Consider the following 57,671-nt stretch of genomic DNA (forward strand, 5'->3'; position numbering starts at 1 on the left):
ATACCGCCGGCAGGCCTGCCGTCCCGTATGCGACGCTTTGCGAAAGCACCGCCATCACGACTCCTGGCGCTCCTTTGTACGGTACGGCCAAGAACGCGCCGCCGGCTTCGCCCGCCACCGCGGACAGGGCCAGATGCATGGGCGTGCCGACTCCGGGAACACCGATCCCGATTGCCGGGCTGCGGTGCAGGCTGCGCAGGAATGCCGCCGAGGACGCCCATTCGCCTCCCGCCTTGGCAAACAATACGGAGGCCACCGTACCCACCTGCAGCAAAGGCTGCAGGTCATGCATGGGCCTATAGTAAGGATCCTTGATCAAGAATGGGGCAATCGTTATTTCCTGGTTACCGCTGGCCAGGATGCTCGGCTCGCTGGAAGAGGAATTGATCACGGCTCTTGCCGCAATGGTTCCCGAAGCACCCGGCTTGTTCTCCACGACCACGGAACAATCGCAACGTTTGGCCAGTCCCTGCGCAACGATGCGCGCCATGGCATCGACCCCGCCGCCGGCAGGCAGCGACACCACCACGCGCAGCGCCGGTGCCGCGGCCGCACAGGCAGCCGCGAGCAAGGCCATCGTCCCCATCAGAATCCCCGCGCACCATCGGGCCCGGCTTGTATCACGCATATGCTCCTCCTTCATTTTTCGATAAGGCGGGCTGCCTTGCTGTAATAGTCCCGCTCGCGTCCCAGCTGGGCAGCGAACTGCGCTGAATCGAGATAGCGCGCCTCCAGCCCGGCCTGGCGCAGCTTATCGCGCACGCTTGCGGACGCTGCGGCCTGCGCCAGCGCGCGCTTGAGCTTGTCGCTCGCCTCTTGGGGCAGGCCGCGAGGCGCGAACCACCCGAACCACACCACGGGCACGCCCTCGGCCGCCCCGCCAAATGCCTCTGCGGCATCCGGGACGCGCGGCAACAGAGGCGAGCGCAGACTGTCGAGCACCGCCAGAGGTTCGATCTTTTTCGCCTCTATCTGCGGCAGCACCGTGCCCAGCGCAACCGCGACCAGATCCACCTGGCCGCCGAGCACGTCCGTCACCGCCCTGCCTCCGCCGTTGTACGGGACATGGAAGAGCTTCAGGCCGTCCGCGTGCAGCAGGCTCTCCATGACAAGATGCATCGGCGTCAGGACGCCGGGCGTGGCGTAACTTATCTTGCCCGGATTGCGGCGCGCAATATCGGCCCATTGGCTCATGCTGCGGTTCCGACCCGCCCTGGCCGCCAGAACAATGGGAGAAACCGAAGTTTGCGCCAACGGAACCAGGTCTTTGCGCGCACGCTCGGAGACTTGTGGAGACATCATGGCCGCAAGCGAAATTTCCGAACTCGCCGACAGCAGGGTGTAGCCGTCGGGCGCGGCGCGCAAGGCCGCCATCGTGCCGATGATGCCGCTGGCCCCCGGTCGATTTTCCACGACCAAGCTGACGTGCAGCTCTTGCTCCAGCGCATGCGCCAGGATGCGCGTGGCAATGTCGGCAGTGCCTCCCGCTGCGTACGACACAATTACAGTAATTGGGCGTTGCGGATAGCCGCCGCTTCCGGCGGCAGGCGCAGGCGTCGCGCACACGGCCAGCAGCACGGCCGCGCACCAGGTTCGAATCCAGCGTAGAGGGGTCATGTCATTTCCGTTTGCGAGAGCGAGTACAAGCGCCGCCGATCCGCTTTTCTTCAGGGCGGTCACGCGCCTGCGTCGAACACAGGCTGCACGACTCTGCGCAAAATCCGCCACTGGCCGCCTTCTTGCACCCAGTCGTCCCGATACTCGGCGACGGTCTCGGGGGGGCGATACGGCAGTGGAACCGATACGGCGCGGCCCGCGGTCTCTCCGAGCTTGCGGAACACCATGACATACGTCGTGGAAGCGACGCCCCGCTCCGTGCGCTCTACCAGGCAGGATCCGATCACATGGCGGGTCAGACGCTCGACGGGCCTGGCCAGCAGGCTGCGCAGGATTGCTGCACGCGTACGGATTTCCTCGCCGGGGCGCGCCAGAAAAGCGTCATCGGCAAAGACGAGGCTCGCTTCCTCGTAGCGCTGCTGATCCGTCATAACCGCAAGCCTGTGAATCTGCCGCGCGACTTCCGACTGCTCTTCCATGTCCTCGATTCCTGTGCATGCGCCGCCTGCCGGCGACGCGGAAAATTCAGGAATAAATATATCTAATATAAAAATCGTCGTGACATAGAATATCTATCTCATGAGACAGTTTTTCGTGAGACGGTTTTTTGAGCCGGGCATGACGAGCCCGATATGAGCCCGATGTGAGCCTGATGTGAGCCTGATATGAATAAACGCCGCCTGCCGCCATTGAATGCCGTACGGGCCTTCGAGTCGGCTGCCAGAAATCTCAGCTTCGCCAAGGCGGCCGACGAATTGCACGTGACCCAATCAGCCATCAGCCAGCAGGTGAAGCTGCTCGAGACATGGCTGGGAAATCACTTGTTCGTGCGGCTGAACAATGGGCTGGCGCTGACCGACAAGGGCCGGCATTACCTGCCGCAGCTCAAGCAGGCGCTGGACATCATCAACGACGCCACCGAAAGCCTGCACGATCAATGGCGCGGCGTCACCTTGACGCTGAGCGTGCTGCCCAACTTCGCCATGCACTGGCTGTTGCCCAGGCTGGCGGAATTCAGCGCCGCACATTCGTGGATAGACTTGCGGATCACTGCCGCGGCGCTGCCCCTGGATCAGCTGTACGAAACCTGCGATCTCGCCATACGCCCGTACGAGCGCGACGCGCTGCACAGGTTCGACTGGATCTGCTCGGCGCAAATGATGCCGGTGATGACGCAGGCGTTCGCGCGCGCTCACGGCATTTCAGCGCCCCGCCATCTAGTCCGGGCTCCACGCCTGCATATCAGTCATTCTCCCGAAGACTGGCAGCGCTGGCTCGCCCCTCTAGGCATCCAGGACACGGCCGCCGACAAGGGCACCGTGTTCGACTCCCATGCCGTAGCGCTCGAAGCGACCTGCCTCGGACTCGGCGCCATGATGGGTCAGGTTCCATTCGTCAATAAAATGATCGAGTCGGGGCGCCTGGTCGCGCCGTTCCCCACTGCCGTGGATGCGAATCGCTCGTGGTATCTGGTTTCGCCTCGCGGCGACCTCTCGCCCAAAGCGGCCGCGTTCCGGGACTGGATATTGCGAACCGTCCAGGCCGAAGCACCCGATGGCGCTTCCTGATCGCTGCGCGCAAGCCGGCGCACCTTTGCGACCATGCCCGGGTTTGCGGGTTTCCGACCAGGCGATTGGTTTGGGTCGGCCTGATCAGAACCTGGATGAAGCTTGCGGCATGTCTGCAAGCTGAGCGAGAAAACGCTCGTCCTCGCGCGACAGCAAGCCTTGCGACCGGGCCTGCGCGACCAGATCGGGACGGCGGCTCAGGGTCAGCCGCAGCGACTGCCGGCGACGCCACAGGGCGATATGGGCGTGATGGCCGGACAGCAGCTCCGGCGGCACCGCCTCGCCCTCGTAGACCTCGGGGCGCGTGTAATGCGGGCTGTCCAGCAGGCCGCTGAGAGCGAGGTTGAAAGAGTCTTGCACCGCCGACTCGGCGTCGTGCAGCGCTCCGGGCAGCAGGCGCACCGCCGCGTCGATAATGGCCAGCGCGGGAATCTCGCCGCCCGACAGCACGAAATCGCCCATCGACACCTCTTCGGTGACGCAGCGGTCGATGAAGCGCTGATCCACGCCTTCGTAGCGCCCGCAAACCAGGGTGGCGCCGCCCTCTTGCAACAGACGCTGCGCCATGGCCTGGTCGAAGCGCCTGCCGGTCGGGCTCATCAGCATGACCGCCCCTTGCGCGCCGCGCTGCGCCTGGGCGTCGTGCACGGCCTGCTCCAGCGGGCCGGCCATCATCACCATGCCCGGGCCGCCGCCATACGGACGGTCGTCCACGGTACGGTGCACGTCCCGCGCATAGGCGCGCGGGTTCCACAGCACCAGTTCCCATAGGCCCTGCTTGTGCGCACGGCCGGTAATGCCCAGGTCGCGCACCGTGTGGAACATATCGGGAAACAGCGTCACGATGTCGAAGCGCATGGCATAGCCCTGAGGGGCAGATAGAAAAACAATGAAGCGCGGCCGGGGCTTAGAAATCCAGCGGCCAGTCGCTGTCGATGCGCCGGGAGGCCAAGTCGACGGCCCGGATGTGCGCCGCCACGAAGGGCACCAGCACTTCCTTGGGGCGCCCCTTGGCGTCGAGCAGCGGCACCGGCGTATCTTGCGCATCCAGCCCGGCGCACGCCACGCGCAGCACGGCATGAGCGCCATTGTCGGCGACGTCCTGCACCAGGCCTATCAAGGCATTGCTGCCGTCTTCGGCGGCGCCGTACAGCCTGCAGCCGATCAAATCGACCCAGTAGTATTCGTCGGTTTCGGGCGCCGGGAATTCGCTGCGCGGCACCCACACCGTGTAGCCCTTGTAGGACTCGGCCGCGCCACGATCGGGCGACAAATCCAGCTGGGCGACCACGGCGGCACCCTGCGTGCGGCTGGCCTGCACGCGCGCGCGGCGCGCATACGGCAAAGCGCCCGCACCCCCATGGACGGGAACGGGCGCTTTCAGCCACCAGCAGCCGGTACCGAGCAGCACATCGGCCTGTGCCGAGTGCGGCTGAACCTTGACCCAGCCGCGTATGCCGTACGCCGCAACGATACGCCCGAGCTCTACCAGGTCGGGCGGCGCAGCGGCGGCATCAGTTTCATCAGGCATGAGCCACGACACTAAGCGCCATGGGCCACGCACTGCAAGGCGCCGCGGCTTATATACCGGCAGGCGCTGCGGGCCATGCTCAGGCAGCGGCCTTGGCGGAGAATTCCTTCACCAGGCGAGCCACGGCCGGCGACACTTGCGCGCCCTGGCCGGCCCAGTATTCGACGCGATCCAGCGCCAGACGCAGGTTTTCCTGGCCTTCGCCGCCGACGGGGTTGTAGAAACCCACGCGCTCGATGAAGCGGCCATCGCGACGGTTACGCGAATCGGCTGCCACGACATTGTAAAACGGACGCTTCTTCGAGCCGCCACGGGCAAGACGAATCACAACCATGGGTAATCCTTTGAAAATTATGCGAAAAACGTAAGATTCTAGCACTTCGAGGCTAGATCGGCAAACATTCGGCCGGCATAAAAAAATGCACAGCGCGAAAACACAACAATCGAATGCGACATCGCGCCTGCGCGATAAACCGCAGCGGCGCGCTTGGCGCTCGACTGCATGCCCGTATCAGCGGCGCGCCAGGAAATGCACCGAGGCATCCCCGGATTCGATCTGGCGCAGCAGCGGGTTTCCGGTCTGCCTGGAAAAGGCCTGGAAATCGCGCACTGCGTGAGGGTCGGTAGTGATCACCTTGAGCACCTGGCCGCTGCTCAATTGCGCCAAGGCCTTCTTGGCGCGCAGGATGGGCAAGGGGCATTTCAGGCCCGAAGCATCCACCTCGAGATCGGCGACGGGCGGAGAACTGGTATCGGTAGTGTCGTTCATGATTACAGCCCTGCTATGCCAGGCCGCCCAGGCAACCGGCAAGCTTCAGGGGCAAAGCACATAGTCGGAGCGAACGCCTTTGCACGTCAGGCCAGGCGTTCGCGCACCCAGGGTTCGACGCCCGACATCGCCGCGGGCAGCGCGGCCACATCGGTGCCGCCGCCCATGGCCATGTCCGGCCGGCCGCCGCCCTTGCCTCCCAGATGCGCGGCGACGCTGCCCACCAGCTCACCGGCCTTGATCTTGGAGACCAGGTCGGCGGTCACGCCCGCCACCAGGCTGATTTTGCCTTCGGCCTCGGTGGCCAGCAGGATCACGCCGGATTTCACGCGGCCCTTCAGGTCGTCGACGATGCCGCGCAAGGCCTTGGGATCAGTCCCCTTCAATTGCGCCACCAGCAGCCTGGCCCCGCCCAGCTCTATGGCCTGGTCGAGCAGGTCGGAACTGGCCTGCGATGCCAGCTTGTGCTTGGCTTGTTCCAGGTCATGCTCGGCCGCCTTGAGCTGCCCTTGCAGCTGGCCGATGCGCTCGGTGAGTTCGGCCGGCTGCGACTTCAGCATGCCGGCGGCGCGCTGCAGGGTGGCGGCAGTCTGCTGCGCCCAGGCCAGGGCATTGTCGCCGGTGATGGCTTCGACGCGGCGCACGCCCGCGGCCACGCCGCCCTCGGAAAGAATCTTGAACAGGCCGATGTCGCCGCTGCGCTGCACGTGCGTGCCACCACACAGTTCGCGCGAGAAGCCGATGTCCAGCACGCGCACCGTGTCGCCGTATTTCTCGCCGAACAGCGCCATGGCGCCGCCCTTGACCGCGTCGTCGTAGGCCATGACCTGCGTCACGACCGGTTCGTTCTTCAGCACCTCGGCATTGACGATGCGCTCGACCTCGGCGACCTGCTCGGCCGACATAGGCGCGTCGTGGGCGAAGTCGAAGCGGGTCTTGTCGGCATCGACCAGCGAGCCGCGCTGCTGCACATGGCCGCCCAGCACCTGGCGCAGGGCCTTGTGCATGAGGTGCGTGGCCGAGTGATTGCGCATGGTGCGCGCGCGGCGCCGGCCGTCGACCTGCGCCTCGAGCGCGTCGCCCACGGACAAAGTGCCGCTGGCCAGCCGGCCGTGATGGCCGAACACCCCGCTTTGGATCTTCTGCGTGTCGGACACGTCGAAATGCGCGTCCGCGCCCTGCAGCACGCCGGTATCGCCCACCTGGCCGCCCGATTCCGCATAAAACGGCGTGGCATCCAGCACCACCACCGCCTGCTGGCCGGCCTGCACCGAATCGACCGCCGTGCCATCCACGTACAGGGCCGTAACCGTACCGCGGCCGCTAAGATGTTCATAGCCGTCGAAGCGGGTCTGGGCGCCGTGGTAGCTGAGGCCTTCGGCGGCCTTGAACTTGCCCGCGGCGCGCGCCTGGTCGCGCTGGCGCGTCATGGCCTGCTCGAAGCCTTCGAGGTCGACTTCGACCTCGCGCTCGCGGCAGATGTCGGCGGTCAGGTCGACCGGGAAGCCGTAGGTGTCGTACAGGGTGAACAGCGTATGGCCGTCCAGCGTGCCCTGCGCGGGAACGTCGGCCAGCGCGGCGTCGAGGATGCGCATGCCGTTTTCCAGGGTTTCACTGAAGCGCTCTTCTTCCTGGCGCAGCACCTGCTCGACGCGTTCCTGCTTGGCGGCCAGCTCGGGATAAGCCTGGCCCATCTGCTCCACCAGGTCGCCCACCAGCTTGTGGAAGAACGGCTGGGTCTGCCCCAGCTTGTAGCCATGGCGCAGCGCGCGGCGCACAATGCGGCGCAACACATAACCGCGCCCCTCGTTGCTGGGAATGACCCCGTCGACCACCAGGAAGCTGCAGGCGCGGATGTGATCGGCGATCACCTTGAGCGAATTGTTCTGCAGGTCGGTCGTGCCGGTTTCGCGCGCCGCCGCCTTGATGAGCGCCTGGAACAGATCGATCTCGTAATTGGAGTGCACGTGCTGCAGCACCGCGGCGATGCGCTCCAGGCCCATGCCCGTGTCGACACAGGGTTTGGGCAGGCTGGGCATATTGCCCTCGGCATCGCGCTCGAACTGCATGAACACCAGGTTCCAGATCTCGATGTAGCGGTCGCCGTCTTCCTCGGGCGAGCCCGGCGGGCCGCCCCAGATCTCGGGGCCGTGGTCGTAGAAGATTTCCGAACACGGGCCGCAGGGGCCGGTGTCGGCCATCTGCCAGAAGTTGTCGGACGCATAGCGCGCGCCCTTGTTGTCGCCGATGCGCACGATGCGTTCGGCCGGCACGCCGATTTCCTTGGCCCAAATGTCGTAGGCCTCGTCGTCTTCCTGATAGACCGTGACCCACAACTTTTCGGCCGGCAGCATGTACACCGTGGTCAGCAGCTCCCAAGCATTGCGTATGGCCTCGCGCTTGAAATAATCGCCGAAGCTGAAATTGCCCAGCATCTCGAAGAAAGTGTGGTGGCGCGCGGTGTAGCCGACATTTTCCAGATCGTTGTGCTTGCCGCCGGCGCGCACGCAGCGCTGCGACGTGGTGGCCCGCTTGTAGGGGCGCGTCTCCTTGCCAGTGAACACATCCTTGAATTGCACCATGCCCGCGTTGGTGAACAGCAGGGTCGGGTCGTTGGCCGGCACCAGCGGCGAGGACGGCACGATCTGGTGGCCCTTGGACTCGAAGAACGATAGGAATTTCTGGCGGATTTCGGAGGTTTTCATTAACAGAAAAACGCTGACTTGATGGGTAATCGTCGATTATAGAGGGTGCGACAAAAAAAAAGCCAAAACAACGCCGCCAACAACACGGCGGCCCGTCCCATACCCCCGACACCCAATATCCCACACCCCATACACATTCTGCCCGTCCATACCCCACTCCGCCCGTCTACGAAACGAGCGGAGAGAATGGGGTGCCTCCCGGAGGTGAGTGGGTTATCGAACCGCAGGGAGGTACCCCGTTCTAGGCCGCGTCTAAAAAAACCCGACCGCCGACGAACCAAGACCACCTGCCCGACATGCGGCTTCGCTACCCTGGCCCCGACACTTTGGCCTCGGCACCCTGGCCCGGGCTCCCGGGCCTTCGATACCCTATTCCACGCATAGGTAACCCGTAGTACGGCCGCTGGGCGCAGGCTGGTTGCCGCTGTCGGAGACCTGCACCATGGCGAAACCACCCGGACAAGAACAGGCATCCGTCATGGGATTGGCAGTCGACACCCCATTGGAATTGCGGCAGCCATACAAGGTATTGAGCGAAAAACCGCCGCCCGAGCCGCCTATGCGATGCCAGGAACCCGAACGGCACACCAGCAGGCCGCCATAGTATTCGCGCGCCACCGCGCCCGCCTGGCTACAAACAGTATCGGCGCTTTCCTGCGCCTCGATAGTCAAATAGTCGCGCACCCGCAGCGAGCCGCGCGTCTCGAGATTGCCGGCCACACTGGCCTGCCCCTGGAAATCGGGGTCGCGCGCATCCCCCACCCGCAGATAAGCCAGATGCGCCAGATTGGCGGCGGTCACCGCCATGGCCAGCGTGCCCGCCGGCAGGGGCTGCATATCGGCTGCCGGCGGATTGTCATAGCCGAAGGCCGAACCCAGGATCTGCCCGGCATTGCGAGCCTGCACCGCGCCGCCCCAGCCCTGCGCCCCCAGCAGCCAATGCGCCAGCATATGCTCGTCCACCCCGCCACGGCGCAGCAGCGGACGGTCGCTGTAGACCAAAGCCTCGATGCGGCAGTCGCCGGCGTCGGGACACGCTGTGCCGCTGCGCAATATGCGCAGCGATACCGGCATGCCCAGCGGCCCAAGCTCGGGAAAGCCCCGTGACAACAGCCCGTCGGCCCGCAATTCGGCCAGCCGCGGCGCCGCCCAATCGACATAGCCCCGATCGGCCAGCGCCGCCGGGTCAGTGGCGCTGGCCAACGTGCCGTCGTAACGCTCTATATAAGCCTGCGCCGCCTGGCGCACCGTCAGCATCCAGCCCGCCAGGCTTTGGGCGGCCGCCGCGTCCAGCGCCAGGGCCAGCGCGTGCGTGCCCCACACGGCCAACAATAGCGCCAGCACGGCGGCCAGCATCAGCTCCAGCAACACATAGCCGCGCTGGCGCCATGCATGCGGCTTGCATGGCGTGGCCCGCGCGCGCGCCCCGCGCGACCGGGGCACACCGCGCTGCCCCGGCGCATCGAAGCCGCGCGACGATGGCCGCCGCCCGGGCAGCATGGGCGGCGTTGAACGCCTCGTCATCCCGCCACGAACACAAAGGTATTGACGTCTCCCTTGGCGCAGTGCGATTGCGCCGCCATCGCGCTGTAGGCCACGGTGTCGTCCTTGATCGTCACCGCGGCCTGCCCGCCCGCGGCAATGCTCATGTCTTCCGAGACACGCTGCATCACCGAAGCGATGCCCGGGCAGGCGGCATGGTTGACATTGGTCAGAGTCAGGGAAAAAGCGGCGCCCGCCTCGACCGGTTCGACCGTGACCTCGCCGTCGCTGCCCAGACCGTGCATCACCTTGACGTTGGCATCGGCACCGCTGATCGACAGCACGCCCGAATCACGCAGCAGGCTGGCGAGGTTCGAGGTCTGTATGGACTCGTACGGCAAGGCGGTGCCGGGCGCGGCGTTGACCCGGGCCTGCGCGATGAAGCGCGCCAGCTCTTCGCCCACCCGCGGCACCTTGTTCTCTACCACATAGCTGCCTATGGCCGGTATGCCGATAATGGCCAGTAACAGCACGATGGCGGTGACGATGGAAACCTCGACCAATGAGAAGCCGCGCTGGCCGCGGTAGCCGTGTCTCGCAACCCGGCCATGGCCGCAGCCGCGGCGGCGCGCAACACCAGTGTCCGTTGCGCCGGCGGCGCTGCCGCGGGCCTGCGGCCGCATGAAAATATCGTTGATGGACATGAGCAGTCTCCTTGGGGTTGTGTGCCCGGACAGATCCGGGCGGCGGGTGAACAGTCGGCCTCTCGCTACTGGCTTGCGTAGAAGAACGTCAGGGATCGGCGCAGCTCGTCGATGACCGCGTAGTGCCACAGGCCCAGCCCCAGCAGGCCGGCCACGCAGGCCAGCAGCAGCGACCAGCGCAGCACCGCCGCCTGGCGCGCCACTGAAACCAGAATGCGCGACATCAGGCGTTCGCGGGCGGCGAGCAGGCCCTGCTCCAGTCCGCGCGCCAACGCCATATCGGCCAGAAACCAGTACAGCTCGCGATCCAGCAGGCCCGTGTCCAATGTGGCGGCGCCGGTCACGCCGGCGTCGATGCGGCCCAGCATGGCGTCGATGTGCCACGCGGCCCACGGCCCGGCGCAAGCCTTTTGCATGTCGAGCGCCGCGGCAAGACGCATCGATCCGGCTCCCGGCCGCTCGAGAATGGCGCCCAGCACCGCCAGAAACCGGACGGCGTGGAAATGCCGATAGAGGCGCCACGGCCCATGGCGATCCAGCGCCATGCGCAGCCTGCCGGTAAGATTCGGCAGAGACCACAACACCAGGCCCAGCGAGCCCGCCAGCCCCGCCGCCACAGCCGGCCAATACACCAGCACCCACGCCGAGAATTCGAACAAGCGCCGGGTCAGCACGCCCAGATATTCATCGGGCACGGCCAGGAAAGTCTGGCGCAGGCGCGGCGCGGTATAGGCCGGCACCGCCAGCACCAGGCCCGCCAGCAACAGCACGGCGACGAACGCCGGCCAAAGCGCGGCAACCAGAAGCTCGCGGGCGCGGCCCACCAGGCGCGCCACCTGGCCCAGATCCTGCAAGGTGCGCGCCAAAGTCTCGTTGCCTTGCGACTGGGCCGCAGCGATCAAGCCCAGTTCCAGGGCCGGCAGGCTGCCCGTCCATGTATGCAGCAGGCTGCCGCCGCTGTCCTGATAAGCCTGCGCCCAGCGCCGCGCAAGGCGGCCGCGCAACGTTGCGCCGCCGTAGCGCGCAGCGTCGGCGAGAAAAATACCGTGTAGAGTGCGCCGCCCCAGCTCGCCGTACATGAGCGCCGCCAGATATTCGTAATAGTCGGCGCGCCGGTTGCCGAACAGCAGGCCATCGCAGACAATGGCCAGGCGCAAAGCCGCGGCGCGCAAACTTCCGGTGGCGGGCGCGGTCATGCCACCACCCTCAAGCCCGTGTCCTCGCGCAGACTCAACAGCTGCTCGCGAATTTCGAAAGACTGGAAGCGGGCCTCGATCTCGCGCGGATCGATCTGCCCGTCCATGGCCTTGCGCATGGCGTTGTCCATGGCGCTGCGCCAGGCGGCATCGCCTGCGCCCTGCGCGCCATGGCGCCCGCCATGGCGTCGCAACAGGCCGGCATCCGGCGCCGCCGTGCCGCGGCGCACATACTCCAGGAAGCCCGGCACCAGCTCGGGCTCGAGATATTCGGCCGCCACGGTGCGGCCATCGCAGCCACTGAGTTCCGGCACCTGGCGGTTGCGGCAGCGTGGGCAGCCCTGCGGGTTGCGTATGCGCAGCGCGGCCGGGTCACAGTCGTACAGGCGCCGTAGACGCTCCAGCCAAGGGCGCCAGGCGGCACCGTCGCGCTGCCGGCCATCCAGCCCCGGCGCACCGGCCAGCAAGCGGCTCGCCGGCCAGGCGCAATGCGGACACAGCCGCGGCAGCAAGGCCTGATACACCACCAGCTTGAGTATGCCCGGCGTGGCCAGGAAGTCGCGCGGGATACCGACGGCCTCCGAGGCCAGGCGCTCGCAGGCCAGCCACGCCGAGGGCGCATGCACGGTGGTGTACAGGCTCACGCCGGAGCCCGCGAGATCCACGAAGGCGCGGCCGGACTCGGGATCGCGGATCTCGCCCAGCAGCACATCGTTCATCGCCGCACGCTTCAGCGCCCTGAGCTTGGCGGCGTACATGCCTTCGCCCGCCTGCTTGCCGGTATCGCGGGCCACAGTGTTCTGTATGGCGCCGGGAATCAGGTATTCGACCGGGTCTTCGATGGTGATGATCTTGCGATGCGGGGGGATGTTCGACACCAGGCATGCCAGCGTCGTGGATTTGCCCGAGCCAACCGTACCGGCGAAAACGATGGTGCCGCCTTCGCAACACATGGCGCGCTCCATGGCGGCTACCTGCCCGGGCAGGTAGCCGAGGCGCTCCAGGCCATGCCGCGATGCGAGACTGTCGCGCTCCAGCAGGCGCAAGCAGACGCTGGGGCCTTGGTCGGCCGCCAGCGATGCCCAGCGCAGCACCACGGGGCGGCCGTCGACGTGGCGGCACAAGCGCCCCTGCTGTTCGACCTGCGGATCGAACACCACGCCATTGCCTCCCTGGATATCCATCCACGCCACGGCCAGCATGTCGGCCAGGGTGCGCGTGGGCAGGCGGCGAAAACGCTCGGGTTCGACATAGCGTCCGGCGATGGTGAACCTGACCTCGGATTCCGCACGGCTCCAATGCACGTTCAGGTGGATGTCGCTGGCGCGATGGCGCACGCCCCACTCGACGATTTCCTGGAAGACGCTGGCCAGGGCGGTACGAGCCCGTTCGGAACCCGCCCCGCTCTCGCGCAGCCCCGCCTGGCGCGGCTCGACTTTATCCGGCGCGTGCGCACGCGGATCGAACTGGCCACGCGCCACCGACAGCAGCAAGGACGCGTCCAAGGCATAGCGCTGCGGTGTCGCCAATGTATAGCCCTGCGCCCGGACGCGCCGGGCCAGCTCATCGGCCAGATCGCTGCCTACATGCTCGGGCAAGGCAAAGATCGCCACGCAGCCATCGTCGAGCTGGGCCGGACACATGCGGCCGGCCAGAGCCTCGACCCGCAGCTCGGCGGCCACGGATCGCAAGCCTCCGGCCACGGCACGGCGCAAAGCCTCGGGGTCGCGCACACCGAGCGCGCTGGAGGCATCGAAACGCAAAGCCGGCGCGGGCGGCCCGGATGAAATCAAGCGCCTGGATCGCGCAAACATCTCAGCCTCCCGCCCACTGCGATGGATGCAGGCACAGCGTGTGCGCCTCGCCGCGGCGTTCCAGATGCACGCAAGAGCCCGTGATGCCGTGCAGGCGATACACCCGCGGCCCGGCCTTCTCCCCCAGGGGCAGTGCCTGGCCGCGCAGGTATACCTGTGGACGCGCCCCGACCCGCACCTCGGCCAGCAGTTTCTTGCCTACGCCATAAATGGCAATCAGCTTCAGCGCTTCCCCGCCCGGCCCCGCGCTGGCGGACACCATATCGGGATAGCGATGATTGCGCGCACGGGCCCGCGCCAGCTCCAGCGCTTCGCGGGTCTCGAGATGCATCAATTCACGCACCGACATCTGTTCGGCCGCCAGCAGGCCATCATCGATCTGGTACCTGGGTGCCGCGGCATGCGGCGACGCTCCCTCCTTCGGCAGGTCTTGGTGCGTGGCACGCGGCCGATCATGCGGCGGGCTCGTCGGCGCTTCGGCCGGCTCTTGCGCCGGCATCCCCGGCACCGCTCGCGCCTGCGGCGCCTGGCGGCGATCCAGCGCGTCCGCCGGCCGTGGCAGCCCCGCCAGGGCCGCCACCGCCAGCAGCGTCCCGGGAACGCGGCGCCACGCCGCCCATCGGATTCCCGGGCAAAGACCGTGCTTCTTCGTTGGGATACTGGATTTCATACAAATCTCCAATCATCGACAAATGCAGGCCGCTGCTTTTCAGGCCAGGCCGCGCAGCCTCGCGTACGGACAGCGCAACCTTGCGCCAGGCCATGGCCTGCGTATGGGGCAGCAACAGGCCGGCGGAACGCAACGGGGCGCGAACTTCCACCGGACGCAACACATAGGCCGGCAAACCCGCCGGCCTGCGCAGCGGCCGCCCCCGGGCATCGTGCGGCGCCGTCACCTGCAGCCCACGGCTCTTGCCCAGCTGCAGGCTGGCAAACGCGGGCAGAACGGCCTGCAGCGCGCTGAGCAGGTGGCGTTCGTTGTAGGCCGGGCTATGCAGCGCGTGCTCGTGCAGCGGCAGCGCCGCATGAGCCACACGCCAGTCGGCACGGGCCTGCTCCATGGACGGAAAGCCCAGGCGCCAATGCCGCGGCGCGGCGGCCAGCAGCCCGGCATTGCTGGCCTGCGGGTCGCGCCGCTCGTAGCGTGCCGTGCACTGCCAGGCGCCGGGCCGCGCCTCGCATGCGGCCTGCGACAAGCGCCACCCCGCCAGGCTGACGGGCAAGGCATACAGCACCGCCAATACCGCCTGGGTGCCGCGCACCCCATGCAGCACGTGCTTGCGCTGCACCTTGCGCAGCGCGGCTCGCCACGCCTGCACGGCGTCGATGCCGGCCCCCGCCTGCGCCGGCCTGGGCGGACGCAGCGCCTGCCAGGCGCGCGGCAGCAGCATGGCCAGCAGCGCCACCAGCAGCAGCCATTGCGCAGGGCGCGGCAACAGGCGCCGCCAGTGTGCCGCCACCGCCACCAGGCGCGTCTGCAAGGTGCTGGCCGCCTCTATCTGCGCCAGATCCGGCGCTGTGTAGCCTGCGGCGCCGGGCAGCACCACCAGGCGGGGATAGGCCTGTCTCAGTTCGTCCATGGCAGCCGCGGCGTGTTCGCACGACTCGAACAGCCTGTCGGTGCGCATCACTACCGCGCCGTCATGCACAGCCACCAGCCAATGGCGCCCGGGCGCAAGCTCCAGCAGCAGCGCAAACGTGCCGGCGCCGAACAGCAGCGCCAGATTCTGGGCGGCCGAATGAATCGGCCGCGGCTCTTCCGCGGCTCGCATCCGCAGCCGCGCCATGCCGGCCGCAGCGGCGCCATCGCCCGCCACCACCACATGCGTCGCCCTGGCGCGCCGCGCCCTGCGATGCGCCTCGCGCACGGCCCGGCCGGGAATCAGCGGCTGCCACTCCAGGCCGAAGGCCAGGGACGAAGTCGCGCCGGGAAGTATCAGTACGCTGTCCAAGAGCCGCCCCTCAATAGCCTTCTTCGACCTGCGCGGTGATCAGCACCACCGTCGTCAGGCGCTGGCTGGAAGCGCGGTCACTGCCGCCCAGCAACATGGGCAGGCCCGGGTTGAGCCTGCGGGCTTCGGTTTGATCCTGCTTGCGGTCGAACCCCGACACCAGCAGCGGCTGGCCGGGCAGCAGCATCAGCTGCTGCACCGTACCGTTGCCGTCTATGGTGATCTGCTGCAGCTGCAGCGGGTTGCTCCTGTCGCCGAAAGTGACGGACTTCAGCGGCTGCGCCACGGTGTTGTCATAGGCCAGCGACAACAGAATGCGCCCGTCGTCCTGCGCGTCGGGAACCAGGGTAAGCAGCGAGCCCACCGTGACATCCTTCTGGCTGACCGACACGGAAGGCAGCGCCATGCCGGCCTCGCTGCCCAGCGCCGTGGTCTGCACCCGGTCTATGTAGGAAAACGTGGTTCTGACCGCATGCGTGACAGGACGGCGGTTCAAGGTCAGGACGGGCACGCTGCTGCGGCGCAGTACCTTGCCGGCCTGCCCCAAGGCCTTGATGATGGCTTCCGACCCCTTGAACGAGCCGGTATTCAGGCCCACCGCCAGGCTGCCGCCATCGACCAGGCCCTGGCCCGGCACGGCCAGGGCCGCCGCGGCGCTGGCGCTGGAAAAAACCAGATTCCAATCCAGGCCCGCCTGCGCCTCGTCCTGCAGCGCCAGGGTGATTTCCTCGAAGACCAGGCGCACCCGCCGCGTCAGCGCACGGTTCTCATGATCGAGATACAAGGCAATGCGGCGCAAGACCTCGAGCGTGTCGGTTACCACTACCGAGGCGCTGGCGCCCGGCTCGGCGACCACCGTGCCGGCGCGCGACAGGAAAGGCTCCAGGCGAGCCCGCACCACCGCCAGCAGATCCTGCTTGCCGCCCGAGAGGCTGGTGCGCGAAGTGCTGGCGAAGCCTTCCGTGTCGGCACTGCCGCTCAGGCCCAGCGAGGCTTCGGCGCGCGCATCCAGGGTCAGCGCGCGCACGTTGAAGACGCGGGTTTCGGTACGGTAGAACTCGATGCGGCCCTGCGCATAGCGCCACGCGACCCCCAGCTGCGCGGCAATGCGGTCGAGTATCTGCGTCAGCGGCTGCCGCCCGCCGGCAAGCACAATACGCTGCGGAGCAGCCTGCGCCTCGCCGCCGGTGCCGCCGGCCAGCCGGGGCGCGAAGCGCTGTGCGGGCAGCAGGCATTCGGGGCTGACATGCACGGGGATGGATGTGGCCGCGGTAATGCGCTGCGCCATGGCGGGCAGATCCTGGGCGGCTTCGGCGAACAGCAAGGTGGTATTGACATTGGCGCGCAGCGCCAACGGCAGGCTCAGTTCGCGCGCCAGCGGCCGCGGCCGGCCGGCCAGCCAGGGCCGCGCCACCTCTTGCGCACGGCGGCGTGCAGACGGGTCGCGCAGCCCGCGCGCGAATGTATCGTGGCGCGCCTGCAGCGTCGTCTGTGCCTCGGCCGACTCCTGGCCCAGGCGCCGCATTTTATCGGCCAGGGTGCAGGAGCCCAGCAGCGCACAAACCGCCGCCCAAGCCAGGCAGCGCAATACGCCGAAGCCGGTGCTCGGGCTCGGGCTCGAAGTCATGACACCCTCGCCGGATCGACGCTGCGGTCGCAGGCCTGCGCATAAGGTACGATGCGCAGCACCTTGTTGGAATAAAAGCATGGTTGCAGCGGCTTTTCGGACAGCTCGGTGGCGGCGACCAGGTCTTGCACCGAGCGCTTAAAGCCCGAGTCGAAGCGGGCCGACCCGGTGATGGGTATGTCGGCATCCACCGCCCAGTGCTCGGCTTCGAAAGTCCAGCCCGCCGCGCGCGCCCAACGCGACAAGGCCAGCCTGAGGTTGCCGTCTCGCGGCCCGACCTCGTAGCTGGGGGCGATGGGGCTGGCCAGGGCCACCGGCGCCGGCCTCGCGGCCGGCCCGGGCAGCGGCTTGGGCAGCGGCTTGGCATGCGTACTGTCTACGATCGCTGAAGAAGCACCGGCGAGCGCCGCAAGCTTGGGCTTGGCAGAAGCCGTTGCCGCCAGAACAGGGGCTCCTGCAGTAGTGGCCATCGCGGCAGGTACCGCCACGACCGAACCAGTAGTCGCTGCTGCGGCTCCGCGTCTTACCATCGATGCGCCGGGCCGCCCGCTGTCGGCAGCCGGCGGCGCTACGGCAGGCTCAGTGCGGGAAGCGGTCGGCGCCAGTGCTGCCGCAGCCCCGCCGCGGGAACCGGCAGCCGCCGATGTTGCGGAAGACCCAGTGCCTGAACCCGTCGGCACCGGTGTCGCGGAAAACCCAGTGCCTGAACCCGTCGGCGCCGGTGTCGCGGAAAACCCAGTACCTGAACCCGCCAGCGCCAGTGTTGCGGCCGGGCCGCCCGCAGCGGCCCGCGCCGACGCTGCCGTGGAAGCGCCGCCATCGGTGCGCTCGACCACGCTGCGCAGGGCGCCGCCGCGCAGCACCAACCTGGGCCAGACACCGTCGAGCACCACATAGGGGCCCACTCGCCGATAGTCGAGAGGCAGATCGCCCTGCCGCCCGCTGCGGAATATGGCCGGAAGCGCCTGCTGCGGCGCAAACTGCAGCCAGGTCTGGCGCCCGTCGTCGAAGACCTGCAGCGGCGCCACGGCGCGGTCGCCCGACAGGCGCCAGCGGAAGTCGTATTGCTGCTCGGCCGCCGCAAGCGTCGGCCCCGAATGACCCGGCAGCCAGCCCCAGTCGGGCATCGAGGAGCACGAACACAGCAGGCCGGCAAGACCGGCGGCAAGCAGGATTCTGGACATGGCCGCACCCGGGAAAAGCCACGCAACATCGCGTGGCCCCATCTTGCCGAGGCCCGAACAGCGGCGCCATGCCGAAATCTACGCAAGGACGCTTTTGTCGGATGCGCGGCGGGCCGCGCCGCGATGCGCCGCAAGGCCTGCCCAGGCCCTGCACCCTTGGCGTAGGGATCCCTCGACGCAGGCTTGCCCATCGGACGAAAAAGCCCCGGCGGCCGATATTGGCCGCCGGGGCTTATACCGAGCCCCCTGAAGGCAAGAAAACCTCAAGCCTGGGCGTCCACCTGGCTGCGGTAGGTGTGCACGGCTTCGTAGATCGGCGTATCGCTGAAGCGGAACAGATCCAGCGAGGCCTGGCCGGCGTCGCATTGCGCGCTGAACGCCTGCCACGAAGGCACGACGAACATATCGCCGCGGCGCACCGCCCACTGCTTGTCGCCCACGGTGACAGTGCCCTGGCCATCGAATACCTGGAACACCGATGAGCCGACCTCTTTCTTGGCCAGCGTCCGGGCGCCCGAGCCCACACGGTGCATTTCGCAGCGTATGGTGGAAAGCACGTCGCGTCCGTTGGTGGGGTTGGCGTAGCGCACCGCTGCGTGGCCGGGGCTGAGGGTGGCCGGGTAGCCTTCGCGTTCGAGCGCAAGCTGTTCGTTCAAGGCGCGGTCGGTATCGACCCAGCGATAAGCCAGCAAGGGGGTCGTGTGCTGCGCTTGCGTCTGGGCCAGGGGCAGCAGGCCGGGATGCGCCCACAGGCGTTCCGAGCGGGAATACTCGGGAGTACCGGTTTCCTGCGCGTCGAGCCGATCGCGCCCATGCTCGAAGAACTGCGATTCCGTATAGTACGAAAAGGGTATGTCGAGCCCATCTATCCAGGCCATGGGTTCGCTGGCCGCATTGCGGTGCGCATGCCAATTCCAGCCGCCTTGCGGCAGGAAGTCGCCGCGCGACATGCGTACCGAATCGCCGTTGACGATGGTCCACACCCCCTCGCCTTCTACGACGAAGCGGAAGGCATGCTGCGTGTGGCGGTGTTCGGGCGCGTCTTCGCCGGGCATCAGGTACTGGATCGCCGCCCACAAAGTGGGCGTGGCAAAGGGACGGCCGCCCAGGGCCGGATTGGCCAGCGCGATGGCCCGCCGCTCGCCGCCGCGGCCCACGGGCACGATGCGGCCGGCCTCTGCGGCCAGCTTCACGAGATTTTCCCAGCGCCAGAGGTGCGCGGCCGCCTTGCTGTTGGGCTGCGCGGGCATCAAATCGCCGATTTGCGTCCACAGAGGAACCAGCATTTCCTGCTCGAAGCCGCGATACAGATGTTCCAGGGCCGGGGTGGGTTCAGGCTGCCCCGGCGCCGCGACGGCGCTCAAGCGGACGGGAGTGGGTATGGCTTCCGAGATAGTCATGGCAGTTTCGCAAAAAAGACAAAAGAGGCGGCAGCAAAGGATCGCGATACCACCGCAGATGAGCCGCAATATTAATAAGTGTACTTATAATAAGTATAGTTTTATTATTGAGCCAAAATACTAGGGCAAACCCCAATAGATTAGGATTGAGGCCGCAAGATCAACGTACAAGCCGCGAGACACGCGCAGCGGGACGCGGCAACCGTGGCTTGCCCGGAACGAGCGACGGCAATTCCGACGTTCAATATTAAAAGTCCGAAATCCATCAGGTCATGCAGAGGAAACGATGAGCCACCTTCCCATAGATCTCGAAAATTATCCCGGGTATCACATACGCCGGCTGCAACAGATCGCGGTGGCGGTATTTCTGGAAGAAACCGAGGAATGGGGAGTCACGCCCGTACAATACGGCGCCCTTTCGGCCGTGTCCCGCAATCCCGACATAGGGCAACGGACGCTGGCGCGCCTGATCGGACTGGACACGTCCACAATCGGCAGCGTCGTCGACAGGCTGGAAGCCCGGGAATTGATGGCGCGCAAAAGCAGCCCGACAGACCGGCGAACCTGGCTGCTCAGCGTCACGCCCCAAGGCCGCAAGCTATTGAAAAATGCCGAGCCCTGCGTCCTGCGCGCGCAGCAACGCATGCTCGATCCTCTGCCGCAGGACAAGCGCCAGCTATTCATGGAAATGCTGGCATTCCTGACCACGGAAAATGACAAGCTGGCGCGTTCGCCCAGTGCGACGCCCACAGCGCGGCCCAGGAAAAAGGCATAGGAAAAAGCCGGCCGCCCAAATGGGAGTCAGCCGGCTTTCGATGTCATTCCAATTCCAGATCAAGCATGCACGTTGTCAACTCGGCATGCCGTGCCAGGCGCACAGTCGACTTTCGATGCTCGATACCGCCCGGCGGCAGCGGCGTGGCCGATGCCACTGCCGCCGCGGCAGGCGAGCGCCTAGCGCTTGCTTGCCAGCCGGTTGGCCTCGGTGCCGGCCGAGCCCAGCGCGGTGACGGCCGGATCCTGGCCATTGAGCGCGCGCTCTAGATGAGAGCGGAACATGGCCTTGATCTGCGGATAATTGGCCACCTTGAAGCCGCGCTCGGTGCTGGTGGGCTTCTTGGCGTATTCATCCACCAGCGACTGCCAGCTGCCCAGGTTCTTGTAATAGCTGGACGGCGTAGCCTCGTAGGCCTGGGCGGTTACCGGCAGGAAGCCGGTGTTCTGATACCAAGTGGCACCATTGTCCGGCTGGGCCAGCCAGCCCAGCAGTTCCGCGGTGGCCTTGTTCTCGGCCGCCGGATGCTTGTCGATGGCCCACAGGGCCGAGCCGGCCACGAAGGCATCGCCCGGATGCTGGGTGGCCTCCGGGTAATACGGCAGCCCCGAAACACCGAAGTCCAGCCCGCGCGCATCGCGGAACTGGCCGATATTGCTGGAACTGGACGTCAGCACCGCGCATTCGCGATCGGCAAAGCGCTGGGTCGGATTGCCCCTGGACAGGGGTTTTACCATCAGCTCGTTGCGCGCCCAGGTGACCATCATGGACAAGTGGCGGATATACAGCAGATCCAGCGGGAAGCGCGGCGCGCCGGCCGAGGATTCGATCTTCACCTTCTTGCCGTGGACATAATGGTAGCGGGCCTTGGTCGAGGCCTTGACGGCCAGGCCGTTGTCGTCGGTCAGGTACAGCTGGTTATTGACGGCGGCCAGGTTCTCGAGGTTGATCGAGACGGGCTGGTCGGTGATATATGGGCACTTGCGCGAGCCGTGATTGGCCAGTTGCACGAGCTGCCCCTGCAGGCCTATCCAGGTACGTTGCGGCGTGGCCGGGCTCAGCCCGGCGGTCTTGAAGGCGCCGACGTTGTAGTACATGACCGGAATATCGACCATGTACGGGAACGCGAGCAGGCGGCCGCGGCTGTCGCGCATGAACGCGTGCTCGGGCGCCAGGAACCACTTGGCGTTTTTGATGGGGTACTTGGCCAGCAGCTGGTACAGGGGCAGGATGTAGCTGCGCTGGGCCAGCTCGTCCGGAGCGTGATTGTCGTCGAGCTGCACCAGGTTGGGCGAGCTCTTGCCGTGCGCGGTGACGGCCAGCGCGGATTCCAGCGCCTCGTTGTTGTCGTAGGACTTGAGCGCCACATGCACCGCGTCCTGCTTGCGGTTGAACTGGCCGACCAGCTTCTCGAACACCTGCCGGTTGTGGGGATTGAGGCTATACCAAACTTCGATGTTGGTGGCCGCATTGGCGCCGGCGGCGCAGGACAAAGCGGCGGTGCCCAGCACAGCCGCGGCCAGGCGGGCTGCCGTGCCGGAAAACAGGTATGTCTTCATAGAGTTGTTCAACCCAGGAAAGGAAACTCGGGCTCGGGACGCCTGCCCGATATCAGGTCGGCCAGGGCACGCCCCGAGCCCACGCCCATGGTCCATCCGAGCGTGCCGTGCCCGGTGTTCAGATAGAGGTTGGAAATGCGTGTTCTGCCTACGAGCGGGACGTTGGAAGGGGTGGTCGGACGCAGGCCCGACCAGAACCGAACATTATCAAAATCGAGTGCGCTTGGAAACAGGCGGCGAGCCAGTGTAACCATATTATCGCAACGGATTGTATTCAGGGCGCGCCCATAGCCAGAGAGTTCGGCCGTGCCGGCCATGCGTATTTGGTTACCGATGCGGGAATAGACCATTTTATGCTCGCTGTCGGTCAGGCTGACCGTGGGCGCCGCGCCGTGATCCAGGATGTCGAAAGTGGCGGAATAGCCCTTGGCCGGATACACACTGCAGGCCACGCCCAGGGGCGCGACCAGCTGCGGGGTGTAACTGCCCAGCGCCGCCACGAACGCGTCGGCCTCCAGGCTGCGGTAGAGGCCTTGCGGGTCGATCAGCTCCACCGCGCGGATCCGCCCTTTTTCGGCCAGCAGGCGGGTGGCCCGGGTCGAGAACAGGAACTCCACGCCCTGTTGCATGGCGCGGCGCGCCAGTTCGGTCGTGAACAGATAGACGTCGCCCGTCTCGTCCTCGGAGGTGTAGTCGCCGCCGACGATATGTTCGCGCGACCCGGCCAGGGCGGGTTCGATGCGCAGTATTTCGTCGGCGCTGACGATGCGGCGGTCGACCCCGAAATCGCGCATCAGGTCGGCGGCCTGCTGCGAGGCCTCGAACAGCCGCGGATCGCGGTAGAAGTTCAGGATGCCGCATTCCAGGTGCTTGTAGTCGATGTCCAGGTCGGCGCGCATGGCCTGCAGGGTACGGCGGCTGTATTCGGACAGCCGCACCATGGCCCGTATGTTCGGCGCCAGGCGCGCCGGCAGGCACTCGCGCAGGAAGGCCAGCCCCCAGCGCCATTGGCGCCAGTCGAGCTGCGGCCGGAACACCAGCGGCGCGTCTTTCTGGAACAGCCACTTCAGCACTTTGAGCGGCGCGTGCGGATTGGCCCAGGGCTCGGCGAAGGACACCGCGATCTGGCAGCCGTTGGCGCGGCTGGTTTCCTGTGCCGGCCCGGCCTGGCGGTCGACCACCACCACTTCATGGCCCGCCTGGCGCAGCCACCAGGCCGTGGCCGTACCGATAATGCCGCTGCCCAATACCGCTACTTTCATACGTGCCCCCAGCGCCCGCCGATCGGGCGCGCGCGTCGGTGTGAGTAACGAAGCCCCTGCGCCAAGCAAGCGCCGCAACCGCCCACCCGGCGCAACACGGCGGCCAGCCGGCTGCGGCCTCGCGGCGGCGCAGGGCGCCACGCAGTTTTCATCGCGGCAAGCTTAAACCAGATCGGCCTGGGACGTGAACGCGTCGGCGTAGAATTCTTCCGCCGGCAGGCCATTGAGGTGGGTGAAGTCCTTGCGCGCGCTGTCGACCATGATGGGCGCGCCGCAGGCATAGACCTGGTAGCCGGACAGATCCGGGATGTCCTGCAGCACGGCCTGGTGCACGAAGCCGGCACGGCCGTTCCAGCCGTCCTCGGGCTGCGCGTCGGAGATCACCGGCACATAGCGGAAGCCCGGCAGCGTGCGCGCCCATTCCTCGGCCCTGGCATGCATGTACAGGTCGGCGGGCCGGCGCCCGCCCCAGTACAGCACCGCCGGACGCTTGACATCCTGCTGCGCCATGCGTTCGATGATGGCCTTGATGGGCGCGAAACCCGTGCCGCTGGCCAGGAACACGATGGGCTTGTCGCTGTCCTCGCGCAGGAAGAAGGAGCCGAAAGGCCCTTCCACGCGCTGGATCTCGCGCAGCTTCATCTGCGTGGCGCCGGCGCCGAACACATGGTCGGTGAAAGCCCCGCCGGGCATGTGGCGGATGTGCAGTTCGACGCGGTTGTTTTCCGACGGCGGCGAAGCCATGGAATAGCTGCGCCGGCGGCCATCCTTGAGTATGAATTCCAGGTACTGGCCGGCGTAGTAGCGGAACGGGTCGGCCGAGGGCAGCTGCAGCTGCACGATCATGACGTCGGCGGCGGCCTTGTCCAGCTCCATGACGCGCGAAGGCATCTTGCGTATCTGGATATCGCTGGCCATGCGGATCTCGTGCGCCTCGATGACCAGATCCGTGGTGGGCCGGGCCTGACAGAACAAGGTATAGCCGGCCTCGAGGTCTTCGGGCGGCAGGATCTGGGCGGGATGCGGGCCTGCTTCGTAGCTGCCCTGCACCACGCGGCCCCTGCAGGTGGCACACGCGCCGTTGTGGCAGCTGTAGGGCAGGACGATGCCTGCCGCCAGGGCGGCATCGAGCACGGTCTGGCCGGGCTCGACGGTGAACTCATGCTGACTGGGTTGAACGGTGACCTTGAAGCTCATGGGATTTTAGCAACCAAAAGTAGTGCAATCGGATAGGGATCTGGAGCCCGGCTGCCGCCGCGGCAGGAACCGCGGCGAGCCTCATGCGGAGCCGCCGTCGAAGCCCGCGGGCGACACGCGAACCAAACATGCGGATCTGGCGCATTGTATGCCCTGCGCCGCCCGGTGCATGCCCATGGCTACTCAGTGGCCTGGGTATCGGGCGGCACCAGCACCGGCTGCTTGACCTTGACGGCCAGCAAGCGGCCCTTGCGCGCACGCTTGCCGATATAGTCGGCAAGCTCGTCCAGCCCCAGCACCACCACCGTCTGGCGCGCTCGATAGACGCCGCGCGCGCCCAGGCCGCCGGATCCCACCGCCAGCCATTGCGCCAGCGCGTCGGCGGCGTCCAGGCCCATGAGTATGGTGCCGCGCCCGCCTCCGGACAATTGCTTGACCTCGGCAAAGTCCACCAGCAGCAGCTTGCCCTTCTTGCTGTACAGCGCCAGGTACCGGTCGTCCGGGCCGATGGCCAGGGGCCGCAGCAGGGTCTCGCCCTTGGCCAGGGTAACGAACTGCTTGCCGGCACGCTGGCGCGTCGCCATGTCGCCCAGCCTGGTGGCGAAGCCGTAGCCGGCGCTAGTGGCCAGCATGTAGCGGTCGGCATCCGGCCCCGCGATCATGTGCACGATGCGCGCGCCGGGTTCCGTATCGACCATGGCGGTAACCGGCTGGCCGTCGCCGCGCGCCGAGGGCAGGCCGGCCACCGGCACGGTGTACACGCGGCCGCTGGAAGACAGGGCGATCAGGTTGTCGACGCTGCGGCATTCCAGGGCGCCGTACAGCGCGTCGCCGGCCTTGAACGAGAACTGGGCGGGATCGTGCCCATGGCCCTGGCGCGAGCGCAGCCAGCCCTTCTGCGACACGATCACCGTCACCGGCTCGTCGACCACGCGGGTTTCCATCACCGCGCGCTCGGCCGTCTCGATCAGGGTGCGGCGCTCGTCGCCGTATTGCTTGGCGTCGGCCTCGATCTCCTTGATCATCAGGCGCTTGAGCGCGGCGGGGCTGTCCAGCAGTTCCTGCAGCCGGCCGCGCTCTTCTTCTTTCTCGGCCAACTCTTTCTCGATGCGGATGCCCTCGAGCCTGGCCAGCTGGCGCAGGCGCATTTCCAGGATGTCCTCGGCCTGGCGCTCGCTCAAGTCGAAGCGCTGCATCAGCGCGGCGCGCGGCTCGTCGGACTCGCGTATGGTCTGGATGACCTCGTCGACGTTCAGGTACACCACCATGCGCCCCTGCAGCACATGGATGCGGTCTATGACCTTGTCGAGCCGGTAGCGGGTGCGGCGCGTAACCGTATTGGTGCGGAATTCCAGCCACTGCTCGAGCACCTGGCGCAGCCCGCGCTGGCCGGGCCGGCCGTCGTTGCCTATGCACACCAGGTTGATGGAAACGCTGGATTCCATGCTGGTCTGGGTCAGCAGCATGTTGACGAACTCGTCGCGGTCGACCTTGCTGGTCTTGGGCTCGAACACCAGCCGCACCGCCGCCTGCTTGCCCGATTCGTCGCGCACCGCGTCCAGCAGCGCCAGCACCAGTGCCTTGGTCTGCTGCTGCTCGACGCTCAGGCTTTTCTTGCCCGCCTTCACCTTGGGGTTGCTGAGGTCTTCGATCTCTTCCAGGATCTTCTGCGCCGAAGTGCCGGGCGGCAGTTCGTCGACCACCAGCTGCCACTGGCCGCGCGCCAGTTCCTCGAACTGCCAGCGCGCCCGCGCCTTGATCGAGCCGCGGCCGCTGGCGTAGATCTGCGCGATGTCCTCGGGCGCCGAAATGATCTGGCCGCCGCCGGCGAAATCCGGGCCGGGCACCAGCGCGTACAGATCATCGTCGCTCAGCCTGGGGGTCTTCAGCAAGGCCACGCAGGCCTGCGCCACCTCGCGCAGATTGTGCGAAGGGATCTCGGTGGCCATGCCCACGGCGATGCCCGAGGCGCCGTTGAGCAGCATCACCGGCAAGCGGGCCGGCAGCAGCACCGGCTCGCTCTGGCTGCCGTCGTAGTTGGGGGCGAAGTCGACCGTGCCCTCGTTCAGTTCGTCGAGCAGCACGCGCGCGAACTGCGTCAGGCGCGCCTCGGTATAGCGCATGGCGGCAGCGTTGTCGCCGTCGCGCGAGCCGAAATTGCCGTGGCCGTCGACCAGCGGATAGCGCAGGGTGAAGTCCTGCGCCATGCGCACCATGGCGTCGTAGGCTGCCTGGTCGCCATGCGGGTGGTACTTGCCCAGCACGTCGCCCACCACGCGCGCCGACTTGACCGGCTTGGAGCCGGGGCCCAGCCCCATGTCCTGCATGGCGTACAGGATGCGGCGCTGCACCGGTTTCTGGCCGTCGGCGATCTCGGGCAGCGCGCGGCCGCGCACCACCGAGATGGCGTAGTCGAGATAGGCCTGCTCGGCATAATTGGCGAGCAGTATGTGTTCCCCGTTATGGCCCTGATCAAACAGGCCTGCTTGTGTACTGTCCATATGTCTTTTTTCTATCGCTATCTGCTATCTGCTTCCGCAGCTGTCTGCTTCCGCTGCTGTCTGCTTCTGTTTACTGGCTGTTTACTGACTGTTTACCGGCTTGCCGGCGTCCCGCCGCCCGGACTCCAAAGGCGGCCGCCTGGAATGCGCCGGCCACCGCCGCGTGGCACCCGCGCCCGCGCAGGCGCCGCCGCCCCGCCCGGCCTCATACATCGACATCGGCCAGGTTGCCCTTTTCTTCCAGCCAGGAACGGCGCTGCGCCGACTCGCCCTTGCCCATCAGCATGTCGAACATGTCCAAGGTAGCCTGCACGCCCAGGTCGCCATAGCCTACCGGCAGCAAGCGGCGCGTGTCGGGGTTCATGGTGGTTTCCCAGAGCTGCTCGGGGCTCATTTCGCCCAGGCCCTTGAAGCGGCTGATGCTCCAGGCGCCCTCGCGCACGCCTTCCTTGCGCAGCTTGTCTTCGGTGGCGTCGAGTTCGCCCTGATCCAGGCAGTACAGCTTGCGCGCCGGCCGCTTGCCGGCCGCCGGCACGTCCACGCGGAACAGCGGCGGCCGTGCCACGTATACGTGGCCAGCCTCGACCAGCCTGGGGAAGTGGCGCAGGAACAGGGTCAGCAGCAGCACCTGGATGTGCGAGCCGTCGACATCGGCGTCCGACAAAATGCACACCTTGCCGTAGCGCAGCCCGGACAGATCGGCCTGGTCGTCCATGCCGTGCGGATCGACGCCGATGGCCACCGAGATGTCGTGGATTTCGTTATTGGCGAACAGGCGGTCGCGGTCGACTTCCCAGGAATTCAGCACTTTGCCGCGCAGCGGCAGCACCGCCTGGAATTCCTTGTCGCGCCCCATCTTGGCCGAACCGCCGGCCGAATCACCTTCGACCAGGAACACTTCGGTACGATCCACGTCGCTGGATTCGCAGTCGGTGAGCTTGCCCGGCAGCACCGCCACGCCCGAACTCTTGCGCTTCTCGACTTTCTGCGCCGAACGCGCGCGCGCCTGAGCCTGGCGTATGGCGCTGTCGGCCAGCTTCTTGCCGTACTCGACATTGGCGTGCAGCCACAGATCCAGCGCGTTTCTGACGAAGCCGCCCACCAGCCGCACCACGTCGCGGCTGTTCAGGCGTTCTTTGATCTGGCCCTGGAACTGCGGGTCGAGCACCTTGGCCGAGAGCACGAAGCTGGCCCGCGCGAACACATCGTCGGGCAGCAGCTTCACGCCCTTGGGGATCAGGCCGTGCAGCTCGGCAAACGATTTCACCGCGCCGTACAGCCCTTCACGCAGCCCGGCCTCGTGCGTGCCGCCGGCCGTGGTGGGGATCAGGTTCACGTACGATTCGCGCACCACCGCGCCTTCGGCCGTCCAGGCCACGACCCACTGCGCGCCCTCGCCTTCGGCAAAGCTTTCGTGGTCGGCCGGGGCGTACTGCTGCCCTTCGAAGGGCGGGACAATGGTCTCGGCGCCCTGCAGCGCCTCGTCCAGATAGCCGCGCAGGCCGCGCTCGTACTGCCACTCGCGGGTTTCGCCGCTTTTCTCGCTGGTCAGCACCACCTTGATGCCGCTCAGCAGCACTGCCTTGCTGCGCAGCACGTGCACCAGTTCGCCCATGGGTATGGCGGCGCTGTCGAAGTAGCGCGGATCGGGCCAGACCCGCACCCGCGTGCCCGTCTTGCGCCGCCCTACCGGCTCTTGCTCGGCCAGGGGCTCGGCCACCTCGCCGCCCGCGAACACGATGCGGTGCGCCGCGCCGTCGCGCCACACGGTGACCTCCAGGCGCTTGGACAGCGCGTTGGTCACCGACACGCCCACACCGTGCAGGCCGCCCGAGAAGGCATAGGCGCCGCCGTCCTTCTTGTCGAACTTGCCGCCGGCATGCAGCCGGGTGAACACCAGCTCTACCACCGGCGCCTGCTCTTCGGGATGCAGGCCCACGGGGATGCCGCGCCCGTCGTCTTCCACCGAGACGCTGCCGTCGCCGTGCAAGGTGACACGGATCTGCGTGCCGAAACCGGCCAGCGCCTCGTCGGCCGCGTTGTCGATCACCTCTTGCAGGATGTGCATGGGGCTTTCCGTGCGGGTGTACATGCCCGGGCGCTGGCGCACGGGCTCCAGCCCCTTCAGGACGCGAATCGATGCTTCGTCGTAGCGTGGTGTAGCCATTTATCTCCGTCGTGCAGCAGGACAAAAACCCCTATTTTAAGGATCAAGCGGGCAAAGGCGCATTCGGGCCCTCCCGGCCGAGGCGCGGCAGGCTCCGCTGCGGGGGGGCCGCGCCGGCCCGCCGCACGCCGCCGGCACCCGTCGCGCCGGCGCCTATCGGCCCGATTGAAACATTCAATGCCGCCCGCGCCCCGTTCCTGTATGCGCGTGGCAGCCGACAATGGTATGCTTGTAGGCATTCAGCAACAATTAAACAGACAGCCGCGCCCCGATCCATTGTGCTGCGCCGGCCTCTTCCCGTATAGTTTTCCCCATACCCCGGGCTACTTTTCTCATTCTTCCCATCATGAGCGAATCTATCAAACACGTGAGCGACGCCAGCTTCGATGCGGACGTCCTCAAGTCAGACCTTCCCGTACTCGTCGATTACTGGGCCGCATGGTGCGGGCCCTGCAAAATGATCGCCCCGCTGCTAGAAAGCGCGGCGCAGGAATACCAAGGGCGCGTCACCATCGCCAAGCTCGACGTCGACGCCAACCCCGAAACGGCGGCCAAGTTCGGCATCCGCGGCATTCCCACCCTGATGCTGTTCAAGAACGGCAAGGCCGCGGCCACCAAGGTCGGCGCCCTGTCCAAGTCGCAGCTCGACGCTTTCCTCGACGAATCCCTGTAGTACACTTCCCCCTTTTTCGCGCGAGCCCATTCTGGGCTCGCCACCATCACCCGCTTTCAACCTCCCCCCTCTTCTTCTCTCATGCACCTCAACGAACTCAAAGCGCAGCACGTTTCGCAACTGCTGGAAATGGCTGCGGCCCTGGACATCGACAACGCGAGCCGCCTGCGCAAACAAGAACTGATGTTCGCCATCATGAAGCGGCGCGCCAAGCAGGGCGAGCAGATCTTCGGCGACGGCGTGCTCGAGGTGCTGCCCGACGGCTTCGGTTTCCTGCGCTCGCCCGACACTTCCTATCTGGCCAGCACCGACGACATCTACATCTCGCCCTCGCAGATCCGCCGCTTCAACCTGCACACGGGCGACTCGATCGAAGGCGAGGTGCGCACCCCCAAGGATGGCGAACGCTACTTCGCGCTGGTCAAGGTCGACAAGGTCAACGGCATGCAGCCCGAGGCGATCAAGCATCGCATCATGTTCGAGAACCTGACGCCGCTGCATCCCAACCAGCCCATGGTGCTGGAGCGCGACATCAAAAGCGAAGAAAACGTCACCGGCCGCATCCTCGACATCTTCGCGCCCATCGGCAAAGGCCAGCGCGCGCTCATCGTGGCCAGCCCCAAGTCGGGCAAGACCGTCATCACCCAGCACATCGCCCACGCCATCACCACCAACTACCCCGACGCCGTACTGATCGTGCTACTGGTGGACGAACGTCCCGAAGAAGTCACCGAAATGCAGCGCACCGTGCGCGGCGAGGTGGTGGCCTCGACCTTCGACGAGCCGGCCACGCGCCACGTGCAAGTGGCCGAAATGGTCATCGAAAAGGCCAAGCGCCTGGTCGAGCTCAAGAAAGACGTAGTGATCCTGCTCGACTCCATCACACGCCTGGCGCGCGCCTACAACACCGTGGTGCCTGCCTCGGGCAAGGTGCTTACCGGCGGCGTCGACGCCAACGCCCTGCAGCGCCCCAAGCGCTTCTTCGGCGCCGCGCGCAACCTCGAAGAAGGCGGCTCGCTCACCATCATCGGCACCGCGCTCATCGAGACCGGCAGCCGCATGGACGAAGTCATCTACGAAGAATTCAAGGGCACCGGCAACTCCGAGCTGCACCTGGAACGCCGCCTGGCGGAAAAGCGCGTCTACCCCGCCATCAATCTGAACAAGTCGGGTACGCGCCGCGAAGAACTGCTCATCAAGCCCGAGCTGCTGCAAAAAATCTGGGTGCTGCGCAAATTCATACACGACATGGACGAAGTCGAAGCCATGGAATTCATACTCGACAAGATCCGCGCCACCAAAACCAACGCTGAATTTTTCGACATGATGAAGAGATGACGCGGACGGCTCGCGCCGCTGCCGAACTCTTCTTCCGGCTGCGTCCGGAAGCCGGCGCTGCCGCGCGCCGGCCTTTATCCATCCGGGCCCGCCGGCGGTTGGGCCCCCAATACAGGAGTCCCCCCCGATGTCCCTGCCCACGCGTGGCCAATTTCTCGAATATCTGCTAGAGCGCGACCCCCACCAGCCCGAATTCATGCAGGCGGTGGGCGAGGTTACGCAAAGTCTGTGGCCTTTCCTCGAGCGCAATCCGGAATACGCGCGCCAAGGCCTGCTGTATCGTATCGCCGAGCCCGAGCGCGTAGTGCAATTCCGCGTGGCCTGGGTCGACGACCAGAACCGCGTGCAGATCAATCGTGGCTTTCGCGTGCAGCACAGCTCGGCCATCGGCCCGTATAAGGGCGGGATGCGCTTTCACCCCACGGTGAACCTGTCCATACTCAAATTCCTGGCCTTCGAACAGACCTTCAAAAATGCCCTGACCACACTACCCATGGGCGGCGGCAAGGGCGGTTCCGACTTCGACCCCAAGGACAAGTCCGACGCCGAAGTCATGCGTTTCTGCCAGGCCCTGATGATCGAGCTGCACCGCCATCTGGGGCCGGACACCGACGTGCCGGCGGGCGACATGGGCGTGGGCGGTCGTGAAGTCGGTTTCATGGCCGGCATGATGAAAAAGCTGACGAATTCCTCGGCATCGGTATTCACCGGCAAGGGCCTGTCCTTCGGCGGCAGCCTGCTGCGCCCCGAGGCCACGGGCTATGGCACGGTTTATTTCGTTCAAGAGATGCTGCGCCGCCGCGATCTATCCCTGGAAGGCATGACGGTCTCGGTATCGGGATCCGGCAACGTCGCGCAATACGCCATCGAGAAATGCCTGCAGCTGGGCGCCAAGGTCGTCACGGTTTCCGACTCGCAGGGCGTGGCCGTTGATCCGGCCGGCTTCGACCAGGAAAAACTGGCCGCGCTGATCAGCCTGAAAAACGAACAGCGCGGGCGCGTGCAGGACTATGCGGAGCAATTCGGCCTGCAATACGAGGTCGGCAAACGCCCCTGGCACGTGCCGGTGGACATCGCCCTGCCCTGCGCCACCCAGAACGAACTGGATCTGCAGGACGCCCGCACCCTGATCTCCAACGGCGTGCGCTGCGTGGCCGAGGGCGCCAATATGCCCACCAGCCAGGACGCCGCCGAGGCCTTCGTCGAGGCGAACATTCTGTACGCCCCGGGCAAGGCCAGCAATGCCGGCGGGGTGGCGGTATCGGGGCTGGAAATGACGCAGAACTCGCAGCGCCTGCACTGGAGCCGCGAAGAGGTCGACCGCACGCTGCACACCATCATGTGCGACATCCACGAAAACTGCGTGCGCCATGGCCTGCAGGACAACGGCTACGTGAACTACGTGGACGGCGCCAACATCGCCGGCTTCGTCAAAGTGGCCGACGCCATGCTGCAGCAAGGTCTGTATTGATCTTTGCGGGCGGCCCGCGGGATCCCCCGGGCCGAGCCTAACGAGGGGCCGCCGCAGGGGCGGCCCCGTTCTTTTTCGCAGCCTCTGTTCCTGCGGCTCCATTTGCCGCGGCGCCCTGCCCCACGGCCCCCTGAGCCGCCGCGCCCTTGGCTGCGCCCGCGTCCCCGGCCCCCGCGGCTTGCGGGCTTCCTGCGCCCTCGCCCGGGCTGCCGGCCTTCTTGCCGGAGGCCGCGGTGCTGGCGGAGATTTCCTCGACTTTCGGGTCGTCCCAGTCGCCCGCCACCCGGTATTGCACGGTCATGGCCTTGGACAGCGGCGCGCGCAGCAGCCATTGCGTCAGGAAGGCGCCCACGCCGATGATGGGGTTGACCGCGATGCCGGCCGCGATGGCCGCGCCGCTGACGTCCAGGTTCGGCACCACCACCGCCCGCAGATCCAGCTTCTCGGTGTCCAGGTCGGTGCTGCCGCCGATCACGATGGTGCCGGCCGGCCCGGTGACCCGGTAGTTGTCGGTCGACATCACGCCCTTGTTTATGGCCACCGTGCCGCGCAGATTGTCGAAAGGAAAGCCGTCCTTGAGCAGGCTGCCGAAGCTGAAATTCAGCGTCGCCAGGCGGCGCACCGACTGCAGCGAAAGCAGCTCCAGCAAACGCGCCGACTTGGAATTGAGATTGCTGAAGCGGCCCTTTTCCAGGCTGAATTCCAGTTTGCCGTTCAGGTCGGACTTGCGATATCGCCAGGGCAGGTTGAACCATTGCAGCCGGCCCTTGACCGTGCCGCGGCCGCCGCTCATGGTGTTTTTCAAGCCCATCTGCTCCAGATAGGCGCCCATGTCGGTGGTGTCGAGCTGCGCATCCACTGTCAGGCCCCGATCCGGCCCCTGCAGGCGCCAGCTGCCCGAGCCTCGCAGCTGGGTCGCGGCGCCGTCCAGGCTAAGCTTTTCCAGCCGCCAGAGCCTGCCGCGCGACTCGCTGACGCCGACCAGCGACAGCCGCCCCATATCGCGGCCGTAGAGACTGAAACGCTCGGCCTGCAGGTTTACACCGGGGATGTCCAGGTGATCGTCCAGGTTGAACGTATCGCCGGCCTGCTCCGAGGCGGGCTGCCGCGCATCGCCCTGCTGCGCGCCGGCCGGCTCATCCCCCTGCTTGCTGCCCAGCGCCAGGCGGGAAAACTTGGCGTCGACTTGCCCGTCTATCCGGCCCTGCGCCTCGCGCCAGAATATGGTGCCGGCCGTGTCGGTCGAGCGGATTTCCGCACGCCACTGCATGGGCGCCGGACGGCGCGCGCTGAAGCTGGCCTGCTTCAGCTCCAGGCCGCGCAGGCGCAGCGTGGCGGCGCGCAGATCCAGGCGCTGCAAATCGGGCAGTACCGGCGGCCCCTTGCGCGCGGGGGTATGCGGCAAGGGCGTCGAGAACTCATCCACGACGTCCTCCCAGGCGCCCGAGTCGATCTGCGGATAGTCCATCGCCACGGCCAGGCCCTGGGCCGGCACCTGCGGCTTGAGCCCGACACCGAGCGCTCCGGCCCGGAAATAAGCCGGGATCTTGTGCCCAGGCACGTGCAGCAGCCGCAGCGTGACACTGGCGCCCAGGCTGGCCGTCAGCTGCATTTCCTTGCCCCCGGCCGCGGCCGCCCAGTCCACGCGCAGCGGCAGGCTGGCCGCGGCCGCCTTGGCCAGCGGCGCGGGCAGATCCAGCGCCAGGCCTTGCAATGTCGAATCGGCGGTTATTTTCATGGGCTTGCCATGCGCGGACTGGATCAGCGCCTCGTAGGCGAACTTGCCGCGCAAGCGCTTCATGCCCTGCAGGCCCACATACTGCGTCAGGGCCGCAGCCGTGGCATGGCCGCGCAGCCTCAGCCCCTTCTGGCCGGTGCCCAAGCCGCCCGTCACGGTCACGGGCCCACCCAGGAAGTCGGCCCGCAGGCCGTCGGCGCTCATCCCCGTATCGGAAAAATCGAGCGCACCCGTGACGTGTTCGAAATCGGGCATGTCCGGCATCAGCGACAAAGAGCTGCCGTCGAACTGTATCTGCCCCTGCACTGTCGTGTCTTCGCTGTTGCGCAAGGGAATGTCGAAGCGGATGGGGACTTGCCAGTTGCCCTGCGCACGCGCCTCGTCGAAATCGCCCCCCAGCAAACCGCCCAGCGGCGTGTTGCCCAGCAAGGACAGAAAGGCGGGCGCCGGCGCCTGGCTGCGGCCCTCTATCTGCAGCACCGAATTGTGCTCGAGGCTGGCGATGCGCGCCTTCAGGCCGCTGAGAGTGATTTGCTGGCCCGCGGCCGGGCGCATGGTGGCGCTGTCGGCATTGAGCCGCAAATCGACCCGGTGCAGGGAAACCGTGCCGCGCATGTCTTCCAGGCGCGGCCAGCCCAGCGTCTTGCCTTGCGCCGGCAGGTAATCGATGATGCCGCCCTGGTAGCGGCCCGCGATACTGAAGTCGCCGCTGTCCGGGTTGTCGCCGAAGGGGAAATACTCCATGTCGCCGCGTATGCGCACCGCGGCGTCCAGGATCTGCCCGCCCAGCAGCCCCCGGGCCATCCATTGGCGCGCTTCGAGGTTGACCGTATTGGGCAGGTAGTCGTCGATGGCGTCGATGGAGGCGCGCGCGAACACTCCGCTGATGTCGGCGATACCGGCCGGGCCGCTGCCGCCCTGGCGCCAGCTGCCGTGCAGATGCGCGTCCATGTCCTGGTTCACCAGATGCGCTTCGGACACGGCGACGGCCAGGGCCGCGTCCGCGACGCGCGCCAGGCTGCCGTCGATGGCGACCTGATCGAAGGACAAGGGATGCACGAAAACGTCGCCGGCCTGCACGCGCAGGCCGGTGGTGTCGAAGTGAAATTCGACCTTGGGGCCGGCGCCCGCGGCCGGAGCACCCGGCCCGGCCGGCTCGCCGCGCCGCGCGAAGATATGCTCGAACGCGCCCCAGGCTCCATCCAGGAACAGGCGGCTGGCATCGCTTTGCACGCTGGCCTGCGGCCCCATGCTCCAGCGGCCGTCGCGCACGCCGATATCGGCGGCCAGATGCTCGGGCCGGTCATTGCGCACATCGAACCAGGACTGCAGCGACACCTCTCCGGACTCGAGATTCTCGGGCAGATCCAACCACGGTTTCCAGCCCAGCGGCCGCAGCCGGCCCATGTTCAGGTACAGCCTGCCGCTCCAGACCAGCGCCGCCTCACTCGTGCCCGGACTGGCGCCCGAATTCGCACCGGCCGCCACGCCGGCACTCACATCGGCATTGGTGCCGACATTGGCGCTGGTGTCAGTGCTGGTACCAGTGCTGGTGTCAGTGCCGGCGTGGGGGCTGGTGCCGATGCCGGTGCCGGTGCCGGTGCCGGTGCCGGTGCCGGTGCCGGTGCCGGTGCCGACAGCATCATCCGTGGAAAAGTCGCCCCGTACGTCCAGCGTGCCGCCGAGCGCGGCCGGCGGCGTGGCCAATAGCGAAAACTGATGGCGCCCGGCCTGGTTGCGAATCTTCAGGGTCACCTGCTGCAGCACCAGCTCGGGCGCACGGCGCACCCGGTCGACCCAGCGCAGAGTCGCGTCGCGCAGCACGAGCTGTTGCTGGACGGCAAGCCAGCGCAGGCCCGCGCCGTCGTTGCGCGGCACCGAAGCGTTCGTTTCCTTGTCGAAGGAATAGCCAGGAAGCTGCAGACGGCCTGCGGCATCGCGCTGCACCGTGAGATCCACACCCTTGGCCTCCAGCAGCACGAAGCGCAAGGAGCCTTGCAACAGGCTGCGCCAGGCGAGTACGGCGCGGATCTGCGGCACATGCAGCGAGCTGTGCCCGGCGCCGTCGGCAAAGTCCACGCCATCCAGCTGCAGCGAAGGGTTCAGCCCCTTCCATTCGGCGGCCACGTGCTGCAGCGTGATGCGCGCATCCAGTGCGGTGGAAAGCTGCTTTTCAATATAGGGGCGCCAGGTGTCGATGTGCGGCAGCACCACGTACCGCAGCCCGAGAGCGGTGACGGCAAGCAGCAAATAGACAGCCAGCGCCACACGAACCAGAATGCGGACGAAACCCGAAATGTGACGCACGTAGTGAATTAGCCAGAGGAGGAAGATTTGCGGTATCTTGGGAAGCCCTGCACGAATCGGCCAGGCGGGCCATAGGCTCGAACCAATGGTGCGGAACGCTACCCTGCAAGTCTTATACCCGAAATAATCCCGATCGTCCTAGACTATTTGTAAACCCATGCCCACACTCGACATTCTGGAACCGGCGCTGCGCTGGTCGGGAGCGCTGCGCCGCAAGACCTCGGCCCATGCCGATTTCACACAGTGGCTCGTCCAGGCGGTGCCCCAGCCCGTCGACGCAACGCTGATCCATGGCTGGTACGCCGAACTGGCAGGTTCCGCGGCCGCGGCCGACGCAGCCACCATACGGCGCGCCCTGCGCCAACTGCGCGACCGGGTGTTCTACACTCTGCTGGCGCGCGACATAGGCGGCATGGCGCCGCTGGCCGAGGTGGTGGGCGCCATGTCGGCGCTGGCCGACCTGGCCGTCGGCCAGGCCTACCGCTGCGTGGCCACCGACCTGGCGCAGGTGCACGGCGTGCCGCTCGACCCCGCCACCGGGCGCCCGCAGGAAATGCTGATACTGGGCATGGGCAAGCTGGGCGGCGAAGAACTCAACGTGTCTTCGGACATCGACCTGATCATGCTTTATGGCGAGGAAGGCGAAACCGGCGGGCGCCGCAAGATCAGCCACCACGAGTTCTATGGCCGCCTGACCCAGCGCATGATGCCGATCCTGTCCGACCTGGACGCGCACGGACAGGTGTTCCGCACCGACCTGCGCCTGCGCCCCGACGGCGATTCGGGGCCGCTGGCCTGGAGCCTGGACGCGCTCGAGAGCTACCTGGTGACCCAGGGGCGCGAATGGGAACGCTACGCCTGGCTGAAGGCGCGACCCATTTCCTGCACAGCCTTCGAAGGCAGCGACTCGACGCGCCAGATCGCCCAGTTCGAAGCCCTGCGCACGCCCTTCGTGTACCGCAAGTATTTCGACTTCGATGCCCTGGCGGCGCTGCGCGCGCTGCGCGAGCGCATCCGCCAGGACTGGCAGCGCCGCGCCCTGGCGCGCAACGGTGTGGACACCACCCACAATATCAAGCTGGGCGACGGCGGCATACGCGAAATCGAATTCGTGGTGCAGCTCACCCAGCTGATCCGCGGCGGGCGCATGCCTTCGCTGCAGCAGCGCAATCTGCTGGAAGCCCTGGCGCGCCAGAAAGACGCCGGCATCGTTTCCTCCGACGACGCGCGGCGCCTGGAAGAAGCCTATATCTTTCTGCGGCGCACCGAGCACATGCTGCAGTATCGCGAGGACGAGCAGACGCACCTGCTGCCGGCCGATCCGCAGCTGCGCGCCGGGCTGGCCGCGGCCATGGGCATGCAGGCGCAAGAATTCGAAGCCGCGCTGCAGCAACACCGCGGCTTCGTGGCCCAGCTGTTCCGCAATGCCTTCCGCACCGCCGGCATGGGCGACGACGAAAGCGCGTGCAAAAGCACAAGCGCCGACGGCGGCGACCTGGGCACGCATATACGCAGCGAACTGGGCGCCTCCAGCAGCACACTGGATCAACGCCTGGAGTCACTGCTCGACAGCCACCGCATACGCAGCCTGCCCGAAACCAGCCGGCGCCGCCTCGAGGCGCTGCTGCCGGCCGCCATCAGTGCGGCCGCGCGCACCTCGCACCCCGAGCAAGCCGCCTTGCGGCTGTTCGACCTGATCGAGCAGGTAGCCCAGCGCAGCGCCTACCTGGCGCTGCTGGCCGAGTATCCCGAGACCCTGGCGCGGCTGGCGCGGCTGGTAGCCGCCAGCCCCTGGGCCTCGCAATACCTGGGGCACTATCCCCTGCTGCTGGACAGCCTGATCGAATGGCGCTCACTGCTCGAGCCGCCCGACTTCGGCCAGATCGCCCAGCAGATGCGCACCGACCTGGATGCCTGCGTGTTGCCCAACGGCCGGCCCGACATCGAGCAGCAGATGAACATGATGCGCGACGTGCAGCGCCAGGTCAGCTTCCAGCTGCTGGCGCAAGACCTGGAAGGCGTGCTCAGCGTAGAAAAACTCGCCGACCAGCTCTCGGCGCTGGCCGACATGCTGCTGGCCGAGACCGTGCACCGCGTCTGGCCGCTGGTGCAGCGGCGCGGCGCCGCGCCGCAGCCGCTGGCGCCGCCCAAATTCGCCGTCATTGCCTACGGCAAGCTGGGCGGCAAGGAAATCGGCTACGCCTCCGACCTGGATCTGGTCTTCGTGTTCGACGACAGCCGCGAAGACGCCACCGAGATCTATGCCAAGCTGGGGCAGCGCATGAGCACCTGGCTGTCCACCATGACTTCCTCGGGGCGCTTGTACGAAGTGGATCTGCGCCTGCGGCCCGACGGCGAAGCCGGCCTGCTGGCGGTGTCGCTCGACGCCTTTTCCCAGTACCAGTTCAAGCATGCCTGGGCCTGGGAACACCAGGCTCTGACCCGCGCCCGCTATGCCGTGGGCGACGCCGAAGTGGGCCGCCGCTTCGAGCAGATCCGCCGCGAAGTGCTGCTGCTGCCGCGCGACCCGCAAGAGCTCAAGCACGAAGTGCAGGCAATGCGCGACAAGATCAGTGCCGGGCACCCGAATCATTCGACAGAGTTCGATCTGAAGCACGACCGCGGCGGCATGGTCGACGTAGAATTCGTCACCCAATACCTGGTACTGTCCCAGGCATGCCGGCACCCGGAGCTGCTGGACAACCTGGGCAACATCACGCTGCTGCGCCTGGCCGCGCAGGCCGGGCTGGTCGACTCCGAGCTGGCCGCAGGCGCCGCCGACGCCTACCGGGTGTTTCGCAAGCTGCAGCACGAGCTGCGCCTGCAGGGCGCCGAGAAGGCGCGCGTGCCGGCCGATAGCCTGGGCGCCGCACGCGCCACCGTGCGCCGGCTCTGGCAGGCCGTGATCGGCGATTGAACCCAGCCGGCCTCGCGTTAAAATACAGCCATGGATCCCACCCAACGCCCCAAGCTCGAACTTCCTCCCGGCCACCACAAGGTGCTGCTGCATTCCTGCTGCGCACCCTGCTCGGGCGAAGTCATGGAGGCCATGATGGCCTCGGGCATCGATTACTCCATCTATTTCTACAACCCCAACATCCATCCAGACCGCGAATACGAGATCCGCAAGAACGAGAACATCCGGTTCGCGCAACAGCACGGCATCGAATTCATCGACGCCGACTACGACCGCGACAACTGGTTCGAGCGGGTCAAGGGCCTGGAAAACGAGCCGGAACGCGGGCGCCGCTGCACGGTGTGCTTCGACATGCGCTTCGAGCGCACCGCCCTGTACGCCCACGAGCACGGCTTCGACACCATTACCAGCTCGCTCGGCATTTCGCGCTGGAAGGACATGAACCAGATCAACGGCAGCGGCGAGCGCGCCGCGGCGCGCTACCCCGAGCTGGTCTACTGGACGTACAACTGGCGCAAAGGCGGCGGCTCGGCGCGCATGATCGAAATCAGCAAGCGCGAAAACTTCTACCAGCAGGAATACTGCGGCTGCGTCTATTCGCTGCGCGACACCAACCGCCACCGCCGCGCCCAGGGCCGCGACCGCATCCACATCGGCGTCAAGTACTACGGCATGGACGAAGACGAGCAAGACCCGCCACCGTCCGAAGGCAGCGTCTAGGTAGGCTCGATCCCGGCCCAGAAACGGCAGCCCATCCCGGCCTTGTATCAACGCAGGCCTGCGGGCGGTGCCGGCATAGTGAAATAAAAACAGGGGCCGGATTCGCATCCGGCCCCCGCTTCTTCAACTTCCCGGCGCTTGGCGCCAGGCGGCAACACCGCTTACTGCAAGGTGCGCGAGAACTCGAACTTGTCGTTCTTCCAGTCCACCGGCACCACATCGCGCGGCCCGAACTTGCCTTCCAGGATCAACCTGGCCACCGGGTTCTCGATGTACTGCTGGATGGCGCGCTTCAGCGGCCGGGCGCCGAACACCGGGTCGAAGCCAGTGCGCGCCAGCTGCGCCACGGCCGCGTCGGAGACTTCCAGCCGCATGTCCTGCGCCGCCAGGCGCTGGGCCAGCAGCCGCAGCTGTATGCGGGCGATGGCCTCGATGTGCTTGGCATCCAGTCCGTGGAACACCACCACTTCGTCGATACGATTGAGGAATTCCGGCCGGAAAGCGGTCTTGAGCTCGTCCCAGATGACCTCCTTGACGACTTCGTAAGGCTGGCCCGCCATGCTCTGGATGTGCTGCGAACCGAGGTTCGAGGTCATCACGATGACGGTGTTGCGGAAGTCCACCGTGCGCCCCTGGCCGTCGGTCAGGCGGCCGTCGTCCAGCACCTGCAGCAGTACGTTGAAGACGTCCGGATGCGCCTTCTCGACCTCGTCGAGCAGGATCACGCTGTAGGGCTTGCGCCGCACCGCCTCGGTCAGATAGCCGCCCTCTTCGTAGCCGACGTAGCCCGGAGGCGCGCCGATCAGCCGCGCCACCGAATGCTTTTCCATGAACTCGCTCATGTCGATGCGCACCAGATGCTCGTCGGAATCGAACAGGAAGCTTGCCAGCGCCTTGGTCAGCTCGGTCTTGCCCACGCCCGTGGGGCCCAGGAACAGGAACGAGCCGTAGGGCTTGGACGGATCCGACAAGCCGGCGCGCGAACGCCGTATGGCGTCGGACACCAGCTTCACGGCCTCGTCCTGGCCCACCACGCGCTGGTGCAGGAAGTCTTCCATGCCCAGCAGCTTGGCGCGCTCGCCCTGCATCATCTTGGACACCGGGATGCCGGTGGCGCGCGAGACGACCTCGGCGATTTCCTCGGCGCCGACCTGGGTGCGCAGCAGCTTCGGGCTGTCTTCCTCGATTTTCTGCTCGCCCGATTCGGCGGCCTTGAGCCGGCCTTCCAGTTCCGGCAGCTTGCCGTACTGCAGCTCGGCGAGCTTGTCGAACTGGCCCTTGCGCTGCAATTCGGCCATTTCCGAACGGGTGCGCTCGATCTCTTCCTTGATCGCCTGCGTGCCCTGCACGGCGGCCTTCTCGGCCTTCCAGATTTCCTCGTAGTCGTTGTACTCGCGCTGCAGTTTCTCGAGCTCGTCCTCGATCGCCTTCAAGCGGCGCAGCGAAGCCTCGTCGGATTCTTTCTTGACCGCCTCGCGCTCGATCTTGAGCTGGATGATGCGGCGGTCGAGCTTGTCCATGACCTCGGGCTTGGAATCGATTTCCATGCGGATGCGCGCCGCCGCCTCGTCGATCAGGTCGATCGCCTTGTCGGGCAGGAAGCGGTCGCTGATGTAGCGGTTGGACAGCTCGGCCGCGGCCACGATGGCCGGATCGGTGATCTCGACCCCGTGGTGCAGCTCGTAGCGTTCCTGCAGGCCGCGCAGAATGGCGATGGTCGACTCCACGTCGGGTTCGTTGACCATCACCTTCTGGAAGCGGCGCTCGAGCGCGGCGTCCTTCTCGATGTACTTGCGGTATTCATCCAGGGTGGTCGCGCCGATGCAGTGCAGCTCGCCGCGCGACAGCGCCGGCTTGAGCATATTGCCGGCATCCATCGCGCCCTCGGCCTTGCCCGCGCCCACCATGGTGTGCAGCTCGTCGATGAAGACGATGGTGCCGCCGGCGTCCTGCGACAGTTCCTTGAGCACGGCCTTGAGCCGTTCCTCGAATTCGCCGCGGAACTTGGCGCCGGCCAGCAGCGCGGCCAGATCCAGCGACAGCAGGCGCTTGCCCTTGAGGGTCTCGGGAACCTCGTTGTTGACGATGCGCTGAGCCAGGCCCTCGACGATGGCGGTCTTGCCCACGCCGGGCTCGCCGATCAGCACCGGGTTGTTCTTGGTGCGGCGCTGCAAAATCTGGATAGTGCGGCGGATTTCATCGTCGCGCCCGATGACCGGGTCGAGCTTGCCCTGGCGGGCGCGCTCGGTCATGTCCAGCGTGTACTTGGACAAGGCCTCGCGGTTGGACTCGCCTTCGGAATCGGATACCGCGTCGCCGCCGCGCACCGCGTCGATGGCGGTTTCCAGCGCCTTGCGCTGCAGCCCCGACTCGCGCAGGATGCGGCCGGCCTCGCCTTTGTCGTCGGCCAGGGACAGCAGGAACAGCTCGCTGGCAATATAAGAATCGCCGCGCCGCGCCGCTTCCTTGTCGGTGCGCGTCAGCAGGCCTTGCAGGTCGCGGCTGACCTGGATGTTGTCGTCCGAGCCCTGCACCTGCGGCAGGGCCTCGATGGCCGTGTTCAGGGCCGGCACGACCCGGTTCACGGACACGCCGGCGCGCGCCAGCAGGCTGGCCGCGCCGCTGTCGGCGTCGGCCAGCATGGCCGCCAGCACGTGCACCGGTTCGATGTAGGGGTTGTCATGGCGCGCCGCCAGGCTTTGGGCTTCGGCGATGGCCTGCTGGAACTTGGTGGTGAGTTTGTCGAATCGCATGATTATTTCGTGTCGGTAGAGTGAGAGCAGGCCAGCCCGGAACAAACGACTGCATCCAAACCGCCCGCCGCGGCAATGGCCGGCAAGGCGGGCGGCTTGTTCAGAACTGCGCTATTGCTCGAATGTTGACTATGTGCGGCCGGACAGCCGTTTTTCAAGACTGCGCGCCGCAACCCCGCGAGACAAGACAAGCACCCCTTACTTTACTCTCCTGGCCCTTTTTCGCCGCCGCGCCCGGCGAGGCATGCCAGGCGCGAGGTGGAAAAGCCGCGGGCGCAGCGCGGCGCCCTATCTATTTATTGCGCCGTACCTATGCTGCGGTCTACACAGCGTTTAAACTGCGAACAGCGGCCTTTTTTAGACCTTCCGGAGACAACCATGCGCGGAGTAATCAAGAAATGGGGCAACAGCGCGGCGGTGCGCCTGCCATCGTCCATGATGAAAACCCTCAAGCTCGACCTCGAAGACGTCATTGACATCAATGTCGAGCATGGCGCCATCGTCATCGCCCCCGTACGCACCGAAGAATACATACTGAGCCAGCTGCTGGGCGCGATCAAACCCAAGAACGTACACCCGGAAGTCGATTTCGGCGCGGCCTAGGGCCTGCTGGCCCTAGAACAACAGGAAGGCCATCATGAGCAAGCGCTATACCCCCAATGCCGGCGACGTCATCTGGCTGCACTTCGACGTGCCGCGCGGCGCCGGCCTGCCGGATCACAAGCCGGCGGTCGTTCTCAGCCCCTTGTCCTACAACAAGAAAACCGGGCTGATCGTCTGCTGTCCGGTGGTAGCCCAAGCCAAGGGCTATCCCTTCGAGGTCGCCCTGGCCAGCCCCGAAGGCAGCGTGGCTCTGGCCGACCAGGTCAAGAGCCTGAACTGGGCCACCAGCAAAATCAGCCACCAAGGCCGTGTCGATTCGTCCGAGCTGGCCGAGATCCGCGCCAAGCTGCACGCCTTGATCTTCAAAGACTGAAAGCCCCCGGCAGGCGGCGCCGGCGCCACGGCCAACAGGCCGCCGCCCTATTCATCACGCCGCCCCCGGCGGAGCGCCGCGACCTTGGTGGCGGACGCATACCCATGCCGGCGACGGGCCTCGAACGCATGCCATCGAACGCATGCCATCGGTTCGAGCCTATTCCCGCACTTCCCCTGCCTTGCGCTTGCTGCTCCATTCGGCCTATGCGCGGCGCGATCGCGCCGGCCGCAAAACAGATTTCCGGCGCTTGCCGGCGGCCGCGGAAGCCCGCGCCGCGGCGTTTCGGTCGTTTTGAGCCAGAAGAATGTAAATTTCCGCAAATTCAGTGAAAACAACTGAAAATTCATGCAAGAAGGGGATATTTCACATGTGTCCAGCGTCCTACAATCGTTTCAAGACATAAGCGATTTCCTATAAATAATCAGCGCATGGACAAATTCAAGCAGCTCGAGAGCTTCGTTTCCGTCGCCAAGCTGGGCAGTCTATCCGCCGCGGCTCGGGCGGAAGGCATCGCCCCCGCGATGATGGGCAGGCGCCTGGACGCCCTGGAAGCCCGCCTCGGCACCCGGCTGCTGCTGCGTTCGACCCGCCGGCTGCTGCTCACCGACGCCGGCCAAGCCTTGTTGGAGGAAGCCCAGCGCATACTGAGCGATCTGCACGATACCGAGGCGCGCATCACGCAAGGAAGCATCACACCGGCGGGACACCTGCGCATCAGCGCGCCCCGGATCTTCGGTCGCGTCTGCGTGGCTCCGCTGGTGCCGCAATTCACACGCCACCATCCGCAGATCACCGTGGCGCTGGATCTGAGCGACCGCAAGGTGGATGTGACCGCCGAGCGCTATGACTGCGCCATACGGCTGGACAGCCCGGAAAGCACCGCGCCTCAAAGCGTGACCATCGCCGAGAGCCGCCGCATCGTGGTCGCGGCCCCCGCATATCTGCAGGCGCACGGCACGCCGGACGGCCTGGAAGACCTGCAGAAGCACAACTGCCTGTCTGTTGCCGGGCATGGACACGGCACCTCCTGGGTATTCCGCCACAAGGGCCGCGCACGCGAAGTCCAGGTCGGCTCCGACCTGGCCTCCAACGACGAAGCCGTGCTGCTGAACTGGGCGCTGGCCGGCTGCGGATTGCTGCGCTGCCACGACTGGGAGGCCAGGGACGCGCTGGAACAGGGGCGGCTGGTCAGCGTCCTGGACGACTATGCCCCGGCGGCCGAACGCATACACGCCGTCACCCCGGAACAGAAGTACCTGCCGCCACGCCTGCAAACCTTTCTCGATCTGCTGCGGCAGCACTGCGGGCAGGCCCGCTGAACGAACAGCAGACTTGCGCCCGGCGCAGGCGGCCGCAAAGCCGGCCCGGAGCGGGCGATATAATCCCGCATATTCCTCCTCCGGACGCCCCGGCCCCGCATGCACAAGCGCATACCCGTTACATCCGATTCCATCCGCTGTTCCACATGCATGCTGGGCGACCTGTGTCTGCCTCTGGGCATGTCGCAGCGCGACCGCCAGGTGCTGGACGAAATCATCAAGGAACGCATCCGCCTGCCCAAGGGCGGCTCGCTGTTCCAGGCCGGCGACGCGGTTGCGGCCGTCTACGGCATACGCTCGGGTTCCATCAAGACCCAGCTCGAAGACGCGGCAGGCCAGGTGCAGATCACGGGCTTTTTGCTGCCCGGCGAAATCGTCGGCCTGGACGGGCTGCTGCAATTGCGCCAGGCTTCGCACGCGGTGGCGCTGGAAACCACCGAAGTATGCGTCATCCGCCTCGACGAAATGGACGGCCTGGCGCCTCACCTGCCGTCGCTGCAGCAACAGTTCAGGCGCCTGCTCAGCAAAGAAATCAGCCGCTCCCAGCAGATGACCGCGACCTTGGCGCTGTTGCGCTCCGAGCAGCGTGTGGCCGCCTTCCTGCTGAATGTTTCGCAGCGCCTAGCGGCGCTGGGATATTCCGCCGAAGCGTTCGTGCTGCGCATGAGCCGCGCGGATATCGGCAATTACCTGGGCCTGACACTGGAAACCGTCAGCCGCTGGCTGTCGCGCTTTGCGCGCGACGGCCTGATCCAGCTGCGCCAGCGCGAAGTCACGCTGCTGCAGCCGCAGGCGCTGCAGCAACTGGCCGGCACCGCCTGCGACTGAAAACCCACGGCAGTGCGCCGCCCCAGCGGATGCCGCATAAGTCGCGACCCGCGCAACCACTGCGCAACCACCGCGCACAACAAGCGACACCAGCCAAGCACAAGGCCTGCAGCCACCGGCTGCAGGCCTTGTGCCGATTTCCGGCCCCGTGCAGGGCCGGAATCCGTACCTCCGCTCAGGCGACCTTCAGCCCGGGCTCTTTGCTGCTTTCGAACTGGGCTTCCTCGGTCGAGCCGGTCAGGGCCGTGGTCGAAGACTGGCCGCCTTCAATGGTCTGGGTCACGGCGTCGAAGTAGCCCGTGCCCACCTCGCGCTGGTGCTTGACCGCGGTGAAACCCAGGTCGGCCGCGGCGAATTCCTTTTGCTGCAGCTCGACGAAGGCACTCATCTGGCGGCGGGCGTAGCCGTGCGCCAATTCGAACATGCCGTAGTTCAGCGCATGGAAGCCGGCCAGCGTGATGAACTGGAACTTGTAGCCCATGGCGCCCAGCTCGCGCTGGAACTTGGCCACGGTCGCGTCGTCCAGGTTCTTCTTCCAGTTGAACGAGGGCGAGCAGTTGTAGGCCAGCATCTTGCCCGGGAACTGGCGGTGGATCGCCTCGGCGAACTTGCGCGCATATTCCAGATTGGGCGTGGAGGTTTCGCACCACAGCAGATCGGCGTAAGGCGCATAGGCCAGGCCGCGCGAAATCGCCTGGTCGATGCCGGCCTTGGTACGGAAGAAGCCTTCCACCGTGCGCTCGCCGGTGATGAAGGGGTGGTCGTTCTCGTCCACGTCGCTGGTCACCAGGTCGGCAGCATCGGCATCGGTGCGCGCCAGCAGCAGCGTCGGCACATTCGACACGTCGGCCGCCAGGCGCGCCGAAATCAGCTTGGCCACCGCCTCGCGCGTCGGCACCAGCACCTTGCCGCCCATGTGGCCGCACTTCTTCACCGAAGCCAGCTGGTCTTCGAAGTGCACGCCGGCCGCGCCGGCATCGATCATCGCCTTCATGAGTTCGAAGGCATTGAGCACGCCGCCGAAACCGGCCTCGGCATCGGCCACGATGGGCGCCAGGTAATCCACATAGCCCTCGTCGCCCGGATTCTTGCCTTCCATCCACTGGATCTGGTCGCAGCGGGTCAGCGCATTATTGATACGGCGCACCACTTGCGGCACCGAATTGGCCGGATACAGTGATTGGTCGGGATACATCTCGCCCGCGCCGTTGGCATCGCCCGCCACCTGCCAGCCCGACAGATATATGGCCTTCAGTCCTGCCTTCACCTGCTGCATGGCCTGGTTGCCCGTGAGCGCGCCCAGCGTGTTCACGAAAGGCTCGGAATGCAGCAGCGACCACAAGCTCTCGGCGCCGTGGCGCGCCAAGGTGTGCTCGACCACCACCGAGCCGCGCAGGCGCACCACTTCTTCGGCGCCGTAGCCGCGCTTGATGCCCTGCCAGCGGGGGTCTTCCGCCCAGTGCTTTTGCAGATTACGGATTTCGGCTTCACGTGTGCTCATGGTGCTGCTCCTAAAAGAGGAAGGAAAGGTAGAAAAATCAGTGGAAACCCATGGAGAAATTCTACGTTCCTGCTGCATAGCAAACAGCACATATATCTTATATAAGACAAATTATTTTTTATATATAAATCAGTGTATTAAATATTTTATTTCATAATAAGAAATGGTTTTTCCTGCTATGAAAAATGAAATGCTGTCTCGCAACATGCGAGTTTTATATCGCGCAAAAGGCTTCTCATAATATGAAAAAAGCCTTGCGGCAAGCTACAATAGGCGCTCCATGACCGATATCGATACCAAGCTTACGCACGCCCCCTTGGGCCACGAGGTGGCCTACCCACGCAGCTACGACCCCGCGCTGCTGTTTCCCATCGAACGACGGGCCAGCCGCGCCAGCCTGCCACAGCCCCGGCCCGGCTGGCATGGCGCCGACATCTGGAACGCCTACGAAATCTCCTGGCTGGGCCCGCGCGGCAAGCCGCTGGCCGCCGCCGCCAGCTTCGTCTTCCCGCAAGACAGCACGCACCTCATCGAATCCAAGTCGTTCAAGCTGTACCTGAATTCCTACAACGAAAGCCGCCACGAATCTGCCGCGCAGGTGTGCACCCTGATGCAGCGCGATCTGCAGCAGGCCTGCGGCGCGCCGGTCGAGGTGAAGATATATAAACTGGACGGGCCCGATGGCGCGGATCGCAGCGACGGCCCTTGCGCCCCGCCCCGGCCCCTGCAGGGCCTGAACATCGACGGCCTGGACGTGGACATCGCCCGCTACACGCCCGCCCCCCAGCTGCTGCGCCTGGCCGCGGATGCGGCACGGGTCGAGGAAACCCTGGTGTCCGACCTGCTCAAGACCAACTGCCCGGTAACCGGCCAGCCCGACTGGGGCAGCGTGCAGATCCGCTATGCCGGCCCGCGCATCGACCGCGGCGCCCTGCTGGCCTACATCGTGTCGCTGCGCCAGCACAACGAATTCCACGAGCATTGCGTAGAGCGCATGTACTGCGACATCTGGCAGGCCTGCCGGCCCGAGGCCCTGTTCGTGTATGCCCGCTACACCCGCCGCGGCGGCCTGGACATCAATCCCTGGCGCGCCAGCCACCCGGCACAAGTCGCCAACGTGCGCACCGTGCGGCAATAAAAACGATAGTCCCCGGATCGCACGAGCCGAGGCCACAGGCGGTGGAGCGCCCCGCCGGCGGCCTGCCAGGCCGGCCCTGCGTGGCCCCCGGAGCCGCAAGAGCCGCCTGCCGGCCTACAACTTGCAGAACTCCCGGGCCAAGCGGAAAAACTCCATAATGGCACGCGTGTCCTTGCGGTTCTTGCGGCACGCCACATACTCGGTCAAGCGCAATTCCGGATCATTGATGCGCAGCGCGATGGTGCGGTTGTCGTGGCTCGGAAACTCGATCTCGCTCATGAGCGAGATCCCCATGCCGGAGGCCACGGCTTCCCGGATCGCCTCGCGGCTGTCCATTTCCATCGTGTCCCTGGCTACGACCCCGGCCCGCTCCAGGCTCTTGTTCAATAAATGCCGGGTCAGCGAAGCAGGCTCGCGCATGATGAGCCGCTCGTTCGCCAAGTCGGCCACCTCGATGATGCGTTTTCTCGCGAACCGATGCGTTCTCGGAACGAACGCGACCAGCGCATAGTTCATCAAGGGCTCCGCGTAAAGCTGGGCATGCGGCTGTTCCAGAGTGGCCACGAGCGCCACGTCCGTTTCATAGTCGAGCAAATTCTGGGCAACGCTTCTGGCGTTGCCGCTATACAGCGAAATCTTGAAATCGGGATGCAGCAGCTTGAACTTGGCGAGCACCGGCAATACATGCTTGGGGCCGTCCGCGCCGACCTTCAGCCTGCCCGCCTGCAGCTTCTGGCCGCGATTGAGCAGGCTGTCGATTTCTTCTTCGTGGCGAAAGAGCTCCCGGCATTGGGACAGTAACGCCCCGCCCATGTCGGTGGGCACCACGGTGCGGTTGCGCCGCTCGAGCAGCCGGATTCCGTAAATTTCTTCCAGCGCTTTCACGTGGCTGGAAAGCGTGGATTGACTGACGTTCAAAACCTGCGCAGCCCGGGTAAAACTGTGCTCGGATGCAACCACATAGAACGCACGCAAGTACAAGTAGTTCATAGCAGGGCTTTTTTCCTATGTATCGATTTTATCAATATTTTCCATCTAGATTATGTATTAGACAAATAGATATTGCTATGTAAACCTTATGCCGCGCCCAAGTTCGAATGCAAGCGCGGGCCGCCACATAAAACATCAAGAGAGGAGCATCATCATGCAAATACGCTGGCTAAAAGGTTTGTTCATTGCCACTTCGATAGCGGCCGCCGGCACGGCTCTGGCCGCTCCAACCACATTGACGGTCTACACGGCGTTCGAGACCGACGACCTGAACGCCTACAAGCAGGCCTTCGAGGCAAAACACCCGGACATCAAGATCAACTGGGTACGCAACTCGACCGGCATCATCGCGGCCAAGCTGAAAGCCGAAAAGGGCAATCAGCACGCCGATGCGATCTGGGGCCTGAGCGTGACCGACATCATGCAGTTGAGCAAGGACGGCCTGATCGAACCGTACGCACCGGTCGGCGCCGACAAGATCGCCGCGAAATTCAAGGACAAGAACCAACCGCCATCGTGGGTAGGTACGAACGGCTATGTCGCCGCCATCATCTACAACACGGCGGAAGGCAAGAAAAAGCACATCCCGCAGCCGACGACCTGGGAAGACTTGACCAAGCCGGCCTACAAGGGCCAGATCGTCATGCCCAATCCGGCGGCGTCGGGCACCGGCTTTCTGTGCGTCTCGGGGTGGATCCAGGCCTGGGGCGAGGCCAAGGCCTGGGCCTACATGGACAAGCTCAACAAGAACATCAGCCGATATACCCAATCCGGCAGCGCCCCGGCGGTACAGGCCGGGCGCGGCGAAACGGTGGTGGGGATTGCCTTCGGGCTGCGCGGCTCCCGCCTGCTGGAGGAAGGTGCGCCCATCACGATAACGATGCCCAAAGAAGCACTGGGCTGGGATCTGAACGGCATCGCGGTAATCAAAGGCTCGCCGCATCTCGCCGCGGCCAAGAAGCTGGCCGACTGGGCAATATCGGAAGACGCGATGCGCGTCTACGGCAGAAACCGCGTGGTGATCGCCATGCCGCAGTTCGGAGCCAAGCTGAAAGGCCTGCCCGCCGATGAAATCGACCGCCTGCTGAACCAGGATTTCGGATGGGCTGCGGAAAACCGCAACCGCATCATCCAGGAATTCGAAAAGCGCTACGGAACCAAGGCCAAGGGCTGAGGCGCGCGTCGAGTCGTTATCGCAGGCATGTAGCCCGGCTCGCATCCGCTGCAGGCCGGGGTACTTCCGCGCCCCCTTCAACAGGAGCTATCTGTGACCACCCTGGCGAGTCGCTTGGCGCCCCCTTTCAGACGTATCGGCAGCGCCCCGGCCCTGCTCGCGATCCTGGCCGCTTTCCTGATGCTTTTCTCGATGCTGCCCCTGGTAGTCATATTCTGGAAAAGCCTGCAGTCCACTGACGGCGCCTTTGTCGGCCTGAGCAATTACCGCAACTATTTTGCCGATGGCAGCGCCTATCACATCATCACCAATACCCTGACGATCGCGGTCGTCAGCTCTGCACTGACGATTGTCCTGGCCTATTTATTCGCGCTGTGCCTGACGCACACTTGCGTGCGTTTCAAGCCGGTATTCAGGGGCGCAGCGCTGCTGCCGCTGTTGACACCGACATTGCTGTCGGCCATGGCCCTGACCCAGCTATTCGGCACGCAGGGCTATCTGCACGGACTGATGATGGGGCAGTCGATCTATGGCCCGATAGGCATCATCATCAGCATGGTGGTTTCGCGCTTTCCCCACGTCTTTATTCTTATCAGCACCGCCATAGCCCTGTCGGACAGCAGATTGTATGAAGCGGCCAAATCCCTGAAGGCCGGCCCCGTCAAGACGTTCCTGACGATCACGCTGCCGTCCACGAGGTACGGGGTGCTCAGCTCCGCCATTGTCTGCTTCACCTTGTGCGTCACCGACTTCGCCATTCCCAAGGTGATCGGCGGCCAATACGCCATGCTGGCCACGGAAATCTACAAGCAAGTGGTCGGCCAGATGAATTTCCAGATGGGAGCCGTGGTCAGCATCATCATGCTCGCGCCGACACTCATCGCCTTTCTGGTCGATCGCCACGCCAGAAAGCGGCAGCAGGCATCGCTGACGGCAAAATCCATTCCATACACGCCCCGGCCCAACGCCTGGCGCGACGGCCTGGCGCTGGCCTACTGTGTTGTGATCACCGTGGCCATGGCCGCCATGATCGCCATTCCGGCCTATGCGTCGTTCATCAAGTTCTGGCCCTATAACCTGAGCTTCACCCTGCGCAACTACCATTTCGGGCAATTCGACGGCGCCGGCTGGCAAAGCTATTTCAACTCGCTGCGCCTGGCGATCGCCGTGGCCACGGTGGGCACCGTTCTGACGTTCGCGGGTGCGTGGCTGGTCGAAAAATCCACGGCGCCACGCTGGATGCGGGACACCTATCAATCCATGACCTTGCTGCCGCTGGCGGTACCCGGCCTGGTGCTGGGCCTGGCGACACTGCTCTACCTGAGCGAGCCGCGCAACCCATTCGGGTTCCTGTACGGAACCATGTCCATCCTGGTCATCACCACGATCATCCACTACTACACGGTCAGTCACTTTACGGCGACGACCTCTTTGCGCCAGCTGGATCCCGAATTCGAGCTGATCTCGGACAGCATGAAGGCCAGCCGGCTGAAGGTATTGCTGAGCGTCACCTTGCCGCTGTGCATACCAGCCCTGCTGGACATCTGGATATATCTGTTTCTAAGCGCCATGAACACCGTATCGGCGGCCATATTCCTGTACAGCACCGACACCATAGTCGCCTCGGTAGCCGTGGTGAACATGGACGACGCCGGCTCTTATGCGCCCGCCGCGGCAATGGCCACGACCATGGTCGCCACATGCATCGCATTGCGAATACTGCACATCGTGGCCAGCTCCGCCATTTCCAGGAAGACGCAGAAATGGCGCGCGACATGAAACAGAAAGCCGCTGCCGGAACGCGCGCGACAAAACCAATTTTTTGGAGCAGTAATGAGAAACCCCATTGATCAGGCGGAAATAGTCATTGTCGGCGGAGGTCTGCTCGGCACTTCTGCCGCGTACCACCTGACCCGGGCCGGCGTCGCCGACGTGCTTCTGCTGGAACGCAATGAATTGGCCACCGGTGCATCTTCGCGTTCCGCGGGTTTCCTGAACCATACCCGTTCCGATGTCAGCACGATCAAGATGATCGGGCGCACCCGCCGCGCAATCGCCGAATTGGCCCAGGTGCTGGACGAAGACATAGGCTTCCACCAGCAGGGCTGCGTGCGGGCGGCATTCAACGAAGAGCGCGTGAATGAAATGTTCGCGCTGGAATCCGTCATGCGCGGGGCTGGCCTGGACGTGCACGAGATCGATGTGCAAGAAGCCTCCGAGCGGGTGCCCTGGCTTACGCTCGACGCCGCGCACCGCATTATTTTCGTGCCGGAAGACGGCTTCGCCGACGGGGCTTTGCTGACCTCGGCCTATGCGCGGGCAGCCCGCCAGGCCGGGGCAAGAGTGCGCCGCGGCATAGAGGCCACTGCCTTGGTGCAGGAAGACGGCGAAATCACGGGCGTCATGACCCCGCAAGGCTACATCCGCGCACGCTGGGTGGTATGCGCGGCGGGCGCCTGGGAAATGGGGCTGCTTACCAGCGCCGGCTTTGGCTTCCCCGGGGTGGCGACCCGCAGCCATTATTGGATTACGGCACCGGACGGCACAAGCTCGCGGGATCAGCCCAATGTGTACCTGCCCGATTTCCGCGCCTATATGCGCCCCGAAGTCGGCGGCCTGCTGGTCGGACTGCAGGAAACAATGTCCAAAACCTACGACCCCATGACGCTCGAAGCGGATATGGGCCGCATGAACCTGGAGGACGAAGCCGCCGACACCGATCTGCTGATCAATCATGCCACGGCGCTAAAGGCGGTAGCGCCGCTTATCGACCAGTGGGGCTTTGCACACCACATGACGGGTTTGTCCGTATACACACCCGACGGCAAGTTCGTGGTGGGCCGGCCGGCCGGGACACAAGGCCTGATCGTCGCGGGCGGCTGTTGCGGTTCGGGCCTGGCGGGCTCGGGCGGATACGGAGAAATCATCGCCAGCATCGTTACAGGACAGCCCACCGATATCGACACGAGTGTCTATGACCCCAACCGATTCGGTACAGTCGACCCCACCACCCAGGAGTTCCGCCTCCTTTGCGCCGCGGCCCGTGCCAGCAAAAGCCGTGGAAACCTGCCGTCAGGAAAGGCGAGCTAATCGTTACGGAGCCCGACCGTGAACCCAAGTTTTCCCAAAGCTGCCATCGACGCAAGACAAACGCCGGCCCGCGACTATTTGCGCATACAGGGCTTGTGCAAGCGCTATGGCGACTTCCATGCGCTCAGGAACATCAATCTGGAGATCAGCGAAGGAGAGTTCGTTTGCTTTCTCGGGCCATCCGGCTGCGGGAAAACGACCCTGCTGCGTGCCATCGCCGGGCTGGATCCGCAGTCCGAAGGCACGATCTCCCAGGCAGGCCGCGACATTTCGCAGCTGCCCGCGGCACAGCGCGACTACGGCATCGTCTTCCAGTCCTATGCCCTCTTTCCCAATCTCACCATAGCCAAGAACATCGCCTTTGGCCTCGAGGCGATCAGGCAGCCCCGCGATGCAATCAACGCGCGAGTAGCCGAATTGCTGCAGCTGGTAGGCCTGGCGGATCAGGCAGAAAAATACCCGGCACAGCTTTCCGGCGGCCAGCAGCAGCGGGTTGCCCTTGCGCGCGCAATGGCAGCGTCGCCCGGCCTGCTGCTGCTGGACGAACCCTTGTCCGCACTCGACGCCAAAGTTCGTGTACACCTGCGGCACGAAATCAAGGAACTGCAGCGCAGGCTCGGCGTCACGACGATCATGGTCACGCACGACCAGGAAGAGGCGCTGTCGATGGCCGACAAGATCGTGGTCATGAACCACGGCGTCATTGAACAAGTCGGTACGCCGCAAGAGATCTACTGCGAGCCGCAAAGCCTATTCGTCTCCCATTTCATCGGCGAAGCCAATCAGTATCCGGCGGTCGCACGCGACAGCAATACCGTTACGGTCGGTGACTGTGTTTTCCGCTGCCGCCACCATGGCTTGGCGCCCGCTACGCACGCCACAATGGTCATGCGGCCAGACGACATCGTCATCCAGGATCCCGAAGGCGCGCAAGCCGCCGAAGGGCACAGCACCCTGGAGGCCCGGATAGAGTCCACGGAGTTTCTCGGGTCGTTCTGGCGCATCCGGATGTACAGCGAGCTATTGCGCGGTTGGCCTATTGTGGCGGACTGCTCCTTCGATATCCAGCGCCGCTGGAATCTCGTGGAAGGCCGGCAAATAGTCGTGGAACTGCCCGCAGACCGCCTGCTCATCTTCAAAAGAGAAGACGCCTGAATTTCAAGATCGCGCTCTTCCCACCCAGCACGCGTGGGGCCTCTTTGCAGCCCCAAGGCGCCGTCCCAAATCGATTACTCAAAGGAAGTCCTCATGGAAACGCAAAATCGAAGCATCAACGTAAATGGACGCAGCTACCGCTGGATGGATCGCCCTCTCGTCGTGATCTGCGTCGACGGCTGCGAATACGACTACTTGACACAGGCGGCGCGCGCCGGGGCGACACCATTCCTGGCCCAAATCCTGGAAAGCGGCGCAGCGCTCAAGGGCGACTGCGTCGTACCCAGCTTCACCAACCCGAACAACCTGTCGATCGTGACGGGCGTGCCGCCGGCCGTGCACGGCATCAGCGGCAATTACTTCTTCGACCGGGACAGCGGCACCGAAGTGTTGATGAACGACCCGAAGTACTTGCGCGCACCGACCGTGCTGGCCGCCTTCGCCGATGCGGGCGCAAAGGTCGCGGTCGTCACCGCGAAAGACAAGCTGCGCCGCCTGCTCGGCAACAAGCTGGACGGCATCTGCTTTTCGTCCGAAAAGGCCGATGAAGCCACCCAGGCCGAAAACGGCATCACGGACGTGCTGGGGCTGGTCGGCAAGCCGGTGCCGGACGTGTACAGTGCCGACTTGTCGGAATTCGTGTTCGCGGCCGGCGTACGCCTGCTCGAGACCCGCCCGATCGACCTCATGTACCTGTCCACCACCGATTATGTGCAGCACAAGCACGCGCCGGGCAGCGCCGAAGCCAACGCGTTCTACCGGATGATGGACGGCTACTTGCAGCGTATCGCCGAGCTGGGCGCTACCGTCGCGATTACGGCGGATCACGGCATGAACGACAAACACGACGCCCAGGGCAGACCGAACGTGATCTACCTGCAAGACGAGCTGGACGCCTGGCTGGGTGCCGGCGTGGCGCGCGTGATCCTGCCGATTACCGACCCCTATGTGGTGCACCATGGCGCCCTGGGCTCATTTGCCACCATATATCTGTCGCCCTCGGCGGATCAGGCCGGCGTATTGGCCAGGCTGCGCGAGCGCAGCGGCATCGAACTGGCACTCAGCGGTGCGGACGGCTGCGAACGCTTCGAGCTGCCGCAAGATCGGCTCGGCGACGTCATCGTGGTCTCCGGACGCAATGTCGTATTGGGCACCAGCGAATCACGCCACGACCTGTCGGGCCTCGACGCCCCCTTGCGCTCGCACGGCGGCTTGTCCGAACAGGCTGTGCCGCTGCTGTTCAGCCGTCCGGTGACACCGGACGTTTCGCAGCGCAAGCGCCTGCGCAACTTCGACATCCTCGATCTGGCGCTCAACCACCTTCAATAATCCTCTTTCCTGTCAGGAGACAGCATGAATGCCATCGTGGAATCGCGGCCGTCTTTGCCGGTACGCCATGAGGCGCTGCGCATCTGCGGAGAACAGATCCGGCGCGAACAGCTCATCGAAGTCCGCAACCCTTATACCGGCGAACTGGTAGGCACCGTGCCCAAGGCAACGATTGCGGACGTCAAGCGCGCTTTCGCCTACGCTCACGCATACCGCGCCAGGCTCACCCGCTACGAACGCGCGCAGATCCTGCGCCGCGCGGCCGAGATCGTGCGGGAACGCACCGAAGAGATTTCCTTGTTGATCACCGCCGAGGCCGGCCTGTGCAGGAAAGATTCCCTGTACGAAGCGGGGCGCGTCAGCGATGTGCTGGTGTTCGGTGCCAACGAGGCGCTCAAGGACGACGGTCAGGTGTTTTCCTGCGACCTGACGCCCCACGGCAAGCAGCGGCGCGTCTATACGCAGCGGGATCCTCTGCTGGGCGTAATTTCCGCCATCACGCCATTCAACCATCCCATGAATCAGGTTGCGCACAAGGTCGTGCCGTCCATCGCCACGAACAACCGGATCGTCGTCAAGCCGTCGGAAAAAGTGCCGCTGTCCGCCTATCTGCTCGCAGACATTCTGTACGCCGCCGGCCTGCCCCAAGAGATGCTGCAAGTCCTCACCGGCGACCCGGCAGAAATCGGCGACGAACTCATCACCAATGAACAAGTCGACCTGATCACCTTCACCGGCGGGGTATCCATAGGCAAATACATAGCAAGCAAAATGGGCTACCGCCGCGCCGTGCTGGAACTCGGCGGCAACGACCCCATCATCGTGATGGAAGACGCCGACCTCGACGAAGCCAGCACATTGGCCGTGTCGGGCTCGTACAAAAACTCCGGCCAGCGCTGCACGGCGATCAAGCGGATGCTGGTGCACGAGGCCGTAGCCGATCGTTTCGTCGAACTGCTGGTGGAAAAGACCCGCGCGTGGCACTGGGGCGACCCCGCGGATCCCGACACCGACATGGGTACCGTCATCGACGAAGCCGCGGCAAAGTCATTCGAAGCGCAGGTCAACGACGCGGTAAGCCGTGGCGCCAAACTGCTGTATGGCAACATCCGCAAAGGCGCGCTTTATTCGCCGACTGTCCTGGATTACGTGATGCCCGACATGCCTCTGGTCAAGTACGAAACCTTCGGGCCGGTGTCGCCGGTGATCCGGTTCCGCGACATCGACGACGCGATCCGCAT

At 65.5% G+C, this 57,671-nt stretch carries 44 protein-coding genes (2 of these 44 cut by a window edge); 18 read left to right on the forward strand and 26 right to left on the reverse strand.

Annotated elements, in window-relative coordinates; translation table 11 throughout:
* The 3 genes in view from CEY11_RS03010 to CEY11_RS03020 are tightly spaced (at most 59 nt apart) and all read right to left on the reverse strand, a layout consistent with a single transcriptional unit that may run on beyond the window.
* Positions 1 to 628, reverse strand: the 5' portion of a protein-coding gene (locus CEY11_RS03010) for a tripartite tricarboxylate transporter substrate binding protein (protein WP_158215170.1). The gene continues 362 nt to the left of window position 1, outside the view; only the first 628 of its 990 coding nucleotides appear in the window; its start codon is at positions 626 to 628; its stop codon lies off the left edge, out of view.
* A gap of 11 nt (positions 629 to 639) precedes the next feature.
* Positions 640 to 1,617 (reverse strand): Bug family tripartite tricarboxylate transporter substrate binding protein, encoded by a 978-nt coding sequence (locus CEY11_RS03015; protein WP_088601867.1) that lies wholly within the window; start codon positions 1,615 to 1,617, stop codon positions 640 to 642.
* 59 nt (positions 1,618 to 1,676) lie between these two features.
* Positions 1,677 to 2,096: a nuclear transport factor 2 family protein gene (locus CEY11_RS03020; protein WP_088601868.1), complete on the reverse strand. Its 420-nt coding sequence runs from the start codon at positions 2,094 to 2,096 to the stop codon at positions 1,677 to 1,679.
* Positions 2,097 to 2,282: 186 nt separating this feature from the next.
* Between CEY11_RS03020 and CEY11_RS03025 the strand changes: the two genes are divergently transcribed.
* On the forward strand, positions 2,283 to 3,185 hold the full coding sequence (locus tag CEY11_RS03025; RefSeq protein ID WP_088601869.1) for a LysR substrate-binding domain-containing protein: 903 nt from the start codon (positions 2,283 to 2,285) through the stop codon (positions 3,183 to 3,185).
* A gap of 84 nt (positions 3,186 to 3,269) precedes the next feature.
* On the opposite strand, the gene trmD is transcribed toward CEY11_RS03025, so the two are convergent.
* The 14 genes from trmD to CEY11_RS03100 all read right to left on the reverse strand — a co-directional run bounded on the left by trmD (position 3,270) and on the right by CEY11_RS03100 (position 19,549).
* Complete coding sequence (gene trmD, locus CEY11_RS03030; protein WP_088601870.1) at positions 3,270 to 4,043, reverse strand: tRNA (guanosine(37)-N1)-methyltransferase TrmD; 774 nt, start codon at positions 4,041 to 4,043, stop codon at positions 3,270 to 3,272.
* A 49-nt stretch (positions 4,044 to 4,092) separates the two neighbouring features.
* Positions 4,093 to 4,716 carry a ribosome maturation factor RimM gene (gene rimM, locus CEY11_RS03035; protein ID WP_088601871.1) on the reverse strand — a complete coding sequence of 208 codons (624 nt, stop codon included), beginning with the start codon at positions 4,714 to 4,716 and terminating at the stop codon, positions 4,093 to 4,095.
* Between the two features lie 79 nt (positions 4,717 to 4,795).
* Positions 4,796 to 5,050 carry a 30S ribosomal protein S16 gene (gene rpsP, locus CEY11_RS03040; RefSeq protein ID WP_088601872.1) on the reverse strand — a complete coding sequence of 85 codons (255 nt, stop codon included), beginning with the start codon at positions 5,048 to 5,050 and terminating at the stop codon, positions 4,796 to 4,798.
* A gap of 177 nt (positions 5,051 to 5,227) precedes the next feature.
* Entirely contained in the window at positions 5,228 to 5,485 is a 258-nt protein-coding gene (locus tag CEY11_RS03045; protein ID WP_088601873.1) for a sulfurtransferase TusA family protein, read from the reverse strand.
* 86 nt (positions 5,486 to 5,571) lie between these two features.
* Positions 5,572 to 8,190 carry an alanine--tRNA ligase gene (gene alaS / locus CEY11_RS03050; RefSeq protein ID WP_088601874.1) on the reverse strand — a complete coding sequence of 873 codons (2,619 nt, stop codon included), beginning with the start codon at positions 8,188 to 8,190 and terminating at the stop codon, positions 5,572 to 5,574.
* 369 nt (positions 8,191 to 8,559) lie between these two features.
* On the reverse strand, positions 8,560 to 9,714 hold the full coding sequence (locus tag CEY11_RS03055; RefSeq protein ID WP_143322666.1) for a hypothetical protein: 1,155 nt from the start codon (positions 9,712 to 9,714) through the stop codon (positions 8,560 to 8,562).
* Positions 9,711 to 10,376: a type 4 pilus major pilin gene (locus tag CEY11_RS03060; protein ID WP_269845246.1), complete on the reverse strand. Its 666-nt coding sequence runs from the start codon at positions 10,374 to 10,376 to the stop codon at positions 9,711 to 9,713. The genes CEY11_RS03055 and CEY11_RS03060 overlap by 4 nt, the downstream gene beginning before the upstream one ends.
* A 65-nt stretch (positions 10,377 to 10,441) precedes the next feature.
* Entirely contained in the window at positions 10,442 to 11,572 is a 1,131-nt protein-coding gene (locus tag CEY11_RS03065) for a general secretion pathway protein (RefSeq protein WP_088601876.1), read from the reverse strand.
* Entirely contained in the window at positions 11,569 to 13,386 is a 1,818-nt protein-coding gene (locus CEY11_RS03070) for a GspE/PulE family protein (protein ID WP_088601877.1), read from the reverse strand. The genes CEY11_RS03065 and CEY11_RS03070 overlap by 4 nt, the downstream gene beginning before the upstream one ends.
* A 1-nt stretch (position 13,387) precedes the next feature.
* Complete coding sequence (locus CEY11_RS03075) at positions 13,388 to 13,885, reverse strand: hypothetical protein (protein ID WP_088601878.1); 498 nt, start codon at positions 13,883 to 13,885, stop codon at positions 13,388 to 13,390.
* A complete protein-coding gene (locus tag CEY11_RS03080; RefSeq protein WP_143322668.1) occupies positions 13,839 to 15,338 on the reverse strand; it encodes a type 4b pilus protein PilO2 in 1,500 nt (499 codons plus the stop codon). Before CEY11_RS03080 ends, CEY11_RS03075 begins: the two co-directional genes overlap by 47 nt.
* Positions 15,339 to 15,348: 10 nt before the next feature.
* The gene (locus tag CEY11_RS03085) at positions 15,349 to 16,965 is read right to left on the reverse strand and encodes a hypothetical protein (protein ID WP_198958819.1); all 1,617 of its coding nucleotides are present in this window, start codon (positions 16,963 to 16,965) and stop codon (positions 15,349 to 15,351) included.
* Positions 16,962 to 18,149 (reverse strand): TcpQ domain-containing protein, encoded by a 1,188-nt coding sequence (locus CEY11_RS25635; RefSeq protein WP_233154694.1) that lies wholly within the window; start codon positions 18,147 to 18,149, stop codon positions 16,962 to 16,964. The genes CEY11_RS03085 and CEY11_RS25635 overlap by 4 nt, the downstream gene beginning before the upstream one ends.
* Before the next feature lie 263 nt (positions 18,150 to 18,412).
* Complete coding sequence (locus CEY11_RS03100) at positions 18,413 to 19,549, reverse strand: cupin domain-containing protein (protein ID WP_088601880.1); 1,137 nt, start codon at positions 19,547 to 19,549, stop codon at positions 18,413 to 18,415.
* A 286-nt stretch (positions 19,550 to 19,835) separates the two neighbouring features.
* Here CEY11_RS03100 and CEY11_RS03105 point away from each other — a divergent pair, with 286 nt between their 5' ends.
* Positions 19,836 to 20,324, forward strand: a complete 489-nt coding sequence (locus CEY11_RS03105; RefSeq protein WP_088601881.1) for a MarR family winged helix-turn-helix transcriptional regulator — start codon at positions 19,836 to 19,838, stop codon at positions 20,322 to 20,324.
* Positions 20,325 to 20,503: 179 nt separating this feature from the next.
* Here the strand turns inward: CEY11_RS03105 and CEY11_RS03110 are convergent, their stop codons facing one another.
* The 5 genes from CEY11_RS03110 to parE all read right to left on the reverse strand — a co-directional run bounded on the left by CEY11_RS03110 (position 20,504) and on the right by parE (position 29,010).
* The gene (locus CEY11_RS03110) at positions 20,504 to 21,883 is read right to left on the reverse strand and encodes an extracellular solute-binding protein (protein ID WP_088601882.1); all 1,380 of its coding nucleotides are present in this window, start codon (positions 21,881 to 21,883) and stop codon (positions 20,504 to 20,506) included.
* An 8-nt stretch (positions 21,884 to 21,891) separates the two neighbouring features.
* Positions 21,892 to 23,145 (reverse strand): D-amino acid dehydrogenase, encoded by a 1,254-nt coding sequence (locus CEY11_RS03115; RefSeq protein WP_088601883.1) that lies wholly within the window; start codon positions 23,143 to 23,145, stop codon positions 21,892 to 21,894.
* A 162-nt stretch (positions 23,146 to 23,307) separates the two neighbouring features.
* Positions 23,308 to 24,342, reverse strand: a complete 1,035-nt coding sequence (locus tag CEY11_RS03120) for a CDP-6-deoxy-delta-3,4-glucoseen reductase (protein WP_088601884.1) — start codon at positions 24,340 to 24,342, stop codon at positions 23,308 to 23,310.
* 179 nt (positions 24,343 to 24,521) lie between these two features.
* A complete protein-coding gene (gene parC / locus CEY11_RS03125) occupies positions 24,522 to 26,843 on the reverse strand; it encodes a DNA topoisomerase IV subunit A (protein WP_088601885.1) in 2,322 nt (773 codons plus the stop codon).
* A 205-nt stretch (positions 26,844 to 27,048) separates the two neighbouring features.
* On the reverse strand, positions 27,049 to 29,010 hold the full coding sequence (gene parE, locus CEY11_RS03130; protein ID WP_088601886.1) for a DNA topoisomerase IV subunit B: 1,962 nt from the start codon (positions 29,008 to 29,010) through the stop codon (positions 27,049 to 27,051).
* A gap of 346 nt (positions 29,011 to 29,356) precedes the next feature.
* Between parE and trxA the strand changes: the two genes are divergently transcribed.
* From trxA to gdhA, 3 genes are all read left to right on the forward strand, one after another.
* Entirely contained in the window at positions 29,357 to 29,683 is a 327-nt protein-coding gene (gene trxA / locus CEY11_RS03135; protein ID WP_088601887.1) for a thioredoxin TrxA, read from the forward strand.
* 81 nt (positions 29,684 to 29,764) lie between these two features.
* Positions 29,765 to 31,021, forward strand: a complete 1,257-nt coding sequence (gene rho, locus CEY11_RS03140; protein ID WP_088601888.1) for a transcription termination factor Rho — start codon at positions 29,765 to 29,767, stop codon at positions 31,019 to 31,021.
* A 127-nt stretch (positions 31,022 to 31,148) separates the two neighbouring features.
* Positions 31,149 to 32,492 carry an NADP-specific glutamate dehydrogenase gene (gene gdhA, locus CEY11_RS03145; RefSeq protein ID WP_088601889.1) on the forward strand — a complete coding sequence of 448 codons (1,344 nt, stop codon included), beginning with the start codon at positions 31,149 to 31,151 and terminating at the stop codon, positions 32,490 to 32,492.
* A 37-nt stretch (positions 32,493 to 32,529) separates the two neighbouring features.
* Here the strand turns inward: gdhA and CEY11_RS03150 are convergent, their stop codons facing one another.
* Positions 32,530 to 36,537 (reverse strand): YhdP family protein, encoded by a 4,008-nt coding sequence (locus tag CEY11_RS03150; protein WP_088601890.1) that lies wholly within the window; start codon positions 36,535 to 36,537, stop codon positions 32,530 to 32,532.
* 157 nt (positions 36,538 to 36,694) lie between these two features.
* On the opposite strand from CEY11_RS03150, the gene glnE reads away from it, so the two are divergent.
* Complete coding sequence (gene glnE / locus CEY11_RS03155; RefSeq protein WP_088601891.1) at positions 36,695 to 39,454, forward strand: bifunctional [glutamate--ammonia ligase]-adenylyl-L-tyrosine phosphorylase/[glutamate--ammonia-ligase] adenylyltransferase; 2,760 nt, start codon at positions 36,695 to 36,697, stop codon at positions 39,452 to 39,454.
* 30 nt (positions 39,455 to 39,484) lie between these two features.
* On the forward strand, positions 39,485 to 40,174 hold the full coding sequence (locus CEY11_RS03160) for an epoxyqueuosine reductase QueH (protein ID WP_088601892.1): 690 nt from the start codon (positions 39,485 to 39,487) through the stop codon (positions 40,172 to 40,174).
* A 161-nt stretch (positions 40,175 to 40,335) separates the two neighbouring features.
* On the opposite strand, the gene clpB is transcribed toward CEY11_RS03160, so the two are convergent.
* Positions 40,336 to 42,927 carry an ATP-dependent chaperone ClpB gene (gene clpB / locus CEY11_RS03165; protein ID WP_088601893.1) on the reverse strand — a complete coding sequence of 864 codons (2,592 nt, stop codon included), beginning with the start codon at positions 42,925 to 42,927 and terminating at the stop codon, positions 40,336 to 40,338.
* Positions 42,928 to 43,305: 378 nt separating this feature from the next.
* On the opposite strand from clpB, the gene CEY11_RS03170 reads away from it, so the two are divergent.
* The 4 genes from CEY11_RS03170 (at position 43,306) to fnr (ending at position 46,053) form a co-directional block, all read left to right on the forward strand.
* Entirely contained in the window at positions 43,306 to 43,530 is a 225-nt protein-coding gene (locus tag CEY11_RS03170; protein WP_088601894.1) for an AbrB/MazE/SpoVT family DNA-binding domain-containing protein, read from the forward strand.
* Between the two features lie 34 nt (positions 43,531 to 43,564).
* Complete coding sequence (gene mazF, locus CEY11_RS03175) at positions 43,565 to 43,903, forward strand: endoribonuclease MazF (RefSeq protein WP_088601895.1); 339 nt, start codon at positions 43,565 to 43,567, stop codon at positions 43,901 to 43,903.
* Positions 43,904 to 44,334: 431 nt separating this feature from the next.
* Positions 44,335 to 45,225, forward strand: a complete 891-nt coding sequence (locus tag CEY11_RS03180; protein ID WP_088601896.1) for a LysR family transcriptional regulator — start codon at positions 44,335 to 44,337, stop codon at positions 45,223 to 45,225.
* Between the two features lie 99 nt (positions 45,226 to 45,324).
* Positions 45,325 to 46,053, forward strand: coding sequence for a fumarate/nitrate reduction transcriptional regulator Fnr (fnr, locus tag CEY11_RS03185; protein ID WP_088601897.1), 729 nt, complete (start codon positions 45,325 to 45,327; stop codon positions 46,051 to 46,053).
* A gap of 175 nt (positions 46,054 to 46,228) precedes the next feature.
* On the opposite strand, the gene aceA is transcribed toward fnr, so the two are convergent.
* Positions 46,229 to 47,554 carry an isocitrate lyase gene (aceA, locus tag CEY11_RS03190; RefSeq protein WP_088601898.1) on the reverse strand — a complete coding sequence of 442 codons (1,326 nt, stop codon included), beginning with the start codon at positions 47,552 to 47,554 and terminating at the stop codon, positions 46,229 to 46,231.
* A gap of 280 nt (positions 47,555 to 47,834) precedes the next feature.
* Between aceA and queF the strand changes: the two genes are divergently transcribed.
* Entirely contained in the window at positions 47,835 to 48,692 is an 858-nt protein-coding gene (gene queF / locus CEY11_RS03195) for an NADPH-dependent 7-cyano-7-deazaguanine reductase QueF (protein WP_088601899.1), read from the forward strand.
* Between the two features lie 114 nt (positions 48,693 to 48,806).
* Here the strand turns inward: queF and CEY11_RS03200 are convergent, their stop codons facing one another.
* Complete coding sequence (locus CEY11_RS03200; RefSeq protein WP_088601900.1) at positions 48,807 to 49,682, reverse strand: LysR substrate-binding domain-containing protein; 876 nt, start codon at positions 49,680 to 49,682, stop codon at positions 48,807 to 48,809.
* Positions 49,683 to 49,842: 160 nt separating this feature from the next.
* Here CEY11_RS03200 and CEY11_RS03205 point away from each other — a divergent pair, with 160 nt between their 5' ends.
* From CEY11_RS03205 to phnY, 6 genes are all read left to right on the forward strand, one after another.
* Positions 49,843 to 50,856 carry a putative 2-aminoethylphosphonate ABC transporter substrate-binding protein gene (locus tag CEY11_RS03205; RefSeq protein ID WP_198958824.1) on the forward strand — a complete coding sequence of 338 codons (1,014 nt, stop codon included), beginning with the start codon at positions 49,843 to 49,845 and terminating at the stop codon, positions 50,854 to 50,856.
* A 93-nt stretch (positions 50,857 to 50,949) separates the two neighbouring features.
* On the forward strand, positions 50,950 to 52,635 hold the full coding sequence (locus CEY11_RS03210) for a putative 2-aminoethylphosphonate ABC transporter permease subunit (RefSeq protein WP_143322670.1): 1,686 nt from the start codon (positions 50,950 to 50,952) through the stop codon (positions 52,633 to 52,635).
* Between the two features lie 54 nt (positions 52,636 to 52,689).
* A complete protein-coding gene (locus CEY11_RS03215) occupies positions 52,690 to 53,946 on the forward strand; it encodes an NAD(P)/FAD-dependent oxidoreductase (RefSeq protein ID WP_088601903.1) in 1,257 nt (418 codons plus the stop codon).
* A gap of 45 nt (positions 53,947 to 53,991) precedes the next feature.
* Entirely contained in the window at positions 53,992 to 55,101 is a 1,110-nt protein-coding gene (locus tag CEY11_RS03220) for a putative 2-aminoethylphosphonate ABC transporter ATP-binding protein (RefSeq protein ID WP_198958825.1), read from the forward strand.
* A gap of 93 nt (positions 55,102 to 55,194) precedes the next feature.
* Complete coding sequence (gene phnA, locus CEY11_RS03225) at positions 55,195 to 56,430, forward strand: phosphonoacetate hydrolase (RefSeq protein WP_088601905.1); 1,236 nt, start codon at positions 55,195 to 55,197, stop codon at positions 56,428 to 56,430.
* A 24-nt stretch (positions 56,431 to 56,454) separates the two neighbouring features.
* Positions 56,455 to 57,671, forward strand: partial view of a phosphonoacetaldehyde dehydrogenase gene (phnY, locus tag CEY11_RS03230; RefSeq protein ID WP_088601906.1) — the 5' portion only. The gene runs 241 nt beyond the window's last position; 1,217 of the gene's 1,458 nt are visible here — the first part of the coding sequence; its start codon is at positions 56,455 to 56,457; its stop codon lies off the right edge, out of view.

This window comes from Candidimonas nitroreducens, assembly GCF_002209565.1.
In the GTDB taxonomy this organism is placed as follows: Bacteria; Pseudomonadota; Gammaproteobacteria; order Burkholderiales; family Burkholderiaceae_B; genus Candidimonas; species Candidimonas nitroreducens.

Bases quoted from the DNA above. Each gene is read 5' to 3' on its own strand.
- CEY11_RS03015 (WP_088601867.1), bottom strand. From the start codon at position 1,617: ATGACCCCTCTACGCTGGATTCGAACCTGGTGCGCGGCCGTGCTGCTG.
- CEY11_RS03020 (WP_088601868.1), bottom strand. From the start codon at position 2,096: ATGGAAGAGCAGTCGGAAGTCGCGCGGCAGATTCACAGGCTTGCGGTT.
- CEY11_RS03025 (WP_088601869.1), top strand. From the start codon at position 2,283: ATGAATAAACGCCGCCTGCCGCCATTGAATGCCGTACGGGCCTTCGAG.
- trmD (WP_088601870.1), bottom strand. From the start codon at position 4,043: ATGCGCTTCGACATCGTGACGCTGTTTCCCGATATGTTCCACACGGTG.
- rimM (WP_088601871.1), bottom strand. From the start codon at position 4,716: ATGCCTGATGAAACTGATGCCGCCGCTGCGCCGCCCGACCTGGTAGAG.
- rpsP (WP_088601872.1), bottom strand. From the start codon at position 5,050: ATGGTTGTGATTCGTCTTGCCCGTGGCGGCTCGAAGAAGCGTCCGTTT.
- CEY11_RS03045 (WP_088601873.1), bottom strand. From the start codon at position 5,485: ATGAACGACACTACCGATACCAGTTCTCCGCCCGTCGCCGATCTCGAG.
- alaS (WP_088601874.1), bottom strand. From the start codon at position 8,190: ATGAAAACCTCCGAAATCCGCCAGAAATTCCTATCGTTCTTCGAGTCC.
- CEY11_RS03055 (WP_143322666.1), bottom strand. From the start codon at position 9,714: ATGACGAGGCGTTCAACGCCGCCCATGCTGCCCGGGCGGCGGCCATCG.
- CEY11_RS03060 (WP_269845246.1), bottom strand. From the start codon at position 10,376: ATGTCCATCAACGATATTTTCATGCGGCCGCAGGCCCGCGGCAGCGCC.
- CEY11_RS03065 (WP_088601876.1), bottom strand. From the start codon at position 11,572: ATGACCGCGCCCGCCACCGGAAGTTTGCGCGCCGCGGCTTTGCGCCTG.
- CEY11_RS03070 (WP_088601877.1), bottom strand. From the start codon at position 13,386: ATGTTTGCGCGATCCAGGCGCTTGATTTCATCCGGGCCGCCCGCGCCG.
- CEY11_RS03075 (WP_088601878.1), bottom strand. From the start codon at position 13,885: ATGCCGGCGCAAGAGCCGGCCGAAGCGCCGACGAGCCCGCCGCATGAT.
- CEY11_RS03085 (WP_198958819.1), bottom strand. From the start codon at position 16,965: ATGACTTCGAGCCCGAGCCCGAGCACCGGCTTCGGCGTATTGCGCTGC.
- CEY11_RS25635 (WP_233154694.1), bottom strand. From the start codon at position 18,149: ATGTCCAGAATCCTGCTTGCCGCCGGTCTTGCCGGCCTGCTGTGTTCG.
- CEY11_RS03100 (WP_088601880.1), bottom strand. From the start codon at position 19,549: ATGACTATCTCGGAAGCCATACCCACTCCCGTCCGCTTGAGCGCCGTC.
- CEY11_RS03105 (WP_088601881.1), top strand. From the start codon at position 19,836: ATGAGCCACCTTCCCATAGATCTCGAAAATTATCCCGGGTATCACATA.
- CEY11_RS03110 (WP_088601882.1), bottom strand. From the start codon at position 21,883: ATGAAGACATACCTGTTTTCCGGCACGGCAGCCCGCCTGGCCGCGGCT.
- CEY11_RS03115 (WP_088601883.1), bottom strand. From the start codon at position 23,145: ATGAAAGTAGCGGTATTGGGCAGCGGCATTATCGGTACGGCCACGGCC.
- CEY11_RS03120 (WP_088601884.1), bottom strand. From the start codon at position 24,342: ATGAGCTTCAAGGTCACCGTTCAACCCAGTCAGCATGAGTTCACCGTC.
- parC (WP_088601885.1), bottom strand. From the start codon at position 26,843: ATGGACAGTACACAAGCAGGCCTGTTTGATCAGGGCCATAACGGGGAA.
- parE (WP_088601886.1), bottom strand. From the start codon at position 29,010: ATGGCTACACCACGCTACGACGAAGCATCGATTCGCGTCCTGAAGGGG.
- trxA (WP_088601887.1), top strand. From the start codon at position 29,357: ATGAGCGAATCTATCAAACACGTGAGCGACGCCAGCTTCGATGCGGAC.
- rho (WP_088601888.1), top strand. From the start codon at position 29,765: ATGCACCTCAACGAACTCAAAGCGCAGCACGTTTCGCAACTGCTGGAA.
- gdhA (WP_088601889.1), top strand. From the start codon at position 31,149: ATGTCCCTGCCCACGCGTGGCCAATTTCTCGAATATCTGCTAGAGCGC.
- glnE (WP_088601891.1), top strand. From the start codon at position 36,695: ATGCCCACACTCGACATTCTGGAACCGGCGCTGCGCTGGTCGGGAGCG.
- CEY11_RS03160 (WP_088601892.1), top strand. From the start codon at position 39,485: ATGGATCCCACCCAACGCCCCAAGCTCGAACTTCCTCCCGGCCACCAC.
- clpB (WP_088601893.1), bottom strand. From the start codon at position 42,927: ATGCGATTCGACAAACTCACCACCAAGTTCCAGCAGGCCATCGCCGAA.
- CEY11_RS03170 (WP_088601894.1), top strand. From the start codon at position 43,306: ATGCGCGGAGTAATCAAGAAATGGGGCAACAGCGCGGCGGTGCGCCTG.
- mazF (WP_088601895.1), top strand. From the start codon at position 43,565: ATGAGCAAGCGCTATACCCCCAATGCCGGCGACGTCATCTGGCTGCAC.
- CEY11_RS03180 (WP_088601896.1), top strand. From the start codon at position 44,335: ATGGACAAATTCAAGCAGCTCGAGAGCTTCGTTTCCGTCGCCAAGCTG.
- fnr (WP_088601897.1), top strand. From the start codon at position 45,325: ATGCACAAGCGCATACCCGTTACATCCGATTCCATCCGCTGTTCCACA.
- aceA (WP_088601898.1), bottom strand. From the start codon at position 47,554: ATGAGCACACGTGAAGCCGAAATCCGTAATCTGCAAAAGCACTGGGCG.
- queF (WP_088601899.1), top strand. From the start codon at position 47,835: ATGACCGATATCGATACCAAGCTTACGCACGCCCCCTTGGGCCACGAG.
- CEY11_RS03200 (WP_088601900.1), bottom strand. From the start codon at position 49,682: ATGAACTACTTGTACTTGCGTGCGTTCTATGTGGTTGCATCCGAGCAC.
- CEY11_RS03215 (WP_088601903.1), top strand. From the start codon at position 52,690: ATGAGAAACCCCATTGATCAGGCGGAAATAGTCATTGTCGGCGGAGGT.
- phnA (WP_088601905.1), top strand. From the start codon at position 55,195: ATGGAAACGCAAAATCGAAGCATCAACGTAAATGGACGCAGCTACCGC.